General features: G+C 66.8%; 60 protein-coding genes, 1 tRNA gene and 1 pseudogene (2 of these 62 only partly in view). 39 read left to right on the forward strand and 23 right to left on the reverse strand.

The window, feature by feature from the left end; genetic code table 11:
* Nucleotides 1–1,586 carry the 3' portion of a CARDB domain-containing protein gene (locus tag MU521_RS06905; RefSeq protein WP_139171061.1) on the forward strand. 1,003 nt of this gene lie to the left of the window's left edge, so the window shows 1,586 of its 2,589 coding nt (coding positions 1,004–2,589); its start codon lies beyond the left edge, outside the window; it ends in the stop codon at nt 1,584–1,586.
* 94 nt (nt 1,587–1,680) lie between these two features.
* On the opposite strand, the gene idi is transcribed toward MU521_RS06905, so the two are convergent.
* Nucleotides 1,681–2,268, reverse strand: a complete 588-nt coding sequence (idi, locus tag MU521_RS06910) for an isopentenyl-diphosphate Delta-isomerase (RefSeq protein ID WP_092689057.1) — start codon at nt 2,266–2,268, stop codon at nt 1,681–1,683.
* 80 nt (nt 2,269–2,348) lie between these two features.
* Entirely contained in the window at nt 2,349–2,762 is a 414-nt protein-coding gene (locus MU521_RS06915; RefSeq protein WP_092656901.1) for an Lrp/AsnC family transcriptional regulator, read from the reverse strand.
* 102 nt (nt 2,763–2,864) lie between these two features.
* Between MU521_RS06915 and carA the strand changes: the two genes are divergently transcribed.
* Nucleotides 2,865–3,911 carry a glutamine-hydrolyzing carbamoyl-phosphate synthase small subunit gene (gene carA, locus MU521_RS06920; RefSeq protein ID WP_092689060.1) on the forward strand — a complete coding sequence of 349 codons (1,047 nt, stop codon included), beginning with the start codon at nt 2,865–2,867 and terminating at the stop codon, nt 3,909–3,911.
* Here carA and MU521_RS06925 read toward each other — a convergent pair.
* The 12 genes from MU521_RS06925 to MU521_RS06980 all read right to left on the reverse strand — a co-directional run bounded on the left by MU521_RS06925 (nt 3,908) and on the right by MU521_RS06980 (nt 19,326).
* On the reverse strand, nt 3,908–4,570 hold the full coding sequence (locus MU521_RS06925) for a hypothetical protein (protein WP_092689063.1): 663 nt from the start codon (nt 4,568–4,570) through the stop codon (nt 3,908–3,910). The genes carA and MU521_RS06925 overlap by 4 nt on opposite strands.
* Nucleotides 4,571–4,995: 425 nt before the next feature.
* Nucleotides 4,996–6,738, reverse strand: coding sequence for an outer membrane protein assembly factor BamB family protein (locus MU521_RS06930; RefSeq protein ID WP_092689066.1), 1,743 nt, complete (start codon nt 6,736–6,738; stop codon nt 4,996–4,998).
* A 108-nt stretch (nt 6,739–6,846) separates the two neighbouring features.
* On the reverse strand, nt 6,847–7,794 hold the full coding sequence (locus tag MU521_RS06935) for a hypothetical protein (RefSeq protein WP_092689069.1): 948 nt from the start codon (nt 7,792–7,794) through the stop codon (nt 6,847–6,849).
* A 244-nt stretch (nt 7,795–8,038) separates the two neighbouring features.
* The gene (carB, locus tag MU521_RS06940; protein WP_092689072.1) at nt 8,039–11,239 is read right to left on the reverse strand and encodes a carbamoyl-phosphate synthase large subunit; all 3,201 of its coding nucleotides are present in this window, start codon (nt 11,237–11,239) and stop codon (nt 8,039–8,041) included.
* Between the two features lie 121 nt (nt 11,240–11,360).
* Entirely contained in the window at nt 11,361–12,209 is an 849-nt protein-coding gene (locus MU521_RS06945; RefSeq protein WP_092689075.1) for a phosphatase PAP2 family protein, read from the reverse strand.
* A gap of 4 nt (nt 12,210–12,213) precedes the next feature.
* Nucleotides 12,214–13,980, reverse strand: a complete 1,767-nt coding sequence (locus MU521_RS06950; protein ID WP_217630108.1) for an ABC transporter substrate-binding protein — start codon at nt 13,978–13,980, stop codon at nt 12,214–12,216.
* Nucleotides 13,981–14,110: 130 nt separating this feature from the next.
* On the reverse strand, nt 14,111–15,373 hold the full coding sequence (locus MU521_RS06955) for a hypothetical protein (protein WP_092689080.1): 1,263 nt from the start codon (nt 15,371–15,373) through the stop codon (nt 14,111–14,113).
* A 98-nt stretch (nt 15,374–15,471) separates the two neighbouring features.
* Nucleotides 15,472–15,699 carry a hypothetical protein gene (locus MU521_RS06960; RefSeq protein ID WP_092689083.1) on the reverse strand — a complete coding sequence of 76 codons (228 nt, stop codon included), beginning with the start codon at nt 15,697–15,699 and terminating at the stop codon, nt 15,472–15,474.
* A 228-nt stretch (nt 15,700–15,927) separates the two neighbouring features.
* The gene (locus MU521_RS06965; RefSeq protein ID WP_092689086.1) at nt 15,928–16,461 is read right to left on the reverse strand and encodes a DUF5815 family protein; all 534 of its coding nucleotides are present in this window, start codon (nt 16,459–16,461) and stop codon (nt 15,928–15,930) included.
* A 51-nt stretch (nt 16,462–16,512) separates the two neighbouring features.
* Nucleotides 16,513–17,352, reverse strand: coding sequence for a DUF7847 domain-containing protein (locus MU521_RS06970; RefSeq protein ID WP_092689089.1), 840 nt, complete (start codon nt 17,350–17,352; stop codon nt 16,513–16,515).
* 87 nt (nt 17,353–17,439) lie between these two features.
* Complete coding sequence (locus tag MU521_RS06975) at nt 17,440–17,853, reverse strand: DUF7124 domain-containing protein (protein ID WP_092689092.1); 414 nt, start codon at nt 17,851–17,853, stop codon at nt 17,440–17,442.
* 222 nt (nt 17,854–18,075) lie between these two features.
* Nucleotides 18,076–19,326, reverse strand: a complete 1,251-nt coding sequence (locus MU521_RS06980; RefSeq protein WP_092689095.1) for an NAD(P)/FAD-dependent oxidoreductase — start codon at nt 19,324–19,326, stop codon at nt 18,076–18,078.
* Nucleotides 19,327–19,470: 144 nt separating this feature from the next.
* Between MU521_RS06980 and MU521_RS06985 the strand changes: the two genes are divergently transcribed.
* Nucleotides 19,471–20,067 (forward strand): DUF6149 family protein, encoded by a 597-nt coding sequence (locus MU521_RS06985; RefSeq protein ID WP_092689098.1) that lies wholly within the window; start codon nt 19,471–19,473, stop codon nt 20,065–20,067.
* A gap of 94 nt (nt 20,068–20,161) precedes the next feature.
* Complete coding sequence (locus tag MU521_RS06990; RefSeq protein ID WP_092689101.1) at nt 20,162–21,829, forward strand: methyl-accepting chemotaxis protein; 1,668 nt, start codon at nt 20,162–20,164, stop codon at nt 21,827–21,829.
* Here the strand turns inward: MU521_RS06990 and MU521_RS06995 are convergent.
* From MU521_RS06995 to MU521_RS07010, 4 genes are all read right to left on the reverse strand, one after another.
* Entirely contained in the window at nt 21,826–22,491 is a 666-nt protein-coding gene (locus MU521_RS06995; protein WP_092689104.1) for a hypothetical protein, read from the reverse strand. The genes MU521_RS06990 and MU521_RS06995 overlap by 4 nt on opposite strands.
* 42 nt (nt 22,492–22,533) lie before the next feature.
* Complete coding sequence (locus MU521_RS07000; RefSeq protein WP_092689107.1) at nt 22,534–23,859, reverse strand: NAD(P)/FAD-dependent oxidoreductase; 1,326 nt, start codon at nt 23,857–23,859, stop codon at nt 22,534–22,536.
* Nucleotides 23,860–23,947: 88 nt separating this feature from the next.
* Complete coding sequence (locus MU521_RS07005; RefSeq protein WP_092689110.1) at nt 23,948–24,169, reverse strand: SHOCT domain-containing protein; 222 nt, start codon at nt 24,167–24,169, stop codon at nt 23,948–23,950.
* Between the two features lie 6 nt (nt 24,170–24,175).
* Nucleotides 24,176–24,328, reverse strand: coding sequence for a hypothetical protein (locus MU521_RS07010; protein WP_175452786.1), 153 nt, complete (start codon nt 24,326–24,328; stop codon nt 24,176–24,178).
* Nucleotides 24,329–24,599: 271 nt separating this feature from the next.
* On the opposite strand from MU521_RS07010, the gene MU521_RS07015 reads away from it, so the two are divergent.
* Entirely contained in the window at nt 24,600–25,013 is a 414-nt protein-coding gene (locus tag MU521_RS07015; protein ID WP_092689113.1) for a hypothetical protein, read from the forward strand.
* A gap of 565 nt (nt 25,014–25,578) precedes the next feature.
* On the opposite strand, the gene MU521_RS07020 is transcribed toward MU521_RS07015, so the two are convergent.
* Together MU521_RS07020 and MU521_RS07025 are read right to left on the reverse strand one after the other, a co-directional pair.
* Nucleotides 25,579–25,649: transfer RNA gene (locus tag MU521_RS07020), tRNA-Gly, on the reverse strand.
* Between the two features lie 100 nt (nt 25,650–25,749).
* Nucleotides 25,750–26,109: pseudogene (locus MU521_RS07025) on the reverse strand (sensory rhodopsin transducer).
* A 184-nt stretch (nt 26,110–26,293) separates the two neighbouring features.
* Between MU521_RS07025 and MU521_RS07030 the strand changes: the two are divergent.
* From MU521_RS07030 to MU521_RS07160, 27 genes are all read left to right on the forward strand, one after another.
* Nucleotides 26,294–27,169: a putative RNA uridine N3 methyltransferase gene (locus MU521_RS07030; protein WP_092689116.1), complete on the forward strand. Its 876-nt coding sequence runs from the start codon at nt 26,294–26,296 to the stop codon at nt 27,167–27,169.
* A gap of 7 nt (nt 27,170–27,176) precedes the next feature.
* On the forward strand, nt 27,177–28,193 hold the full coding sequence (locus tag MU521_RS07035; RefSeq protein WP_092689119.1) for a 50S ribosomal protein L3: 1,017 nt from the start codon (nt 27,177–27,179) through the stop codon (nt 28,191–28,193).
* Complete coding sequence (gene rpl4p, locus MU521_RS07040) at nt 28,190–28,933, forward strand: 50S ribosomal protein L4 (protein ID WP_092689122.1); 744 nt, start codon at nt 28,190–28,192, stop codon at nt 28,931–28,933. The genes MU521_RS07035 and rpl4p overlap by 4 nt, the downstream gene beginning before the upstream one ends.
* Nucleotides 28,930–29,184, forward strand: a complete 255-nt coding sequence (locus MU521_RS07045) for a 50S ribosomal protein L23 (protein WP_092689125.1) — start codon at nt 28,930–28,932, stop codon at nt 29,182–29,184. Before rpl4p ends, MU521_RS07045 begins: the two co-directional genes overlap by 4 nt.
* Nucleotides 29,185–29,186: 2 nt before the next feature.
* The gene (locus MU521_RS07050) at nt 29,187–29,918 is read left to right on the forward strand and encodes a 50S ribosomal protein L2 (protein WP_092689128.1); all 732 of its coding nucleotides are present in this window, start codon (nt 29,187–29,189) and stop codon (nt 29,916–29,918) included.
* A gap of 58 nt (nt 29,919–29,976) precedes the next feature.
* Nucleotides 29,977–30,399, forward strand: a complete 423-nt coding sequence (locus MU521_RS07055; RefSeq protein WP_092689131.1) for a 30S ribosomal protein S19 — start codon at nt 29,977–29,979, stop codon at nt 30,397–30,399.
* 3 nt (nt 30,400–30,402) lie between these two features.
* On the forward strand, nt 30,403–30,864 hold the full coding sequence (locus MU521_RS07060) for a 50S ribosomal protein L22 (RefSeq protein WP_092689133.1): 462 nt from the start codon (nt 30,403–30,405) through the stop codon (nt 30,862–30,864).
* The gene (locus tag MU521_RS07065; RefSeq protein ID WP_092689136.1) at nt 30,864–31,811 is read left to right on the forward strand and encodes a 30S ribosomal protein S3; all 948 of its coding nucleotides are present in this window, start codon (nt 30,864–30,866) and stop codon (nt 31,809–31,811) included. The genes MU521_RS07060 and MU521_RS07065 overlap by 1 nt, the downstream gene beginning before the upstream one ends.
* The gene (gene rpmC / locus MU521_RS07070) at nt 31,808–32,014 is read left to right on the forward strand and encodes a 50S ribosomal protein L29 (protein WP_092689139.1); all 207 of its coding nucleotides are present in this window, start codon (nt 31,808–31,810) and stop codon (nt 32,012–32,014) included. The genes MU521_RS07065 and rpmC overlap by 4 nt, the downstream gene beginning before the upstream one ends.
* 66 nt (nt 32,015–32,080) lie before the next feature.
* On the forward strand, nt 32,081–32,377 hold the full coding sequence (locus MU521_RS07075) for a ribonuclease P protein component 1 (RefSeq protein ID WP_092689142.1): 297 nt from the start codon (nt 32,081–32,083) through the stop codon (nt 32,375–32,377).
* Nucleotides 32,368–32,709, forward strand: coding sequence for a 30S ribosomal protein S17 (locus tag MU521_RS07080; RefSeq protein ID WP_092689145.1), 342 nt, complete (start codon nt 32,368–32,370; stop codon nt 32,707–32,709). The genes MU521_RS07075 and MU521_RS07080 overlap by 10 nt, the downstream gene beginning before the upstream one ends.
* A complete protein-coding gene (locus MU521_RS07085) occupies nt 32,709–33,107 on the forward strand; it encodes a 50S ribosomal protein L14 (protein WP_092656840.1) in 399 nt (132 codons plus the stop codon). The genes MU521_RS07080 and MU521_RS07085 overlap by 1 nt, the downstream gene beginning before the upstream one ends.
* Nucleotides 33,104–33,466, forward strand: a complete 363-nt coding sequence (gene rplX / locus MU521_RS07090; protein ID WP_092689148.1) for a 50S ribosomal protein L24 — start codon at nt 33,104–33,106, stop codon at nt 33,464–33,466. Before MU521_RS07085 ends, rplX begins: the two co-directional genes overlap by 4 nt.
* Nucleotides 33,463–34,218, forward strand: a complete 756-nt coding sequence (locus MU521_RS07095) for a 30S ribosomal protein S4e (RefSeq protein WP_092689151.1) — start codon at nt 33,463–33,465, stop codon at nt 34,216–34,218. The genes rplX and MU521_RS07095 overlap by 4 nt, the downstream gene beginning before the upstream one ends.
* The gene (locus tag MU521_RS07100; RefSeq protein WP_092689154.1) at nt 34,215–34,748 is read left to right on the forward strand and encodes a 50S ribosomal protein L5; all 534 of its coding nucleotides are present in this window, start codon (nt 34,215–34,217) and stop codon (nt 34,746–34,748) included. The genes MU521_RS07095 and MU521_RS07100 overlap by 4 nt, the downstream gene beginning before the upstream one ends.
* Nucleotides 34,745–34,960, forward strand: a complete 216-nt coding sequence (locus MU521_RS07105) for a 30S ribosomal protein S14 (RefSeq protein WP_092656832.1) — start codon at nt 34,745–34,747, stop codon at nt 34,958–34,960. The genes MU521_RS07100 and MU521_RS07105 overlap by 4 nt, the downstream gene beginning before the upstream one ends.
* Entirely contained in the window at nt 34,957–35,349 is a 393-nt protein-coding gene (locus tag MU521_RS07110) for a 30S ribosomal protein S8 (protein WP_092656830.1), read from the forward strand. The genes MU521_RS07105 and MU521_RS07110 overlap by 4 nt, the downstream gene beginning before the upstream one ends.
* A gap of 2 nt (nt 35,350–35,351) precedes the next feature.
* A complete protein-coding gene (locus MU521_RS07115) occupies nt 35,352–35,888 on the forward strand; it encodes a 50S ribosomal protein L6 (RefSeq protein WP_092689157.1) in 537 nt (178 codons plus the stop codon).
* Nucleotides 35,888–36,970, forward strand: a complete 1,083-nt coding sequence (locus MU521_RS07120; protein ID WP_092689159.1) for a 50S ribosomal protein L32e — start codon at nt 35,888–35,890, stop codon at nt 36,968–36,970. The genes MU521_RS07115 and MU521_RS07120 overlap by 1 nt, the downstream gene beginning before the upstream one ends.
* Nucleotides 36,967–37,416, forward strand: coding sequence for a 50S ribosomal protein L19e (locus MU521_RS07125; protein ID WP_092689162.1), 450 nt, complete (start codon nt 36,967–36,969; stop codon nt 37,414–37,416). Before MU521_RS07120 ends, MU521_RS07125 begins: the two co-directional genes overlap by 4 nt.
* Nucleotides 37,417–37,418: 2 nt before the next feature.
* The gene (locus MU521_RS07130; protein WP_092689165.1) at nt 37,419–37,976 is read left to right on the forward strand and encodes a 50S ribosomal protein L18; all 558 of its coding nucleotides are present in this window, start codon (nt 37,419–37,421) and stop codon (nt 37,974–37,976) included.
* Entirely contained in the window at nt 37,973–38,605 is a 633-nt protein-coding gene (locus MU521_RS07135; RefSeq protein WP_077207063.1) for a 30S ribosomal protein S5, read from the forward strand. The genes MU521_RS07130 and MU521_RS07135 overlap by 4 nt, the downstream gene beginning before the upstream one ends.
* Nucleotides 38,605–39,069: a 50S ribosomal protein L30 gene (rpmD, locus tag MU521_RS07140; protein ID WP_092689168.1), complete on the forward strand. Its 465-nt coding sequence runs from the start codon at nt 38,605–38,607 to the stop codon at nt 39,067–39,069. Before MU521_RS07135 ends, rpmD begins: the two co-directional genes overlap by 1 nt.
* 2 nt (nt 39,070–39,071) lie before the next feature.
* On the forward strand, nt 39,072–39,581 hold the full coding sequence (locus MU521_RS07145; protein WP_092689171.1) for an uL15m family ribosomal protein: 510 nt from the start codon (nt 39,072–39,074) through the stop codon (nt 39,579–39,581).
* Between the two features lies 1 nt (nt 39,582).
* Nucleotides 39,583–41,058, forward strand: coding sequence for a preprotein translocase subunit SecY (secY, locus tag MU521_RS07150; RefSeq protein ID WP_092689174.1), 1,476 nt, complete (start codon nt 39,583–39,585; stop codon nt 41,056–41,058).
* Nucleotides 41,059–41,175: 117 nt separating this feature from the next.
* Nucleotides 41,176–42,324: a sulfatase-like hydrolase/transferase gene (locus tag MU521_RS07155; protein ID WP_092689177.1), complete on the forward strand. Its 1,149-nt coding sequence runs from the start codon at nt 41,176–41,178 to the stop codon at nt 42,322–42,324.
* Between the two features lie 95 nt (nt 42,325–42,419).
* Nucleotides 42,420–43,481, forward strand: a complete 1,062-nt coding sequence (locus MU521_RS07160) for a glycosyltransferase family 2 protein (RefSeq protein WP_092689180.1) — start codon at nt 42,420–42,422, stop codon at nt 43,479–43,481.
* Here the strand turns inward: MU521_RS07160 and MU521_RS07165 are convergent.
* Nucleotides 43,478–45,727, reverse strand: a complete 2,250-nt coding sequence (locus MU521_RS07165) for an amino acid permease (protein WP_092689183.1) — start codon at nt 45,725–45,727, stop codon at nt 43,478–43,480. The two genes, MU521_RS07160 and MU521_RS07165, sit on opposite strands and share 4 nt — an antisense overlap.
* A gap of 1 nt (nt 45,728) precedes the next feature.
* Complete coding sequence (locus tag MU521_RS07170; protein WP_092689185.1) at nt 45,729–46,190, reverse strand: universal stress protein; 462 nt, start codon at nt 46,188–46,190, stop codon at nt 45,729–45,731.
* A 197-nt stretch (nt 46,191–46,387) separates the two neighbouring features.
* On the opposite strand from MU521_RS07170, the gene trkA reads away from it, so the two are divergent.
* The 4 genes from trkA to MU521_RS07190 all read left to right on the forward strand — a co-directional run bounded on the left by trkA (nt 46,388) and on the right by MU521_RS07190 (nt 53,283).
* Complete coding sequence (gene trkA, locus MU521_RS07175) at nt 46,388–47,719, forward strand: Trk system potassium transporter TrkA (RefSeq protein WP_092689188.1); 1,332 nt, start codon at nt 46,388–46,390, stop codon at nt 47,717–47,719.
* Entirely contained in the window at nt 47,716–49,209 is a 1,494-nt protein-coding gene (locus MU521_RS07180; protein WP_092689192.1) for a TrkH family potassium uptake protein, read from the forward strand. Before trkA ends, MU521_RS07180 begins: the two co-directional genes overlap by 4 nt.
* Before the next feature lie 69 nt (nt 49,210–49,278).
* Nucleotides 49,279–50,838, forward strand: a complete 1,560-nt coding sequence (locus tag MU521_RS07185) for a TrkH family potassium uptake protein (RefSeq protein WP_245681145.1) — start codon at nt 49,279–49,281, stop codon at nt 50,836–50,838.
* A 90-nt stretch (nt 50,839–50,928) separates the two neighbouring features.
* On the forward strand, nt 50,929–53,283 hold the full coding sequence (locus MU521_RS07190) for an amino acid permease (protein ID WP_092689196.1): 2,355 nt from the start codon (nt 50,929–50,931) through the stop codon (nt 53,281–53,283).
* On the opposite strand, the gene MU521_RS07195 is transcribed toward MU521_RS07190, so the two are convergent.
* Nucleotides 53,284–53,652, reverse strand: a complete 369-nt coding sequence (locus tag MU521_RS07195) for a DUF7975 family protein (RefSeq protein WP_092689198.1) — start codon at nt 53,650–53,652, stop codon at nt 53,284–53,286.
* A gap of 97 nt (nt 53,653–53,749) precedes the next feature.
* Here MU521_RS07195 and MU521_RS07200 point away from each other — a divergent pair, with 97 nt between their 5' ends.
* The 3 genes from MU521_RS07200 to cmk form a co-directional block, all read left to right on the forward strand.
* Complete coding sequence (locus MU521_RS07200; RefSeq protein WP_092689201.1) at nt 53,750–54,397, forward strand: adenylate kinase; 648 nt, start codon at nt 53,750–53,752, stop codon at nt 54,395–54,397.
* A 73-nt stretch (nt 54,398–54,470) separates the two neighbouring features.
* The gene (locus MU521_RS07205) at nt 54,471–55,355 is read left to right on the forward strand and encodes a DUF106 domain-containing protein (protein ID WP_092689204.1); all 885 of its coding nucleotides are present in this window, start codon (nt 54,471–54,473) and stop codon (nt 55,353–55,355) included.
* A 113-nt stretch (nt 55,356–55,468) separates the two neighbouring features.
* On the forward strand, nt 55,469–55,506 hold the start of the coding sequence (cmk, locus tag MU521_RS07210) for a (d)CMP kinase (RefSeq protein ID WP_092689206.1). 541 nt of this gene lie beyond the right edge of the window; only the first 38 of its 579 coding nucleotides appear in the window; the start codon lies at nt 55,469–55,471; the stop codon falls past the right edge of the window.

The following is a 55,506-nucleotide window of genomic DNA, read 5'->3' on the forward strand; positions in this document are numbered from 1 at the left end:
AGACCCTGGACACGAACTCGCCAGTGACGGAAGGCGAGACGCTGACGGTCGACGCGACCGTCGCGAACACGGGCGACCAGCAGGGGACACAGACGGTAACGCTGTCGGTCCTCGGTGCGTCGGACGACCAGCAGGTGACCCTGGCCGGCGGTGCGAGCCAGACGGTCACGCTGTCGGTCGCCACCGAGACTGGTGACGCCGGCTCGGGTACTGCGACGGTGACGACCGAAAACGACACGGCGTCGACGAGCGTGCAGGTCAACGCGCCCGACGCGCCCGCGAACTTCCAGGTTTCGGGAACCAGTAGCAACTCGCCGGTGACGGAAGGCGAGACGCTGGACGTGACCGCGACGGTGCAGAACACGGGCGAGCAGCAGGGCACCCAGACGGTGACCCTGGACGTTGCCGGCGCACAGCGGGACAGTCAGACTGTCCAGCTGGCCGCCGGCGCGAGCCAGGACGTGACGCTGTCCTGGACGACGGCGAGCGGTGACGCGGGCGACTACACCGCGACGGTCGCCAGCGCCAACGATACCGACACGACCAGCGTGACGGTGAACGAGCCGGCCACGCCGGCGAACTTCGCGGTGTCGAACGTCGGCAGTAACTCGCCGATCAACGAGACCGAGACGCTGGACGTGACTGCAACCGTCGAGAACACGGGCGACCAGCAGGGCACCCAGACGGTGACCCTGGACGTCGCTGGCGCACAGCAGGACAGTCAGGACGTGACGCTGGCGGGCGGTGCGAGCCAGACGGTCACGCTGTCCTGGACGACGGCGAGCGGTGACGCGGGCGATTACACCGCGACGGTCGCGAGCGCCAACGACACCGGCACGGCCAGCGTGTCGGTGAACACGGAGCCGGAGCCGCCGGCGGAGCCGATTCCGTTCACGTCGTACGTGCGCGGTGACGAGAGTTACCTGCACACGGGGACGCCGAACAACGACCGGGCGATCACGTACCCGACCTGTCGGGACGGTCAGCCCCAGCCGGCCGACCAGCAGCCGTTCTACCTGCCGACGCCGGGCTGTATCACGGTCGATGGGACGCTGTTCCCCTCGAACAACACCTGGGACGGTGACATCGACTTCCCGCCCGCACGGGACTCGGTCAACGACACCTCCCTGGGGACCATCTACTTCGAGGCCGACCTGTCGCAGGTCGGCGAAGCCGGTGGGACGCTCAACCGGGACAACGGCGTCGTCACGCTGAACACGACGGTCGACATCGGCGTGACGATCTGGAACGTCGACAACGCCCAGACGGGCTGGGAGAACCGCGGCGATCCGGTCTCCGAGCCGAGTTGTACGATCCCGTCGGTGAGCATCTCGCTGTCGACCGAGAAGAGCTTCCAGACGGGCTCGCCGTTCCCGAGTACCAGTACGGTCTCGGGTGAACGGCTCGACGCCAACAACGTCGGGAAGATCGTCTCGGACGACTTCGACGTCGGCAGTGCCAGCGGCTGTGGGACCGTCCTCGGAATCGTCGATCTGAACGGTCAGATCAACGGTGAACAGGGCATCCCGGCCGGTCCGGGTGACAACGAAGTCGCGTACGACGTCGAGTTCGACTTCGGCAGCTAAGGCATCGAGACGGAACCACGACCCTCTTTTTTCGCGGTCCGAGAAGAGCGCTACTGAGTAGCCGTCACTGGGACGCGTACTGCTGGTCCTGGCGCTACTCGACGTCGCGGCGCATCGCGATCTCGAACCAGGGACAGAGCCGGAGCTGTCGGTACCACCCGGGATTCTCGTGGAGGCGCTCGTAGGGCACCCACATGAGGCCGGCTACCTCGTCGGGGTCGGGGTCGAGCGTCCGGTCGGTCAGCGTCGCCTGCAGGACGGCACAGACTTCCCACTCGACGCCCTCGTTGGGGTAGTAGCGCTTGTACTCGAAGCGATCGGTCACTTCCAGGTCGTCGTACTGGTCGGGCGTGACGCCGAGTTCTTCTTCGAGTCGCTGGCGGGTCGCGTCCGCCTGACTCTGGCCCTGAACGGGGTGGGAGGCGACCGTGCCGTCCCAGAAGGTGTCCCAGAGGCGCTTGTCGGGGCTGCGCTGGGCCAGCAGGATGTTGTCGTCCTCGTCGAACAGCAGCGAGGTGAACGCGCGATGTCGGATCCCGTCGCCAGTGTGGGCGTCGAGGCGGTTGGCCGTCCCGAGTTCGGTGTCGTCCGCGTCGACCGTGACGACCGCCTGGCGTGCGTTCTCGTGTTCCGTGTCGCCCCCGCCGGAGTCTGTCTCTCCGGGGGTCTCCTCTGAACTCATGCCTGTGCAATCGACCAGCGGGTTGAAAAAGGAATCGAGGTTGACTCCGTATCCGCCGTGAACTGACTCGTCTCGCTTCGCTACCCGAGCCGCTCGTCCAGAATCAACCGGGTTTTGGTCGAAACCACTTCGTCCAACTCCCGGGCCTTCGTGATCAACTCGTTGACGCGCTCGGTGTCGGCGGCGTCGACGACCAGCACGATGTCCTCCTCGCCCGAGACCTGCCAGACCGAGTCCACCTCCTGCCACTCGACGATCCGATCCGAGACCGCGGCGGTGTCGACGTTCACGTCGACGCTGATCTCGATCATCGCCTTGACGTTCCCGGTGGACGTGGCGACGGTAAAGCGCTCGATGACGCCGTCCTCGACGAGTCGCTCGACGCGGTTCCGGACCGTCCCCTCCGAGGTCCCCACTCGATCCGCGATCTCGGTGTAGGCCGTCCGAGCGTCCCGTCGCAGAATACTCAGAATCTGCCGGTCCAGCTCGTCCATTGAGACTCGAGGATACTCGTCCGGCGTACTTGAGGATTGCGAAATTCGTAACTGCGCTTCGAAAGCAACACTTATGAACGGCCGACGGATACGCATCTCGTAATGACGGACGCCTACGTGGCTATCGAGGGCGGACGCGTCGTCGAGGCGCGCTCCCGCGCTCCGGGCACGACTCGCGGGGAACTGGTATTCACGACCGCGTACACAGGGTACGAGGAGAGTCTGACGGACCCGTCTTACGAGGAACAGATTCTGACGTTCTCCTACCCCCTGATCGGGAACTACGGCGTCCGAGAGGAACGCTTCGAGTCCGACCGCGTCCACCCGCGTGGCGTCGTCGCCCGCGAACTCACCGAGGACGTGGCCGAGTGGCTCGAATCCGAGGGCGTGCCGGCTGTCGACCACCTGGACACGCGCGAGATCGTCACGGGCATCCGCGACGAGGGGGCGATGAAGTGCGGTATCGCTGCCGGCCCGGACGCGACCGAGGCGGACGCCCTGGCCGAACTGGAGCAGTGCGAGCACATGTCCGACCACACCGAGATCGGCGCACAGGTCAGCGTCGGCGAGCCCGAACTGTTCAACGAAGACGGCGACGGCGAGACCGTCGCGCTGATCGACTGCGGTGCGAAAGGGTCGATCATCGACTCGCTGGTCGAACGCGACGCCGTGGTTCACGTCCTCCCCTACGACGCCACCGAGGACGACGTGGCCGCGGTCGACCCCGACCTCCTGTTCATCTCGAACGGCCCCGGCGACCCCGAGAACTTCGAGCAGACCAAGGATCTCGTGGACAGCTACGTCGGCGAGACGCCCATGGCCGGCATCTGTCTCGGCCAGCAGGTCGTCGCCAGCGCACTCGGCGGGTCGACCGAGAAGATGGAGTTCGGCCACCGCGGCGTCAACCAGCCCGTCCGCGACCTCCGGACCGACCGGGTCGTCATGACCACCCAGAACCACGGCTACACCGTCGCCGAACCCGGCGACAAACTGGAGGTCACCCAGATCAACGTCAACGACGACACGCCCGAGGGGCTCGAAAACGACGACCTGGAGATCATCACCCGCCAGTACCACCCCGAAGCGAACCCCGGCCCCAACGACTCGAAGGGCTTCTTCGACGACGTGCTGGCGATGGCCGAGGATTAGTCCCGGTCGACCGGCTGTCCCCGATAGGTGACGGTAAACTCTTCCTCTGTCTCACCGGCGGGTGACCCCGTCGAGTCACCACTATCGTCGCTGGATCCGTCGGTCGCGTCCCGTGCGACCGGTCGCCCGCGATACATCACGCGGCTCACCGCCTCGTCGTCCGCGACTGGCTCCGGCCGCTCGACCGTGTGTTCGCCCACGAAATCGGTCACCTCGTCGAGGACTGCCGTCTCTGTCTTCCGATGGACCCAGCAGTGGTACGCACTCTCCGGCGTCTGCAGGACGAGCCTGTGTTTCCGGAAGCCGGTGCTGTGCCGGACCGCTGCTACCGACTCGTGAGGGACTGAGATGGCCGAGTCACCGTCAGCCTGTCCGATCAGACAGAGCGTTCGTCGACCCGTCACGAGGACGACCGTCCTGAAATCGCTATCGGGCGCGATGGTGTTACTCTTGACGCCGCGACCGATCCCTCGTTTCCCGTTCGTCAGCACGAAGACCGGTGCTTCCGTCTCCTCCAGATACGTCACCGGCGGGTCATTCAGCGGGGCCTGCTGTGAGAACCGGCCCTCGCGCCCGGCCAGGACCGACATCGTCACCGAATCGTCGGACGCCATCTCCGCGAGTACGAACGCTCGCTCGGCGACATCGGAATCCGTCATTCCGCCTCCACGTCGACGTAGACAACTGCCGTTGGGTGGTTCACACGACAGTCGTCGTGTCGTCCCGTAATCAGAGTTACGAACGTAGTGTTATATGTGGTATAGGGTATTATTATGATACATTTGGGGCACGGAATAGGAGAATGTGGTTGTAAACTCGGATTTAGATTCGGATACGACAGTTTCGACCGTGTGGGGGTGTCCGGGACGGCGCACCGGTGTCCTCGAACGAGTCCGCTGGGCTGTCGTGGAGTCACTCTCCGAACGGCCGCGCCGACGGTCTCGATCTCGCAGCGTTCCGTCTCCACGACCTCGTACTCGACGAGCTGGCTGTGCGCGTCCGCTCGTTCCGTTCTCCTCGGGCGTCTCCGGTTTCCGGTCGACGGGGTCGATCTGGTCGGCTCACCCGGTCCGGAGTGTCGGGGTCATTCGTCCGTGAGCGCGAGGAGTTCACCGAACCCGACGCCGACGTACAGCCGGCCGTCGCCGACTGCCGGTGCGGACGTCGCCGCGTCCCCTTCGGTCCGCCAGCGCTCGCTCCCGTCGGCCGCGTCGAAGGCCACGACGTACCCGCCGTTGACCCGGCCCAGACCGCCGTAGACGGTCCCGTCCACGACCGCCGGGGCACCGGTCGTCCCGGTCCCCGCGTCGGCGGACGGGCCGCGCCATCGCACCGATCCGTCCGCTCGTTCGAATCCCCAGATAGACAGTCCGACGCCGGCGAACAGGCCGTCTTCGCCGACTGCCAGGCTCGATCCGAGTGACTCGTCGACCGTCGTCGTCCACTCGGGCTCGCCACCGTCGGTCGGAATCGCCGCCAGCGTCCCGCCGGTGATCGCCGCGTACCGGTCGTGATAGATTCGACTGGCGACGTAGACCGTCCCGTCCACGGCCGTAGGGGACGACTCGATCCGCCCCTCTACCGGTACCTGCCAGCGCACGGTCCCGTCCTCGACCCCGAGCGCGCGGACGCGACCGTCCCGGCCACCGACGAAGACCTGTCGGTCGGCGACGGCCGGTGCCGACGGTCTCGTTTCGACGTTTTCCGTCCACCTGACGGTCCCATCGGTGGCGTCGATGGCGTAGACCCGGCCGCCGGTCGTCGACACGTAGACGCTCCGTTCGCTCGCCGCGGGCGGACCGGCCACCGGCGCGTCGAGGTCGACCGTCCACGCCGCCCGACCGTCCCGTCTGTCGAAGGCCCGGACGCGACCGCTCGCCGCGTCGTCTCGGAACTGCCCCGTGTTGGCACCACAGACCACGTAGCCGGCGACGACCGAGGGCGGGAAGTCGACGCGTCCCCCGGTCTGTTTCCGCCAGCGTGTCTCGCCGGTCGCCGCTTCGAGGGCGACGATGCTGCCGCTGTCGTCGGCCGCGTAAGGGTTGCCCAGACCCAGGTACACCGTGTCGCCGACGACGACCGGCGACCCCCGCGTCCCGTCGAGGAAGTCGCGACGCCACACCTCGGTGCCGCTCTCCGTGGGTGGAGACGCCGTCCTCGTCCGACCAGTGTTTCCCCCGTCGTGGCCGAACTCCCGCCAGGTGTCGGTGAACTGGCCGGTCCCGGCGGGTACGTCCTCGACCGCCAAGTCGTACCGTCCGGGTTCGGTTACGCTCGGCTCGAACCGGACCTCTCGGGTCGTCTCGCCGTCGACCTCGACGGTCCGCGTCGCCACACTGTCGCCGTCCGCGGTCACCGTGACGGCCCGGCCGACGGCCGCTGGACCGTGATTGCGGATCGTCGCCAGCAGTGGCAGTCTCGTGCCCACGGGTCCACGCGCCCGCTCCAGACTCGCCTCACGGACCCGGATAGCGCGTTCGACGGTAACCGTCCCTGCGGCGACGCCGTCGACCGCGAGAGCGTACTCGCCGGGGGCCTCGAAGGACCGCTCGACGGTCACGGTCGTCCCGTCGCCACCGACGGTCACCGACTCCTCCGTGACCGTCTCGCCGTCGACGGTCAGCGCGACCGTCGTCTCGCTCTCGAGAACGCCGCTGTTTTGCAGCGTCACCTCGACGGTGACCGGCTCCCCGACCACCACCGTCTCGGTGCCCAGTGACGCGTCAGTCACCTGGGTGGTTCCGAGGACGCCACAACCTGCCAGGGCGGCCGTCGCCGGGAGTGCGAAACCGCACAGAACCTGTCGCCGACTCGGTCCTCTCCGCATGGCTCTGCCGTCGGGCCGATCGGTAATAAGTCATTGCGCCGACGGATCGCGTCGACACTGGTCGGGGTTCCGACCGATTGCCGTCGCGAGGTCGAAGCGGTGCGGACGCTACACCGCAGACCGCCCGCCGGCCTTGATCTCGCCGAGTTCGGTCTCCATGATCTCGTACTCGGCGAGGTACTGGCTGCGCACGTCCTGGAGGCGCTCCTCCATGTTCTGGTCGTTCTCCTTGAGGATCTCCAGTTTCCGGTGGACGAGGTCGATCTGGTCTGCGATCTCGTCCTCGCCGCGCAGGTTCATGAACTCGCGGCGGTGGGCGTCGACCAGCAACGTGGCGTAGTCTTCGGTGTCGAGGTAGGCGGCCCCGTTCAGGGACGGCTCGGGGTTCGTGAGGATGAGCCGGGCGAACAGGCGCGGATGGGCGTCGACGAACTCGTTGGGCTCGGCCCACGGATCGACGCCGTCGGCACGGGCGGCACCCTCGTAGTTCTGCGGGACCACCTCGTCGATTGTCTCGGGCGGGTCCGACAGCTCGAAGGCGTGGTCGACGATCCGCGACAGGTCGGTGTGGAGGTCCTGCCAGGCGTCGCGGTACTCGCGGCTCGCCGTGAGGAAGGCACTCACGTCCGAGACGAGGTCGGGGTAATCCCGAGAGATGTCGGCGACCACGTCGTCTGGCACCCCGGTGTCTTCGATCTCCGGATAGACCGGCATCCCGGCGGGCGGGTTCGCCCGGTCCCAGCGGTCGCGGTTGGTCGTGAGCCACTCCAGAATCCGGTCGATCCCCGTCGCGACGATGCGTTTGACGTACGGTCGGCGACGGAGTTTTCGACTCTCGGTCGCGGCGTCCTCCAGCTGTCTGGCGTACCAGCCGACGATCACGAGCAGGACGACCGTCCCCAGCGCGCCCGCCACGGTGGCGAGCGTCTGGGCCGCCGCCAGACTCTCGGTGAACGCCGTGATCAGTACGCTCACGACCACCCCTACCACCACGATGGCGAGTATCTGGACCACCCCCGAGAGTAGCCGCGTCGTGCTGTTGTCCCTATCGAGCATCTCCCGTCCCCTCGAACATGTTGCTCCGGTTTCCTGTGTGGGTACTTAGAGACTAGCATCTTTCACATCTCCTGTCAGGCGTCCCGGAGATCGTCGAGGGCCGCGGTCCGAATCGCCGCTGCTGCCGCCTCGTCGGCCCGCCGGACGATCCGAGTTTGGGGACGGTGTCGCCGCGGTCTCGCGGCTTGCACTTCACTCGAAACGGCGGGTGAAAACAGTCCCGGCGGGCCCGGGTCGCGACGCCTCAGTAGTCGCCCCAGTCGCGGGTGTCCTTTGGGCGGGTGGCCACGTCCTGCACGTTCAGCGGCTGGTCGGCGGACTCGATGGCTTCCAGCGCCGCCTCGGCGCTCTCGATGGTCGAGAAGTAGGTGATGGTCTCCTCGACACAGACTTCGAGAATCTCGCGGTTGCGCGAGACCACGAGGTCGATCTCGCCGTCGCGCAGGCGCTGTTTGACGTTCTCGAGGTCGGCGTCCTCGAGGTCCTCCACGTCGAAGTGGTCCTCGAAGCCGATGACGGGGAGGTCGACGATGGCGGTGCCTTCGAGTGGGATCGGCTTGCCGACGGACATCTGGGCCTTCTGGTAGGCCTTCCCGAAGGAGCCGGCAGTGCCCATGACCTCACCGGTCGATTTCATCTCCGGACCCAGCCGCGGGTCGCTGCCCGGCAGGCGGTCGAACGGGAGGACGACCTCCTTGACCGAGACCTGGTCGGGGATCTGCTCGTCCACGTCGAGGTCCGCCAGGCTCGCGCCGGCCATGACCTTCGCGGCGAGCTTGGCGATGGGGACGCCCGTCGCCTTCGAGACGAACGGCACTGTCCGAGACGAGCGCGGGTTGGCCTCCAGCACGTACACCGTGCCGTCCTTGACGGCGAGCTGGACGTTGAGCAGGCCCACGGTGTCCAGCGCGGTCGCGATGTCTTCCGTGACCTCGCGGACGCGTTCGAGGACGCCCTCCGAGAGCGAGCGCGGCGGGATCATACACGCCGAGTCGCCGGAGTGGACACCAGCCGTTTCGACGTGTTCCATGATACCGCCGATGAGTACGTCGTCGCCGTCGGCCACGGCGTCCACGTCGAGTTCCACGGCGTCGGCGAGGAAGTCGTCGATGAGGATGGGCTTGTCCGGGGACACCCGAACCGCCTCCTCGATGTAGGTTTCGAGGTCCTCGTCGTTGTACACCACGTCCATCGCGCGGCCGCCCAGCACGTAGCTCGGGCGCACGAGGACGGGGTACCCGATATCGCGGGCGATCTCCAGGGCTTCCTGCTCGGAGGTCGCCGTGCCACCTTCGGCCTGGGCGATGCCCAGTTCGTCCATGAGCTGGTTGAAGCGGTCGCGGTCCTCCGCGAGATCCATCGCCTCGACGGCGGTCCCCATGATCTCACAGTCCAGCCCGCGGCGTTCGATCTCGTCTTCGAGGGGTTCGCCGATGTCGACGGAGGTCTGCCCGCCGAACTGGACCATCACGCCGTCGGCGTTGGTCGTCTCGATCACGTCGGCGACCTCCTCGGCGGTGATGGGCTCGAAGAACAGTCCTTCGGAGGTGTCGTAGTCCGTCGAGACCGTCTCGGGGTTGTTGTTGACGACGTGGGCGTCGATGCCCATCGCCTCCAGCGCCTGGACGGCGTGGACCGAACAGTAGTCGAACTCGACGCCCTGCCCGATCCGGATGGGGCCCCCGCCGACCACGACGACGCTCTCGGCGTCGGTGTCGACTTGGACCTCGTTGCGGCCCAGTCCCGAGAGCGGTTCGCGGGCGGAGTAGTAGTACGGCGTCGAGGCGGCGAACTCCCCGGCGCAGGTGTCGACCTGCTTGAACGCGCGGCCGGGGGTCTCGGCGTCGACCTGCTCGACGGTGACGCTCCCGCCGTCAGCCTCGACCTCTTCGCTGTCGACCTGCTGTGCCTCGTCGCGGTCGGGGAGCCAGGCGGCGTGGGTGTCGTTGAACTCGCCGCCGGCGATGGCGGTGATCTCCTGGTCGGTGAATCCTTCCTCGGCGGCGGCCGCGAAGTCGCCCGCCGCGGCCGCGGTGGCGGCGTCGGCGATGCGCTTGTAGCGTTCGAGGTACCACTCGCGGATCTCGGTGAGGGCGTTGACCTCCGCGACGGAGTAGCCCCGCTCGAAGGCCTCGAAGATGGCGTAGGTCCGGTCGGGGGTCGGCCGTTCGAGATACTCGCTTTCGAGTTCGTCGTCGCTCACGTCCGCCCAGTCGACGGCGGGGTCGTACTCGCTCGAACGCAGGGCCTTCAGCATGGACTCCTCGAAGGTCCGGCCGATGGCCATCGCCTCGCCCGTGGACTTCATGGCCGGCCCCAGCGCGAACTCCACGTTGCGGAACTTGTCTTTGGGCCAGCGCGGCACCTTCGTCACGATGTAGTCGATCGCCGGCTCGAAGGCGGCGGTGGTCTGGCCGGTGATCTCGTTTTCGATCTCGTGGAGGCGCTTGCCCATCGCGACCTTGGCCGTGACGCGAGCGATGGGGTAGCCGGTCGCCTTCGAGGCCAGCGCCGAGGAGCGAGAGACGCGGGGGTTGACCTCGACGACGCGATACTCGCCGCCGGGCGTGCCGTCGTCGTGCCAGGCGAACTGGATGTTACAGCCGCCCTGGATGCCGAGTTCACGGATCACCTTCAGCGCGGTGTCGCGCATCTCCTGGTGGCCCTCGTCGGGGATGACCTGACTGGGGGTGACGACGATGGACTCGCCGGTGTGGATGCCCATCGGGTCGATGTTCTCCATGTTGCAGATGATGATACAGGAGTCGTCGGCGTCCCGCATGACCTCGTACTCCAGCTCGATCCACCCGTCGATAGACTCGGTGATCATCACGCGGTTGTCACGCGAGAGGTTCAGCCCCTTCCGGACGGCGTCTTTGAGCTCGTCCATGTCGCCGATGACGCCCGACCCCTGCCCGCCCAGGGTGTAGGTCGTCCGCATGATGACAGGGAGTCCGCCGACGGCCTCGACGGCGTCTTCGACCTCGTCCATCGAGTCGATGGTCACCGACTCCGGCACCGGTTCGCCGATGGATTCCATGCGCTGGCGGAACTGGTCGCGGTCCTCGGTCGCGTAGATGGTGTCCAGCGGCGTACCCATCACGTCCACGTCGTGTTCCTCCAGCACGCCCTCCTCGGCCAGTTCGGCGGTGACGTTCAGCCCGGTCTGGCCGCCGAGGCCGGCGATGACCCCGTCGGGCTGTTCTTTCCGGATGATCTCGGCGATGGCCTCGGTGTTGATCGGCTCGATGTACACCTTGTCGGCCATCTCCGGATCGGTCATGATCGTCGCCGGGTTCGAGTTGACCAGCACGACCCGCGCCCCTTCCTCCTGGAGCGCACGGCAGGCCTGCGCGCCGGAGTAGTCGAACTCCGCGGCCTGTCCGATCTTGATCGGCCCACTCCCGATCAGCAAGATCGTGCGGTCTTCTGATCCGTCTGTCATTGTCCGTCCTCAGTCCGCTCATCGTAATAAGCCCGGCGATAGATTGCGAGCATCGTAACCGAATTTCGAAATTCGTATTGTCGCCGGTTGACACGGGTCGGTCCTCCGCGTGGCGAATTGGTCAGCGGAGTCGGTCGGCGAATTCGTCGACGCGGTCACGGACGATCCCGTCGTGTCGGTCCCCGAACTCCCGGATCCGGATCGCGGCGGCGACCGAGAACACGGCCAGCAGCAGGCCCGCGACCACGTCGGTGCCCCAGTGGATGCCCAGATACATCGTCGAGACGGCGACGCTTCCAGCCATGAACACGGCGACCGGGAGCCAGTAGGGGTACGCGTCGCGGGTCCGGTAGGCCATCAGGGCGACGGTCACCGACAGCGACGTGTGCAACGAGGGGAAGACGTTCGTGTTGCGGTTGATCTCGCTTGTGAGCAGTTGCGCCCGGGGCCAGTGCGTATAGAGGAGGGGTTCGACCACGTCCGGCATGAAGTTCCGCGGGCCGTACGCGATGAAGGCGAGATAGCAGAGCAGGCCGATCCCGTAGTTGAGAATGAACGCGACGGTCAACTCCCGCATCGGCCGCTGGTCGTCGATGGCCAGGTACGCCACCAGCGGGAAGAGCATCAGGAAGGCGTAGCCGTAGACGTACACGTTCGAGAAGTACGTCGTCAGGGCCGGGGAGGCCACGGTCTGGATCTGTCCGACGAACGCCCCCTCGATGGCGTGGATCGTGCTGGTGATCCGGACGCCGATCAGCTGTGAGAGGTCGGTACTCACGTCGCGGATGAAGCCGTTGATCGCCAGCACGCCGCCCAGTACGGCCACCGCTGGTCCTGCCTCGCGGAGCCGACTCCCGATGTTCGTCCGCATCTCCCGGAGCCGTCGCGGGCCGACGAACACGAGCGACGCGACGACGAGCATCACGCCGACCACGCCCAGCACCCGTGCGGAGAGTTCGAGCAGTGTCACGGTATCACCGCTTCAGAAGTCGGCCGCCCTCGTAGCGGAAGCCTGCCTCCTGCCAGGCCTGTTGCAGCCGCTCCTCGGCCACGTCACCGTCGGACCCGAGGAACGGGAGGACCGGGTGGTCGCCGTTCCACTCGAGGGTCGACGGGAGCCAGTCCGTCCCCGCCAGCGGGCTCGCGGCCGGCTCCGCGTACCCGTCGAACACCGCGTCGGCGAGGTGCTCACGGTCGAGCAATCGGCCCAGGACGCGCCGGAACTGATAGTTGTGCAGCGGCGGTCGTCGCGTGTTGTACCCCAGCACGTAGTAGGAGTTCGAGGGTCGGGTCAACAGATCCAGCGCCGGGGCGTCCACGATCCGGTCGACGGTCTCGGCCCCGATTCCGTTGATCGCGGCGTCGAGCGTCCCGTCGGCCGCCGCCTCGACGAGGATCCCGTCGGACACGTCCGCCTGCACGACCAGCTGCTGGAAGGGCAGCCCGCCGTCCATCCACGCCGGGAACGTCCCGCCGTCGGTCCGGTGGAGGAAGTGCTCGTCGAACCGGCTCAACACGAGTTCCACACTCGAAGGCTGTTCCTCGAATTCCACCGGCCCGCTCCCGACCGCCGGGACGTTTTTCGTCACCAGCGCCTCCGTCACCTGCCCGCCAACGTCGACACCGCCGAGGGTGGCCGGCCGCCGCCGCTGTTGCCAGACGTGCTCGGGCAGGATCGGCACGGTTAGCGCGCGCCGCGCGACGGTCTCCGAGCAGTCCGTGAATGCGAACTCGACGGTCCGGAGGTCGGTGGCCCGCACGCTCTCGATCAGGCTGGCCTGCCCGTGATACCGCGGCACGGGGACGAATCCGTCGGCGTCGGCGGCCGACGTGTCCGCGATGAATCCGTACGTGAACGCCACGTCGTCGGCGGTCAGCGGTTCGCCGTCGTGCCAGCGCTGGTTGGGCCGCAACCGGACCGTCGCCCGGAGGTCCTCGCCCCGGCGCTCGAACTCCCAGCTGTCGGCCAGCCAGGGCTCGATCCGGTCACTGCCGACGGTCCGGCCCAGCGGATCGTACAGCAGGTTCGTCAGGATGGTATTGTCGCGGTAGCGCACCGACAGCGGGTTGAGGTTCTGGATCTCCTGCTGGTAGGTCGTCCCGATCCGGAGTGTGCGCGGACTCGCCGCCGCCTCGGCGGTCGCTTCCAGTGCCAGATACCCCAGCGGCGAGTCCAGATTCGCTCGCTCCCAGCCGGTGAACCGGTCGGTCCGGACCGCCCGGATCGTCTCCGGGAACCCGAGGATACTGAACGGCTGGGTCCGCGCGATGGTCCGCTGGAGGGTCGCGACCACGTCCCGCCGGTCCTGTCCGGTCGCGCGCCGCTGGCGCTGGAGCAGATCGTCGACCTGTGCGTTCGAGTACCCGAAGGGGTTACGCCAGCCCGGTGCCAGGACCCCCGTCGAGTGCAGGAGCGAGTACAGGGTGTCCGGCTCCCGGGGCACGTCGGGCGTCCGGCCGACGAACAGGTCGAACTGGTGGTTGACGAGGATCTGTCGGCGGAGTTCGTCCTCGGCTGTCGGGATGACCTGGGCGTCGACCCCCGCCGCCTGCAGCCACTCCCCGACTGCCCGCGCCAGCCGGAGTCCGTAGGGGTCCGCGTCCGCCGGCAGCGTCTTGATCCGCAGTGTCGTCTGGCCGCCGCCACGCCAGCCCAGGAGGGCCTGGAGCCGGTCGAGACAGCCGGCGCTCGCGCCGGCCGCGCCCGTCGCGGCACCGGCGAGGAGCTTCCGCCTGGTCACGCCCGCTCGGCCCGACGACATCGTGTTGCGGTTACGTTTACCCCTGCCCGCTATATCCCTTATGTATTCGGGAGTCGCGGGTCCGGGTCGCTCGTTCCGTCCCACACCGCGCTTCGAGCTCTGGAGCGGTTCACAGCCCGAACAGTGGGACGGCCAGCGCGACGAGCCAGGCCAGGGCGGCGACCGCGACCAGTGCGGTGCCGATCCGCCGCCGGCGACTCCCGGGACTACCCGCGGCCCGCGCGCTCGCGCCCGTCGCCAGCAACCCCGCCGCGAGCGCGACGCCGACCCGGTGCTGGACGAGTTCGGGTCTCGGGAGGCCGACGCCGACCACCGCGAAATCGGCGGCGAACGCGACGAGCAGTGCCGCCACCGTCACGCCGAACGCCCGGAACGGACCGACCGCTCTCCCCTGTCTGTGCGCCATCGCGGGCACGCCCAGCGCCACGACGGGGTACAGCACCGCCGCGAACAGCTTCGGGTGTATCCAGGGGAGAACCGTTTCGAGCGCCATCCCCGCCAGCCTGACACCGAGATAGAGGCCGCCGACGCCCACGGCCAGGGCTCCTTCGTCGCCGAACCTGTCGTCGCCGGTCCGCACCAGATCGCGCGCTCGTTGGCTGATCGAGTCGATTCCGCGCCCGACGCCGAGCGCGACTGCGGGTAGCGCCAGGGCCAGCAGGTCGACGACCGTGATTCCCCCTGCACCGCGACTGCCGTATCCCGAGAAGTTGCGGCCGCGGACGCGGACGCCCCGCTCGTCCGTGAGATCGTCCTCGACGAGTTCCTGTGACCCCCGCGTCGAGGTGACGGTGTGGCGCAGTCGGAACCAGTCCCACCACTCGGCGTGGACCTGGATCGCCGTCCACGCCCCGGACGGTGCGCCGAACGCCCGGACGTGCTGGCGCGTCCCGAGATACGTGCCCGCGTGGAGCTGGAAGTCCTGCGCGGCCCAGCGCGCTCGCCCGCGTGCGGGGTCGACGTACGTGTATCGCACCGCGCCGTGGGACCCCGCCCACGTCAGATGGACCGCGGGGGCGTCGACCTGCAGGTCTCCCTGTGGCCCGGTTTCGACCTCGGCATCTTCCGTCCCGGGGAGCGGGACCGACGCGTCGCCGGACGGTTGGGCCCCGTTGGCTCGCTCCCAGTCGACGGCCGCTTCGCGGGTCAGCACCTGGCGCGCACGGGTGGTGTCTCCGCGAATCAGGACGTTGATCGCGAGCGTCTTCCCGGCGGTCGACCGGCGGTTGCTCGTGTAGGGCCAGAGTCGGGTCTCGCCGTCGACCGGCTCGATGAAGGCACGCGTCGGCGCGTCGGCGGCCCCGACGGCACCGCTGGCGACGGCCAGACAGGCTACTGCCGCGACGAGTACGACAGCCCAGCCCAGTCGCATACGACCATACCTCCGACAGAACGACCAAAACTGTCCCGGTCGTGACCCCTCCGGTCACGGACCCCGGGACACGGCGGTCGAGCGGACGGCGCGACGCGTCAGGAACCGTCCTGGAAGCGATACCGGTAGGGCTGGTCGCGGATGACCTCGACGTCACCCGTCTCGGCGCGCCGGCCCAGCACTGTCGCGATCTGGTGGGCGCTGTCGAACTCCACGCCGTGCTCGTCCAGCAGGTTCAGAATCTCCCGCGCTGTCAGTGGCTCGTCGGCGTCCGCGTCGTCGAGCACGGTGCGGATGCGTTCGAACTTGCCCTGACGTAAGCGCATACGCATACTGATGCCCTACTATCACATTAAACGGCGTCAGACACCCGTCGGACGCCCGTTCGACGAAAATCCCCCGACAGCACCTACCCGTCTGTGTCAGCCACTGTCATACGAACTGTTCATTTCGATAAAAAGAGTATAGATTCAACGTATGGCGGGGCAAAACCACTTGGTCCGAGCCGGACACGGCGCTCGACGCGGTTGCCGGCGGCCTCCGTCGTCGTCGACTCAGACCGCCCGGTCGTCTTCGGACTCGAATTCGCGCTCGCGCCGATACGTCTCCACGAACTCGCTCACGTCGAACTGGAGCATCTGTTCTTCGAATTCGGCCATGGCGTCGTCGTCGCCGGCGTGACTCATCGCGTGTTCCATGAGTTCGACGAGCAACTCGACGGTTACTTCGTGGAGTTCCCGCGAGTCGAAGTCCGTGATCCAGATGGCGCTGTAGCCCACGTCGCCGTCGTCGGAGCAGTCGGCGCTCGCGACCTGGCCCGGGAACTCCTCGATCACCATCCCCATCAGGTGGGCGGTGGTGAACTCGTCGAACTCGTCTGCGGGTTCGACCGTCGCGCGCAACACGTCCGCCATCGACTCCGGAACGAACCGGCCCAGCGGGTGGACGTCCATCACGACCCCGTGGGCGTCGCCACAGTCACAGTCGAACTCCCGGACGCCCAGATCGAGTTCGCGGGGACTGACGGGTTCGCCACAGGCCAACTCCAGGTCGTTGCCCCCGTCGCCCGGTACGCGCGGTTCTGGCATCGCCGACGGGTAGGATTCGCGCTCGGTTAAACGCCGCGGGTCCGGGTCGGCTCAGTACACGTCGTCTCGGCCGCCGGGTTCTTGCCGGTCGTCGTCGACGCCCGTGGCTCCGCCCCGTTCGGTCCGAAGCTGCTGGTAGGCCCGCGTGGTCACCGCGATGCCGAACACGCCGACCACCGCGCCGACTATTACGTTGGCGAGTGCGTTCACCGCTGGACCGAGGAGTCCGCCGATCAGGCCGATGACGCCGCCGACGACGGCACCGATGACGCCGAGGATGACGAGCAGTCCAAAGAGGTACCAGCGGCTCCCCTTGGCGACGCTCCAGCTCTCGCTCAGCGCGCCGATCGCGTTCTCGTCTTCGAGTGCCACCGCCTGCCTGACGAAGACCAGCGACACGACGAGGAACGTGGCCAGGACGAACCCGCCGACGATGAGGCCGATCAGCCCCACGACGAACCCGACGGTGACGATCACGAACACGAAAATCCCGGCGAGAAAACCGTTCACGGTCGCCAGCGGCAGGCCGTCGGCGAGCCCGTCGGGGAGCCGATCCGGGTCGGACGCGGCGAACAGGCGCACCCCGACGATGCCCAGCGCCTCGCCGACGAACGCCAGCGCGACGAACGCCACGGCCAGCAGTGTGGGCGGGAGCGACACGGCGAAGGGCAACACGCCGACTTCGTTTCGGAACTCGTCGAGACTGCCCGTTTCTGCCATCTGGGGACCGAACTCCTCGACGACGAATTCGACCGCCACATCCAGCAACGACTGTACGACGACCGTGTTCGCGAGACCGAGCGCGAGAAACGCACCGACGAGATACGCACCCGGTTGCGTGAGAACCCGGTCGAGTCCATCGCCGAGGGCTTTCTCTATGTCCAGCGACATAGTGACAGCCTCACAACAGGACGTGATAACAGTGTCGCTCCGTATCGGTCGGCGGGACGGCGTTGCCTGTCCGGGCGGGGATGACGGTCAGGGCCAGTCGTCGCGGCTGTCCTCGACGTCTTGGTCGGGCGTGTCGGGTTCACCGAGCTCCCAGTCGGCGGCCGCGGCAGCGTCCTCGACCGGCAGGAACTCCCAGCCGACGGCCTCGGCGAGGGCCTCGTCCTCGTCGTCGGTGCCGACGAAGACGTGGCGGCCGGTCTCGAACTGCCCTTTTACGTTGCCGAGGCTCTCCTCACGGCCCCGCGGCCCCGAGAAGAAGTCCTGGCGGATCCGGTGTTTGCGCGTGAAGTTGGTCACGACGTAGGTCGGCTTCTCGGAGACGACACCGACGTACTCGCTCCACTGGCGCGCGTCGTTGAACACCGAATCTGGGTGTGCCAGCTCCTTGAGTGCGCTCAGGTCGAAGGCAAGGGTCATGTCGCTGCTCCCGCCACCGTTCATATCTCCCGGTGGGCCCGCGCCGGAGAAAACGCCTTCGATACGCGGGTTCGTGGCGGTGGTCAGCCAAGAGCGAGTCGTCGATACAGCGTCACGCCGACGGCGACGGCGGCGACGACCGCGCCGACGAGCTAGAGGGACTTCGATTCGGAGGCGTGTCCCGGCATACACGGCAGGTTACGCTGTGGAGGGAAAAACTGGTCCGGAATCGCCGGGCCGGCGACCCTACTCGCTCTCGGCGGTCGCGGGCGCGTCCAGGTTCTCCAGATCTACGTCCTGTTCGAGCAGGACCTCCTTCTGGTCCGCGACCACACGCTCCTCGCGGATCAGCTGTTTGTACTTCGACTGCGGGGCCAGGTCGCCGATGAGGACGCCGCCAACGATTTTGCCGTCCTTGAACGCCAGTCGCCGCCACTCCGTATCGGAGTACTTCCGTTCGGCGTGGTCGTCGCCGAGCGTCGGGTGACCAAAGGAGAGGAAGGGGAAATCGAAGTGCGTGATCGAGTACGAGGAGACCCAGCGGAATTCCTCTGCCTCGCTGTCGGCGACCATGTTCTCGCCGGCGACCGCGCCCTGTTCCTTGGCCGAGCCCCAGGCCCCGTTCTGGGCGTACTCGCCGAGGATCGTGTCGTAAAAGCGGGTGATGTCACCCGCCGCGTACACGTCTTCGACGTTGGTCCGCATGTACTCGTCGACGACGATGCCGTCGTCGAGTTCGATGTCGGTGTCCCGGAGGAACTCCGTATTGAAGTTCAGGCCGATAGCCACCCCGACGAACTCGCCCTCGTACTCCTCGCCGTTGGGGTCGACCGCGCCGGTGACGACGCCGTCGTCGTCGGTGGTGAAGTGATCCACACCGGAGTCGAAGACGGGGGTGACGCCGTTGTCTTCGAGCGCGTCGTGGATGATTTCGGCACCCTCCAGCGAGAGCGCGTAGCGCCACCAGCGGTTGCCCCGCATCAGATAGTGGGCCTCGATGTCCTGTGCGCCACAGATGGCCGCCAGGTCGATCCCGAGCAGGCCCGCGCCGACGACGATCCCGGTGTCGGACTCGTCGGCGTGTTCGCGGATGGCCCGGGCGTCCTGGAAGGTCCAGAAGTGGTGGATCCCCTCGGCGTCGGAGTTGTCGACGGGGAGTTGGGTCGGCGTCCCACCGGTCGCCAGCAGGAGTTTGTCGTACTCGATCTCGCCGCTCTCGTGGGTGGTGACGACCTTCTCGTCGGTGTCGACACCGGTGACCACCGTGTTGAGTTCGAGGTCGATGTCCCGCTCGGCGTACCAGTCTTCCTCGTGGATCGAGATCGGGGCCTCGGGGAGCTTACCCTTGGCGAACTCCTTGATGAGAATCCGGTTGTACAGCGCCTCACCCTCCTCGGTGACGACCGTGATGTCGGCATCGGGGTCCTGTTCCCGGATTGTCTCCGCCGCGGAACTCCCCGCGATACCGTCTCCGATGATCACGTGCGACGCGCTCATAACTCGTGGTTTGCATACCGGGCCTAATGTGCATTGCTATCCGGGAGAGTATCGCGGTGAGTCGGTCACGTCACCGGGGCGACGCCACGCGCCGACGGAAACCCGGGACGTTTTAGGAGATCCCGTCCTTACGAATGGGTCGAGATGAAGATCCGTCAGAACGTCCGCCACTGGGCCGCGAAGAAGGCACTGACAGCTCCCGTCATCGGCCAGCGCGTCAACGACAAGTTGGTCGACCTCCACACCGGCGTGTTCCTGGACAAGGCCGACGAGGGCCACGCCGAGGCCCGACGTGCACACCTCGACGACTTCTTCGACGCGACGATGGACACGTACGTCGCCGCACTGGATTCGGACTTCACCGAGGCCGAGGCCCGGGAGATCACCCACGTGCAGGCCAACTTCGACTTCTACAATCACGGCTGGACGGAGATGATGGAGTTCCCCAGCGACGAACTCGAGGACCACTACGACCGCTACGCGGACTTTTTCGAGCGCTGGGGCATCACCATCGACGACCCGCTCGGGGAGTTCCGCCCCACCGACGGTATCGCCGACGCGCCCTCGACCCCCGAGAAACTCGACGACCCCGAGCACCCACACGCCGAAGGTGGCTTCGCGGACGACGTGTACGTCGAGACTGACGACGGCGAGGTCGTCGTCGGCGGCCAGAACGAACCCGAGGAGGTGGACCCGGCCGAGGCTCCCGGGCTCGACTCCGACGAGGCCGGCGCGGACTGACGCGGTGGCGCCCGACCAGCGCGCCCCGGGTTCCGTTCTCAGTGGTGAGAACTGACAGGGTACATTCTTGATCGTCCTTTGCAGATGTGTTGCCATGAGCGCCGAATCCGTCGACCGAGACTCACATGGTGACGACACGGTCGAGATTTCGCCGTCGTTCTCACCAGAGGAGTGGTGGTGGTACTTCAGCGGGACCGCCTCACGGCAATTCAAGCGACTCTTCCCGGACGTGATTCAGCGGACGTTGAACAGAGAACTGTGGATCTACTCGACGATTGCCATCGCCGTCCCCGTTTCCGCGGCGATCTACGACGGGAGCTGGCTCACTGTCGGTGCGATCTTCGGGGCGACCTTCCTGTTCGGTGGGATGATCTACGGCGAGTCCTACGTAATCATCAAGACGCTTCAGGAAGCCGTCGAGACGGTGGGCCGGGGCCAGTACCGGTTCCGTATCCCCGAACAGCGGGCCGACGAACTCGGTGACGTGTACCGCGGCTTCGAGCAGACGGCGGCCACCCTCGACGAACGGATCGAGGAAGCAGAGGAAGCCAAAGAACAGGCCCAGCGCGAGCAGGAACGCGCCGAGGAGGCCCGCGCCGAGGCCGAGGCCGCCAAACAGGAGGCCGAAGCCGTCGCCGACCAACTCCGCACCCGCGCCCAGGAGTACAGCCGGGTGATGGACGAAGTAGCCGACGGCGACCTGACCCGCCGGCTCGACACAGACACCGACAACGAGGCGATGGCCGACATCGCCGCGGCGTTCAACGAGATGCTCGACTCCCTGTCCGGGACCGTCGCGGAGGCCAGCGAGTTCGCAGACACCGTCGCGAGCGTCAGCGAGGACGCCGCCGCTAGCGGCCAGGAGATCCGCCGGGCCAGCGACGAGGTGAGCGGCTCGATGGAGGAGATCGCCAGCGGCGCCGAGGACCAGCGCGAGCAGGTGGCGGAGGCATCGGAGCGGATGAACGACCTCTCAGCGACCATCGAAGAGATCGCCTCCTCCGCGACCGAGGTAGCCGACACCGCCGCGGACGCGGCCGACACCGGCGAGGAGGCCCGTGATGCCTCCGAGCGGGCGGGCGAGGAGATCGCCTCCATTCGGGAGAACGCCGCTTCGGCTGCCACGGAGGTCGAGACGCTCGATCAGCGTATCGAGCAGATCGACGAGATCGTCGATCTGATCGACGGGATCGCCGAGCAGACCAACACGCTGGCGCTGAACGCCTCCATCGAGGCCGCACGCGCCGGTGAAGCGGGGGAAGGGTTCGCCGTCGTCGCCGACGAAGTGAAAGACCTCGCCGAGGAGACACAGGAGGCGACCGACGAAGTCGAGTCGGTGATCGCGGAGATGCGCGAGCAGGCCGCCGCCGCGACCGATGAAATGGACGACATGGAAGACAGCGTCGAGAGCGGGGCCGACACCATCGAGGACGCCATGGGGAAACTCGAATCCGTCGTCGCGACTATCGAGGACGTCAACGCCGGCGTCCAGGAGATCGACGACGCGACCGACCGCCAGGCCTCGACGACCCAGGAAGTCGTCGCCATGATCGACTCCGTGGCCGCGATCAGCGACGAGACCGCAGACGAGGCCCAGTCGGTCTCGGCCTCGGCGGAGGAACAGACCGCCGCGACCCGCGAGGTGACCGAGACGATCCAGCAACTCTCGACGGAGGCCGATCAGCTCTCGACCCTGCTCGACGAGATGCAGGTCTCCACGGGCGGTTCGGGTGCCACCATCGCCGCCACCCTGGAGGACTAACGCTCGACCGAAAACAGCGCCACGCACTCCACCCACGTCGATCCATCCGTCTTCCCGCTCCCGCCCAGCGATCCCGTAATCGCGAACGCGTAGACGCCCGATTCGAGGTCTTCGACCAGTGTCAGGTGATCGTCCCGAGCCGGTGACGGATGGGTCTCGACGCTCAGCCGCCAGGTGTACGTCCCGCCGTCCTCGACGGTCCGCCACGGCTCGACGTACTCCTCGGGCGCGACGTGTTCCCAGCCGTCGCCCGTCCGTCGCTTGATCGCCCAGGCGTAGGGGTTCAGCCCGAACGGCTCGTCCGACTCGTTGCACAGCGTGAACGTGATCGTCTCCACCGTGTTGTCGCCGGTCGTGGGCGCGAACACCTCGCTGTCGGGTTCGACCCAGACCTCGGCCGCATCGTCCTGGATCGCGTGGTAACAGACCGTCCGGTCGACGCTGTCGCTGAAGCCGGGGCAGTCCGTCCCGTCGAACCGCCCTGAGAGAACCGTGGGCGTCCGTCTCTCGTCGGTCGCCGTTCCGGGTGGCGTCCCCGTTCGATCGGTGCGCCCTGGCCCGTCCGTGTCGGTCGGCGTCGATCCGTCCCCGGATCGGTCGAGACAGCCCGCGGTCGCCACCGTCGCCGTGCCGAGTGCCGTCAGTACCGTGCGTCGTTTCATACGTGATCGATGACCGCCACCGATGACATGTCTTCTGGAGAGTCAAACGCCGGTTTCACTCTCCCCAATCAGCACGTCGGCAGCGGCGAACCCGGCCTCGATACCGCCGTTGAGACTACGCTCGGGGTACTGGGCGCGGCTGGCCATCCCGGCGTACGTGACGCCCTCGGCGACCGGTTCCGAGAGGTCGGCGGGTACTACCATGTCCAGATACCCCCGTTCGTAGACGGGTGCAGTCCGGGGGTTGCGTGCCGTCTCGACCCAGTTCACGCTGTCGGGGTCGAACTGGGGGAACAGGTCGGCGATGCCGTCCTGCCACAGTCGTTCGACCGCGCCGTCGTCCAGGCCCCAGAGGTCGTCGTCGAGGTCCTGCACGTAGCTGGCCGTGTAGTAGAGGTGTTCGCCGCCGTAGCGCTCGGCCGGGACGAAGTTGGTGTGTTCGATGAACACGCCGAATGGAGCGTCGTCGGCGAGGTTCAGCCAGTACGTGTCGGTCAGTGACTCCTCCATGCTCCAGACAGAACAGACCGTCCCCTGGAAGTCGATCTCACAGGGGTAGCCCGTCAGCGCCTCCAGCACGTCGGGCATCGCGGCGACGACGACGCCGTCCACGTCGTGTGTTCCGGTCCCCTCGTCAGTCGTGACCGACAGCGACTCGACGCGCCCCTCGCCGGTCCCGAGGTCGGTCACCCGTGCGCCGGTGGTGACGTTCTCGCGCCCCACGGCGTCGACCAGTGCGTCGAGGAAGGGCGCGAACCCGCCGTCCGGATAGCCCAGGATCTCGCCCCGGAGGAGGTCGCGCTCGCCGCGGAACTTCACGCGGCCCAGGAGCCAGGCGGCGCTGACGTCTTCCTTGCGCGAGCCGAACTTGGCGTCGAGCAGCGGGTCCCAGAAGTTCTCGTAGACGCTCCGGGTGGTGTGGTCCAGCAGGAACTGCTTGATGGGTACGTCCTCGAAGGCTTCGAGGTCGTCGTAGGTGTCGAAGGTGGGGACGCCGCCGCGCACGTCCACCTCCATCGTGAGCATCGCCAGCCGGAACTTGTCGTACAGCGAGAGGTGCGGGTAGGCCAGGATCTCCCAGGCCGTGTCCAGCGGGTGGACGACGCCGTCGACGTAGTAGGCGTTCTTCCCGACGCGCCACTCGATCCGGTCGCCCAGGCCCAACTCCTCGGCGACCTCGACGATGGTCTCCTCGGATTTCGAGAGGTGGTGGTAGAACTTCTCGATGGAGTCGCCGGCGGTCTCGTAGACGGCTGCGAGTCCGCCCACGTCGTCGCTCGCCTCGAACACCTGTACCTCGTGGCCGGCCTGCTGGAGCCGGTGGGCCGCGGCCAGTCCCGCGACCCCGCCGCCGACGACGCCGATCATGTCACCCGCTTCGCCCGGCGGGCACATGTGCGTTGCCTTCGCCGGTCACTCCCCGCCGGTGAGCTGCGACCGTGGGCCTTCGGCCCACTCACGGGTCGCTTCGCTCCCCGCTCGCACAACCCGAGGTCTCCCGCAGGTCGCCCTCGCGCCGCTCGAACCCCTCCTCGCCGATCCTGCCCGCGGCGTAGCGCTGGCGCAGGGTCGCGAGCCCCCCGTCGCCCTCGTTCCCGCCGCTACCACCGTCCCGCGTCGTCAGCGCGTACAGTACGACGGCGGGCACGGCCACCACGGCGAGCAGGCCGCCGAGCATCCAGAGTCAGCCCAGGCCGGCCCACATCCCGCCGTCGTGGTGGTGCATCCAGTCGTCGCCGCTGTGGCCCGCCGCGAGTCCACCGGCCGCCACGAGCAGCGCCAGCGCGACACCGACCGCCAGTGTGACGCTCGTGAGTCGCGTCGCCGTTCGGCTCATACCCGAACGTACGCGACCGGTCTTTACTGCGATTCCGGTTGCGTTTCAAAAGCAGCCGGTCGCCGAAATTTTCGGAACGAGAGTCGGCTCGTGCCCGTCGGTCGGAGTGAACCCCCGTCGCCGCGGTCGGATTCCGGCCGGACCGACAGCGCCGACCCACCTGGGGCCGCCACCGTCGGAGTGGTTCGGATTCGACCTCGGTGACCTGTCAGAGTCGTTAGACAGATTTCCTGACACAGCGGCTATACGCCCACGCGGTGTAACTGGAAGCATGGACGAACTGGAGCTCGGCCAGGCCACGATCACCTACGACGATCACGACGGAGAGACAGTGACGAAAACCGTCGACAACGAAGAAATCGTCTACGCGCGCGACCACTGGATGGTCAAGACGGGGACCGACGAGGACGGTAACGACCTGATGCACCAGATTCCGCGCGAGCGCGTCCACCACGTCGCCCGGAGCGCCGAGGAGTTCGAAGACCAGATCGACACGGTCCGCCACCGCGTCGAATCCATCGCCAGCGACCTCCGGGAGCGCATCCCGGTCGACATCGGTGATGGCGGGCGGGGCAGTCGCGGAGACGCTCACGGCGAGGGACCTCCCTCCGACAGCACGACCGTCCAGATCGACCCCGAACCCGACGAGCCCGAGCACGAAGCAGGGTCCGAATCCGAGCAGTAGCCCTCTGTCGACGACGAGCGCGAGCCCGCTTCCTCTCGCGGCGATGTGAGCGACACGCAAAGCGGTCGCTCACGGATTTGTTCGCCGCAGGAATGCGCTGGCCGAGATTTGAACACGCCGAGACGTTCCGGGCATGCGGCGCGTCGCGCCGTTCCGAGGCTGCGACTCGTCTGCTCAAATCTCTGAGCGATTTCGTCTCGCACGGAAGTGAGCGACACGCAAATCAGTCGCTCACGAACCTGCGCTCGACAGAAATGCGCTGGCCGAGATTTGAACACGCCGAGACGTTCCGGGCATGCGGCGCGTCGCGCCGTTCCGAGGCTGCGACTCGTCTGCTCAAATCTCTGAGCGATTTCGTCTCGCACGGAAGTGAGCGACACGCAAATCAGTCGCTCACGAACCTGCGCTCGACAGAAATGCGCTGGCCGAGATTTGAACTACGCGAAGACGGTCTCTCCCTGCGGCCGAGCGTGCGTCTTCTCTCGTTCAAATTCGGTGCGACGTTGCGACTCACGGACGACTCGCGACACTACGCGTCGCTCGTCGGTGTTGTTCGTCGCAAAAGTGCGCTGGCCGAGATTTGAACTCGGGTTAGGACCGTGGCAGGGTCCTGTGATACCACTACACCACCAGCGCGCTACTTCGCTACATCACACAGTATCCATGCTGGAAGGTATAAGGCTTCCGAATCGGTCCGAAATCGCCGGGCGGCGTGCCAATTGCTCCCGTGCCCACGCTATGACTCGCCCGGGTACGCCATCGTCGACAGTAGCGCGTTCTCGGCCTGCCGGGAGTCGAGTGTGCTGGCAGACCACGGGCCGGTCGGACTCGACGACGCTGGCGAAGGCCACGCCCCGCGGACCCTCGGGGTCGTCGAACTCGTTGAACTGGACGTGTCTGGTTCGTTCGGCGGGCACGGTCACCTCGTAGGGGCCCACGGGGTCGCGGTCCTGGAAGTGGACCGTCACCGCGACGTGAGCGGCGGCCTCGGTCGCGTTCAGCAGGCAGACGGTCTCGTGGCTCTCCATCTCCGGCGGACCGTGGCTGGTCTCGGGGATGTCCCCTCCGGGATCGACCACTGAGTGCGTCCGATCACGGGATAGCGGTTCCACGTCCGACATCATAAGTGGTCGCGCGTGTGGCGCGTTGCTCGGCCCGAACCTGCTGGAACGCTGACCCGTGTGAACGCGACTCAACGCGCACGCGAAGCGGGGTCTTTTTAACCTGGCAGTAGAGTAGATTCGGCACAGTCTAGTGGCGTGGCGTGGAAGCGTCACGGCATGACAGTCAGCGTACTCGTGCCGTCATCGCTGACCCGGGAAGCCGAGGACAAACGCGAGGCAACTCGCAAACTCGGTTACGTCGCCCGCGCGGCGGCGGTGTTCCGGGTCGATCGCCTGGTCGTGTTCCCCGATTCCGGGGCCGAAGGCCGGTGGGGTGACGGGTTCGTCGAAACCGTGCTGCGGTACGCCGCGACGCCGCCATACCTCCGAAAGGAGGCGTGGGGTAAGCGGGACGAGCTGGAGTACGCGGGCGTCCTGCCGCCGCTCCGCGTCGCCTCACGGACCGGCTCCGGATCGGACGATTCGGGGTCGTTAAGACAGGGAATCGTGACCGAGGTCGGATCTGACGGGCGCGTTCGGGTCAATTGCGGACTGCAACACCCGATCTCCCTCCCTGAACCTGACGAAGGTCTCACGGAGGGGGAGCGCGTTTCCATCAGGGTCTCTTCGCGACGGCCGGTCCGCGCCAAGTTCGTCGACGAGTCCCCGCCGGGATTCGTCGTCGAGGCGTCGGACCTCTCGACGGAGCTCTCGCGTGACGACGCCGGCGTTCGCATTGCCACATCACGGCACGGCGAACAGCTGAGTGTCGACCGTCTCGGCGACATCGTCGCCGACACGGCGCCGCGAGGGACGACGGTCGCGTTCGGAGCGCCCGAGCGCGGCCTGCCGGAGATACTCGGTGTCGCCCCACCGGGCGGCGACGAGGGCGGTGCAGAGACCGAGCGAGAACGGACGGATCTACCCGCGGACGAACCGGATGGGTCCCGGTTCGACCTCTGGTTGAACGCGGTTCCGAACCAAGGCAGCGAGGTCGTGCGAACCGAAGAAGCGATGTTCGCCGTGCTCGCCTGCCTCTCACTCACGGAGTGACCAACGAATGCCACAATCAAGCAGACCACGCAAAGGCTCGCTGGGCTTTGGCCCGCGCAAGCGGTCGGGCAGCGAAGTGCCGCGCTTCAACACCTGGCCCGACGACGAGGGACAGCCGGGCCTCCAGGGCTTCGCCGGATACAAGGCCGGCATGACACACGTCGTGCTGATCAACGACGAGCCCGATTCCCCGCGCGAGGGGATGGAGGAGACGGTGCCCGTTACCGTCGTCGAGACGCCGCCGATGCGCGCCGTCGCCGTGCGAGCCTACGAAGACACGCCCTACGGCAAGCGACCGCTCACGGAGGTCTGGACCGACGAGTTCCACCCGGAACTCGACCGGACGCTGGACCTGCCCGACGAGCACGACGCCGAGGGCGCGCGCGAAGAAGTACAGACCGCGCTGGACAACGGTAATCTCGCGGACGTGCGTGTCATCACGCACTCGGTCCCCGACGCCGTTCCCAGCGTCCCCAAGAAAAAGCCCGACGTGATGGAGACTCGCGTCGGCGGTGGCTCGCTCGACGACCGCCTCGAGTTCGCGCTCGACCTCGTCGACGACGGCGGCGAACACGCCATGAACGACGTGTTCCGCGCCGGTGAGTACATGGACGTCTCCGGCGTCACGAAAGGCAAGGGGACGCAGGGTCCCGTCAAGCGCTGGGGCGTTCAGAAGCGGAAGGGCAAGCACAAGCGCCAGGGCTGGCGACGCCGGATCGGTAACCTCGGCCCGTGGAACCCCTCGCGTGTGCGCTCGACCGTCCCTCAGCAGGGGCAGATGGGCTACCACCAGCGGACCGAACTGAACAAGCGGCTCATCGACGTGGGCGAGGGCGACGAACCCTCCGTCGACGGCGGCTTCGTCAACTACGGCGAGGTCGACGGGCCGTACGCGCTGGTGAAGGGCTCGCTGCCGGGACCGGACAAGCGCCTCCTGCGCTTCCGCCCGGCGGTCCGACCGAACGACCAGCCGCGCCTCGACCCCGAGGTGCGCTACGTGTCTCAGGAGAGTAACCAAGGATGAACGCGACAGTACACACCCTGGACGGCGACGAAGACGGGGAGGTCGACCTCCCCGAGGTCTTCGAGACGCAGCTTCGACCGGACCTGATCCGGTCGGCGGTGCTGGCCGCTCAGGCAAACCGAAAACAGGACTACGGCAGCGACGAGTACGCCGGCCTGCGAACGCCGGCCGAGTCTTTCGGCTCCGGCCGCGGTATGGCCCACGTCCCCCGCGAGGGTGGCAAGGCACGTCGCGTGCCCCAGGCCGTCGGTGGCCGCCGGGCGCACCCGCCGAAGTCCGAGAAGGATCGCACGCAAGACATCAACGACAAAGAGCGCAAGCTCGCCGTCCGGTCGGCTCTCGCGGCCACGACCGACGAGGAGACCGTGCGCGAGCGCGGCCACGAGTTCGACGACGGCGTCGACCTGCCGCTGGTCGTTGCCGACGACTTCGAGGACCTCCAGAAGACTCAGGCGGTCGTCGACGTGCTGGAGGCACTCGGTCTCGAAGCCGACATCGAGCGCGCCGACGAGACGAAGATCAAGGCCGGTCAGGGGAAGACCCGTGGCCGGAAGTACCGTCGGCCGTCCTCGATCCTCTTCGTCACCAGCGAGGAGCCCTCGCGTGCCGCTCGCAACCTCGCGGGCGCGGACGTGGCGACCGGTCGGGAGGTCAACGCGGAAGACCTCGCGCCAGGCGGCCAGCCCGGTCGGCTCACCGTCTGGACCGAGAGCGCGCTGGAGGAGGTGGCCGAGCGATGAGTTCGGTCCTCCAGTACCCCCACGTCACGGAGAAGGCGATGAACAAGATGGACTTCGAGAACAAGCTCCAGTTCATCGTCGACACCGGTGCGGGGAAAGACGAGATCGCCGCGGCCATCGAACAGCAGTTCGACGTGTCGATCGTCGACGTGAACACGATGGTCACGATGAAAGGCGAAAAGAAGGCGACGGTGACGCTCTCCGAGGAGGACGACGCCGAAGAGATCGCCTCCCGGATCGGGGTGTTCTGATCATGGGACGACGAATTCAGGGACAACGACGCGGTCGCGGTGGTCCGACGTTCCAGGCCCCGTCGCACCGCTACAAGGCGGACCTGTCGCACCGGAAGCTCGAAGACAAAGACACCGTCTCGGGTACGGTCGTCGACATCGAACACGACCCGGCCCGCAGCGCACCCGTCGCGGCCGTCGAGTTCGAGGACGGCGACCAGCGGCTCGTGCTCGCGCCGGAGGGGATCGGCCTGGGCGATCAGATTCAGGTCGGTATCTCCGCGGCCATCGAACCGGGCAACACCATGCCCCTGGCCGAGATCCCGGAAGGGGTCCCGGTCTGTAACGTCGAGGCCAACCCCGGCGACGGTGGGAAGTTCGCCCGCGCGTCGGGCGTCTCCGCCAACCTGATGACCCACGACCGCTCGGTCGCGGTCGTGAAGCTCCCCTCGGGGGAGATCAAGCGGCTCGATCCGGACTGCCGGGCGACCATCGGGGTCGTCGCCGGTGGCGGTCGGACCGAGAAGCCCCACGTCAAAGCCGGTAACAAGTACCACAAGATGAAGGCGCGAGGGACGAAGTGGCCGAACGTCCGCGGTGTGGCGATGAACGCCGTCGACCACCCGTTCGGTGGTGGCGGTCGCCAGCACCCCGGCAAGCCCAAGTCCATCTCGCGGAACGCACCGCCGGGCCGGAAGGTCGGGGACATCAGTTCCCGGAAGACCGGACGTGGCGGCAAGGGTGGTAACGAATGAGTTCTGTCGCACGCACGGCGCGCGACAACCTCATCGTTCTCACCGGTGGTGAGAACCAATGAGTTCCGAGTACCAGATCGGCCACGAGGGAGAGTTCTCCTACCGTGGTCACACGCTCGACGAGTTGCAGGACATGGACATCGACGAGGTCGCGGAACTGCTCCCCGCACGCCAGCGGCGAAGTATCGAGCGCGGCCTGTCCTACGAGAAAGAACAGCTGCTCGAGGAGGCCCGCGAGGCCGGCGAGGAGGAGACAGCCAACGACCCCATCCGGACGCATCTGCGCGACATGCCGATCCTGCCGGAGATGATCGGGCTGACCTTCGCCGTCCACAACGGCCAGAGCTTCGAACGCGTCGAGGTCGAGCCCGAGATGCTGGGCCACTACCTCGGCGAGTTCCAGCTCACCCGGAAATCCGTCGAGCACGGACAGGCCGGGATCGGGGCGACCCGGTCTTCCAAGTTCGTGCCACTCAAGTAACACATGGGAATCAGCTACTCAATCGACCCGGACCCGGACACGACGGCGAAAGCGATGCTTCGGGAACGGCAGATGAGCCACAAGCACAGCAAGGCCATCGCCCGAGAGATCAAGGGGATGACCGCTGGCGAGGCGACGGAGTACCTCGAAGCGGTCGTGAACGAAGAGCAGTCGGTGCCCTTCAGGTCCCACAACTCGGGCGTCGGTCACCGCAACGACATCGACGGCTGGGACGCCGGTCGGTTCCCGGAGAAGGCCAGCGAGGCCTTCCTCGACCTGATCGAGAACGCGGTCGGCAACGCCGACCACCAGGGATTCGACGGTGAGAACATGGAGATCATCCACGTCGCCGCCCACAAGGTCGGCGAGACCCGCGGCCGCAAGCCCCGTGCGATGGGGCGGGCCACGGAGTGGAACTCCCCGGAAGTCGACGTCGAACTAATCCTCGAGGAGGGTGATGCCTGATGGCTGACGAACACCAGTTCATCGAGGACGGCCTCCAGCGGACCCAGATCGACGAGTTCTTTGCCGACGAACTGGGCCGTGCGGGCTACGGCGGCATGGACGTCGCCAAGACGCCGATGGGGACCCAGATCGTCCTCAAGGCCGAAAAGCCCGGCATGGTCATCGGCAAAGGCGGGAAGAACATCCGGAAGGTCACGACCGAACTCGAAGATCGGTTCGACCTCGAAGACCCCCAGATCGACGTGCAGGAGGTCGAGGAGCCGGACCTGAACGCCCGGATCGTCGCCGACCGCCTGGCCAACGCCCTCGAACGCGGCTGGTACTTCCGGAAGGCCGGTCACACAACCATCGACCGGATCATGGAAGCCGGCGCACTCGGGGCCGAGATCGTCCTCTCGGGCAAAGTCACGGGCGCACGCTCACGCGTGGAGAAATTCAACCGTGGCTACATCAAGCACAACGGCGAGCCCGCGGAGGAGATCGTCGACCACGGACAGGGGACGGCGGTCATGAAGCTCGGTACTATCGGCGTGGACGTGAAGATCATCCCGCCCAACGCCCAGCTCCCCGACGACTTCCGCATCTACGAGGACGCGGACGTCGAGGAGTACGTCGAAGACGTCGAGGGCGAGAGCGTCGAGGAACTGCTGGAAGGCGAGCCGGAAGGCGAACCCGAAGCCGGCGACGAGGAGCCCGCGACGGGCGCGCCGCCGGAGGGTGACGAGGCCGAACCGGCAGACGAGGAAGTCGTCGAGGAGACCATCGACGAGGAAGTCGTCGACGAAGCCGACGACGAGGTCGAGGTTCCCGACGAGGAACCCGAAGACGTCGATATCGACGAACTCGACGACGCTATCGAGTCCGAGGTCGACGACGAGACCGAGGCCGAAGCGGAAGAGCTGATGGACGAGATGGAAGACGAAGATGCCGAGGAGGATGAACAATGACGATTCTCCACCCGGACGAGATCCGCGACATGACGCCTGCCGAACGGGAGGCCGAACTCGAGGATCTGGAGACGGAGCTGCTGAACACCCAGGCCGTCCAGGCCGCGGGTGGTCGCCCGGAGAACCCGGGCGAGATCAAAGAGATCCGGAGAGCGATTGCCCGACTCAAGACGATCCGTCGTGAGGAGGGTGATCTCGAATGAGATCACCGTACAGCCCGAGCGGCGTCAGCCGCGAGGCAGAAGGCGATCTGGACGAGGAATAGACTGATGCCACTGACACCCGCGACACTCACGCGACACGAACTCATCGGCCGCCCGGTTCGGGTGGTCGCCGCGTCCAACCCCCACCTGGTCGGCATCGCCGGCGAGGTCGTGATGGAGACGACGCGGACGCTCTCCGTGGAGGGGAGCAATGGTGAGCAGCGGGTGTGGCAGGTGCCCAAGGCCGACGCGACGTTCGAGTTCGATCTTCCTGGCGGTGAAACGGTCACCGTCGAGGGCGAACAGCTGGTCGCGCGGCCTGCGCGGCGCACGGAACGAACAGGTGATTCGAAATGGCGCTAGGACTTAACGTAGAACGGCCGGAGGAGGCCTGCTCCGACGAGAACTGCCCGTTCCACGGCACACTCAGTGTGCGTGGGCAGACGCTCGAAGGGGAGGTCGCCTCCACGGACATGGACAAGACCGTGATCGTCGAACGCGAGTACGACGTGAAGGTGCCCAAGTACGACCGATTCATGAAGCGTCGGTCGCGCGTCCCGGCTCACGCACCCCCGTGCGTGGACCTGGAGGTGGGCGACACGGTCCGTATCGCAGAGACACGACCGCTCTCGAAGACGAAAAGCCACGTCGTCGTGGAACGCGTGGCGACCGCCGCCGCTGGAGGTGACGTCTGATGGAGGCACTCGGTGCCGACGTCACCCAGGGCCTCGAGAAGGGCTCGCTGATCACGTGTGCCGACAACACGGGCGCACGCCAGCTGAAGGTGGTGAGCATCTCGGGCTACTCCGGGACGATCAACCGCCACCCGAAGGCGGGCCTCGGTGACAAGATCACCGTCTCGGTCACCAAGGGGACGCCGGAGATGCGTCGCCAGGTGCTCGAAGCGGTGATCGTCCGCCAGCGCAAGCCGATCCGGCGGCCGGACGGCACGCGCGTGAAGTTCGAGGACAACGCGGCGGTCATCATCGACGAGAACGAGGAACCCCGCGGGACCGAGATCAAGGGTCCCATCGCTCGCGAGGTCGCCGAACGGTTCGGCTCCATCGCGAGCACAGCGACGATGATAGTATGACACAACAACCACACAAACAGCGAACCCAGACCGAGCGCGCGCCGCTGCACGAGCGCCACTCGCAGGTGCGGTCGACGCTGGCCGACGACCTCCGCGAGGAGTACGGCCAGCGTAACGTCCGCGTCAACGAGGGCGACACGGTCGAGGTCCTGCGTGGCGACTACGCCGGCGAGGAAGCCGAAGTCGTCGCCGTGGACCTGACCGATCAGGTCGTTCACGTCGAGGACGTGACGCTGGAGAAGGCAGACGGGGAGGAAGTCCCCCGTCCGCTGGACGCGTCGAATCTCCGCGTGACGGCGCTGAACCTCGACGACGACCGGCGGCAGGCGCGACTCGAATCGGAGGCGGATAGCGCATGACGAAACATCAGAAACGACTCTCCGTTCCCAAGAGTTGGCCGGTCGAGCGCAAGACCGAGACGTTCACCGTGAAGGCCGACGCCGGTCCGCACGGCGAGGCAGGGGTCCCCCTGCTGATCGTCCTGCGGGACGTGCTCGAGTACGCCGATTCCCGGAAGGAAGCCCGCTACGCCCTCAACCAGGACAACGTCCTGATCAACGGCAAGGCGGTCTCCGACGAGGAACGGCCCGTCGGGATGTTCGACATCCTGGCGTTCACCGAGCGCGAGGAGTACTATCGGGTCTTCCCCGGCGAGGGCGGACGGCTCGCCCTGACGCCCATCGACGAGGAGTCGGCGGGCTCGAAGCTGGGCAAGATCGTCAACAAGCAGCACGTTCCCGGTGGGGACGTACAGCTGACCCTCCACGACGGCCAGACGCTGACCGTCGACGAGGACAGCGAGTACGGTGGCAACGACTCCATCGTCGTCGCGAACGACGACGACGAGATCGTCGCCCACTTCCCCTACCAGGAAGGCGAACTCGTCACGGCGGTCGCCGGTGCACACGCCGGTGACATCGGTCGAATCGAGGAGATCCAGATCACGCCGGGCAGTTCCGAGAACAACGTCATCGTCGAACAGGACGACGATGACGGGTTCGAGACCGTCGAGGAGTACGTCGTCGTGATCGACGAGAACTTCACGGGAGGGGATTCATCCCCGGAACCCGCGAGCGGCGACAGCCGCGAGCAGGAGGGTGATGACGAATGAGCTCCGAAAGCGAGTCCGGCGGCGACTTCCACGAGATGCGCGAACCGCGCATCGAAAAGGTCGTCGTCCACATGGGCGTCGGGCAGGGCGGTCGCGAACTCGCCAACGCCGAGGACATCCTCGCCGAGATTACGGACCAGCAGCCGGTCCGGACCACGGCCACGGAGACCGTCGGCGAGTTCAACATCCGCCAGGGCGACCCCATCGGCGCGAAGGTCACCCTTCGCGGCGAGGAGGCCGACGAGTTCCTCCAGACGGCGATCCCCCTGGTCGACGTCTCGAAGTCCCAGTTCGACGACACGGGCAACTTCAGCTTCGGCGTCGAGGAACACACGGACTTCCCGAGCCAGGAGTACGACCCGAACATCGGGATCTACGGGCTGGACGTCACGGTCAACATGGTGCGCCCCGGGTACCGGGTCGCCAAGCGTGACAAGGCCTCGCGGTCGATCCCGTCGAACCATCGACTCAATCCCGACGACGCAGTCGCGTACGTCGAGGCGGCCTACGACGTGGAGGTCAACGAATGAGCGAAAGTGAAACGGAAGCCGACGCCGAGGGCGAGGAGACCGAGGAGGTCCGTGACCCCACCGGCGAACAGACGGCGAAACGAACGGAGCAACTCCGCTCTTGCCAGCGGTGTGGTCGCGAGCAGGGACTGGTCGGCAAGTACGACATCTACCTCTGTCGCCAGTGCTTCCGCGAGATCGCACGCGGCATGGGCTTCAAGAAATACTCATGACAGGCAACGATCCGCTGTCCAGCGCCCTCTCGGGGCTGAACAACGCCGAGAGCGTCGGACATCTGGAGCAGACGGTATCGCCCGCCTCGAACGAGATCGGCAGCGTGCTCGAGGTCTTCTACGACCGCGGGTACATCGACGGGTTCAGCTTCGTCGACGACGGCAAAGCCGGCGAGTTCGAGGTCGAACTGAAGGGTGCGATCAACGAGTGCGGCCCAGTCAAGCCCCGCTACAGCGCGGGCGCCGACGAGTTCGAGAAGTGGGAGAAGCGGTTCCTCCCCGCTCGGGACTACGGGACACTCGTCGTGACCACCAGTCACGGGATCATGAGCCACTACGAGGCCCGCGAGCAGGGCATCGGTGGCCAGGTGATCGCGTACGTCTACTAACAATGCCACGCACAGAACTCGAAATTCCGGACGAAGTAAGCGCCGAGATGGACCATCTCGACATCACGGTTGAGGGTCCCAACGGCAGTGTGACGCGCCGGCTCTGGTATCCCGACGTGGACGTCTCCGTCGACGAGGGGACCGTCGTGATCCAGAGCGACGAGGACGACGCCAAGACGAACTCGACGGTCGGTACCTTCGAGAGTCACGTCAAGAACATGTTCCACGGCGTGACGAACGGCTGGGAGTACGAGATGGAAGTCTTCTACTCTCACTTCCCGATGAAGGTGCGCGTCGAGGACGGTGAAGTCGTCATCGAGAACTTCCTCGGCGAGAAAGCGCCCCGGCGGACGACGATCCACGGGGACACCGAGGTCAGCGTCGACGGCGAGGAACTGACCCTGTCGGGCTCGGACATCGAGGCCGTGGGCCAGACCGCCGCCGACATCGAACAGCTCACCCGTGTCAAGGACAAGGACATCCGGGTGTTCCAGGACGGCGTCTACATCACCGCGAAGCCGAACCGAGGTGAGGCCTGATGACAGAAGACGAAGACAAGAGCAGAGAAGGACGTGGTGAAGACGCCCACAACGACGAACTCGACGAAGAGGTCGCCGCCGAAGACGACGCCGAGCAGGTCGACGAGCAGGACCTCGCCGGCGACGCCGCCGAGCGCGAGCAGGCCGGCGACGACGAACTGACCGACATCGCGGGTGTCGACCCCCAGACCGCCGCGACCCTACGCGGGGCTGGCTACGAGACGACCGACGATCTCGCCGAGGCGGCGCAGGACGACCTCTCGGACGTCGAGGGGATCGGCAACGCACTGGCGGCCCGGATCAAGGCCGAAGTCGGCGACGTGGAAGTCGACGACAGCGAGGCCGAGGTCGAGGAGACGGCCGACGAGGCCGACGAAGACGAGGCCGCGGAGACCTACGACGACCTGACCGACATCAGCGGCGTCGGCGACTCGAAGGCGGCCGCGCTGGAAGGCGCGGGCTACCGGACGGTCGAGGACGTCGCCGGCGCGAGTCAGGACGAACTCGCCGAGGTCGACGGCATCGGGAACGCGCTGGCGGCCCGCATCAAGGCCGACGTTGGCGGGCTCGAAGTCAGCGAGGAGACCGAGGCGGACGTCGAAGACGAGTCGCCCGAACCCGAGGAGACCGAGGAGACCGAGACGGAACTGCAGGCCCGTGGCCTGACCGAGAAGACGCCGGACCTCAGCGAGAACGAGGAACGGCTGCTGAACCAGCGGGACCGCGAAGGCAAACCGCAGTTCAACCGGCAGGACTACCACAAGAAAAAGCGGGTGCCAACCTCGTGGCGTCGCCCGCGCGGCCAGCTCTCGAAGCAGCGCCGCGGCATCAAGGGCAAAGGCGACACCGTCAAGGCCGGGTTCCGCACCCCGAAAGCGGTTCGGGGCAAGCACCCGAGCGGCTTCGAGGAGGTTCGTGTCCACAACGTGGACGACCTCGAAGGCGTCGACGGCGACCGCGAGGCGGTCCGGATCGCCTCCAAGGTCGGCGCGCGCAAGCGCGAACGCATCGAAGAGGAAGCCGAGGACCGCGGCGTGCGCGTCCTCAATCCCACCTACGTCGAAGTGGAGGTCGACAAATGACGGATCTGAGCGCACAGAAGCGGCTCGCGTCGGACATCCTGGACGTCGGAAAGAACAAAGTCTGGTTCGACCCCGACGAGCAGGGCGAGATTGCCGACGCGATCACCCGCGAGGACGTTCGAGAACTGATCGAGCAGGGCGTGATCCAGTCCGAGGACGCCAAGGGGAACTCGCGCGGCCGGGCCCGCGAACGCGCGACGAAGCGCGCCTACGGGCACCAGAAGAACGCCGGCTCCCGGAAGGGCAAATCCGGCGGCCGCCAGGATCCCAAGGAGGACTGGGAGAGCCGCATCCGCGCACAGCGGAATCGGCTCCGCGAGATGCGAGACGACGGTGACCTGTCGAGTTCGGAGTACCGCGACCTCTACGACAAGGCCGGCGGTGGCGAGTTCGACAGTGTCGCCGACATGGAACGATTCATCGACAATCAGTACGGAGGCGAATGACAATGGCAACAGGACCACGATACAAAGTGCCGATGCGGCGTCGCCGCGAGGCACGAACGGATTACCACCAGAGGTTGCGCCTGCTGAAATCCGGGAAACCCCGGCTGGTCGCTCGCAAGAGCAACCAGCACACTACGGCGCAGCTGATCGTCACTGCCCCGCAGGGCGACGAGACGGTCGCGAGCGCACACTCCAGCGACCTCGCGGAGTTCGGCTGGGAGGCTCCCACCGGGAACCTGCCCGCCGCCTATCTCACGGGGCTTTTGGCTGGCAGGCGCGCGCTGGCGAACGGATTCGAGGAGGCCGTGCTCGACATCGGCCTCAACACCGCCACGCCGGGCAGTAAGGTGTTCGCAGTACAGGAAGGTGCAATCGACGCCGGGCTCGAGATCCCCCACAACGACAGCGTGCTCGCCGACTGGGAGCGCACCAGCGGCGAACACATCGCCGAGTACGCCGAACAGCTCGACGAACCGCTGTATTCGGGCGAGTTCGACGCCACGGAGCTGCCGTCGCACTTCAGCGACGTGCGAGAGACACTGATGGAGGCTGAACTATGAGCAACGGATGGGAACCGCGCACGCGGCTCGGTCGGAAGGTACAGGAGGGCGAGATCGACTCGATGAAGGAGGCCCTCAACTCCGGCCTGCCGCTGAAGGAACCGGAGGTCGTCGACCAGCTGGTCCCCGACCTCGAAGACGAAGTGCTGGACATCAACATGGTCCAGCGGATGACCGACTCCGGCCGCCGGGTGAAGTTCCGGTGTGTCGTCGTCGTGGGCAACCGCGACGGCCTCGTCGGCTACGCCGAGGGGCGTGACGACCAGGTCGGCGGTGCGATCCAGAAGGCCATCGACATCGGGAAGCTGAACCTGATCGACGTGTCCCGTGGCTGTGGGTCCTGGGAGTGTGGCTGTGGGCGACCCCACACCGTCGCGCTCCGGACGACCGGAAAAGCGGGCAGCGTCGAGGTCGAACTCCAGCCCGCGCCGCGCGGACTGGGACTGGCGGGCGGAGAGACCGTTCGGCACGTCCTCGAACTCGCCGGCATCGAAGACATCTGGACCCGCTCGTCGGGGAACACGCGGACCACGGTCAACTTCGCGAAGGCGACGTTCAACGCCCTGCAGAACACGGCCGAGGCCCGGGTCCCCCAGCGGACCATGGAGAAACGAGAGGTGATCGAGTGATGCAGGCACTCGTCCAGCTCCGCGGTGACGTGAACATGGCCGAGGACGTGAGCGATACGCTGGAGATGCTGAACGTCCACGACGTGAACCACTGCACGCTGGTTCCCGAGACCGACGCCTACCGTGGGATGATCCACAAGGTCAACGATTACGTCGCCTACGGCGAACCCAGCCAGCAGACCGTCGAGACGCTCCTGCAGACTCGCGGCGAGCCCCTGGAGGGCGACGCCGACATCGACGACGAGTGGGTCGACGACAACACCGACTACGACTCAGTCGAGGGCCTGGCCTTCGCACTGGTCGCCGAGGAGACGACCCTGCGCGAGCAGGGGCTGGCACCAGTGCTCCGTCTGCACCCGCCGCGGGGCGGTCACGACGGGCTGAAGGGGCCGGCCGCGACGGGCGGACAACTCGGCAAACACAGTACCGAGGAGATCGACGATCTCCTCACAGCGATGCGATAACCATGACGAGCAAAAAGAAACGACAGCGCGGCTCACGCACACACGGTGGCGGCAGTCACAAGAACCGCCGTGGCGCGGGCCACCGCGGTGGCCGTGGCCGCGCCGGTCGCGACAAACACGAGTTCCACAACTACGAACCGCTCGGCAAAGAAGGGTTCACGCGCCCCCAGAAGCTTCAGGAAGATATCGCGGAGATCGACGTCCGCGAACTCGACGAGGACGCCGCTTTGCTGGCGGCCGACGGCGTCGCCGAGCAAGAGGGTGACGGCTACCGGATCGACGTCCGAGACGTCGTCGAGGACGGCCACGAGGTCGACGCGGTGAAGGTCCTCGGTGGCGGCCAGGTTCGCAACGAGCTGACCCTCGTCGCGGACGACTTCTCGGATTCGGCCCGGGAACTGCTCGAATCGGCCGGTGGCAGCGCCGAACTCACCGAACGCGGCGAGCAACGACAGGCCGAGCGCGAAGACGAATCCGATACTGATACAAGCGAGGAAGAAGGGTCCGCGTAGTATGGGCTGGAAAGAAACCGCCGAACCGGTACTCACCCGCATGCCCTCGGTCTCGCGACCGGAGGGCCACGTTCCGTTCAAGCGGAAGCTGGCCTGGACAGCCGGCGTGCTGGTGTTGTACTTCTTCCTGACGAACGTCTACCTGTACGGACTGGGCACAGCAGGCGGCGACATCTTCGGGCGCTTCCGCTCGATCCTCGCCGGCGGGCAGGGGACGATCCTCCAGTTGGGGATCGGCCCCATCGTCACCGCGTCCATCGTCCTGCAGTTGCTCGGCGGTGCCGATCTGCTGGGGCTCGACACCCAGAACAACCCCCGTGACCAGGTGCTGTACCAGGGCCTCCAGAAGCTGCTGGTGGTCGTGATGTGCATCCTGACGGGGCTACCGATGGTCTTTGCCGGTGGGTTCCTGCCGCCGAGTCCGGCGGTCGCACAGGGCCTCGGCATCGGCCTGATGGGCGTCAAAATGCTGCTGTTCGCCCAGATCTTCGCCGGCGGGATCCTCATCCTCTACATGGACGAGGTCATCTCGAAGTGGGGCGTCGGCTCCGGTGTCGGACTCTTTATCGTCGCCGGGGTCAGCCAGCGTCTCATCGGCGGTTTCTTCGCGCTCCCTGGAATCGGCTCGGAACAGGTCGGCTTCTTCCCGTCCTGGATCCTGATCGCGATCGGCGAGCAACCGATCGGGTCACTGTTCGGCGCGGGCCTCCAGCAGGTGCTGATGAGTCCGCAGTTCGGCCTGATCCGACTGGTGACGACCATCTTCATCTTCGTGGTGGTCGTCTACGCGGAGTCGGTGCGGGTCGAGATCCCGCTGTCGAACGCGCGGGTCAAAGGCGCGCGTGGTCGCTTCCCGGTGAAGTTGATCTACGCGAGCGTCCTGCCGATGATTCTCGTGCGTGCGCTGCAGGCGAACCTCCAGTTCCTGGGGCGGATCCTGAACGCACAGCTTGGGTCGGGGATGCCAGCCTGGCTCGGTGTCTACTCCGACGGCCAAGCGACCAGCGGGTTCTTCTACTACATCTCACCGATCCAGTCGCCCGCGGACTGGATTCCCCAGCTCGCCGGGAGTGCGGCCTCGGCCGAACTCTGGCAGATCGCGCTTCGGGTCTCCGTCGACCTGACGTTCATGGTCGTCGGTGGCGCGATCTTCGCGGTGTTCTGGGTCGAGACGACCGACATGGGTCCCGAAGCGACGGCCCAGCAGATCCACGGCTCCGGGATGCAGATTCCCGGCTTCCGACAGAACCCCGGCGTCATCGAGAAGGTCCTGGAGCGGTACATCCCTCAGGTTACCGTCATCGGTGGGGCCCTGGTCGGTCTGCTGGCCGTGATGGCCAACATGCTCGGCACCATCGGGGGTGTCGGCGGAACCGGGCTGCTGCTGACGGTCTCCATCACGTACAAGCTGTACGAGGAGATCGCCGAGGAGCAGCTCATGGAGATGCACCCGATGATGCGCCAGATGTTCGGCTAACGCCGGGCTGGCGACACGCGGTCGACATTCTTTCCGGCTCCGTTCGGACAGCGACGGCCACGTCGGGGCCGCGAGGCGGAAGACATAATATTCGCGTCCCGCGTTCTCCGGCAACGAATGCGTGACGTCGTACTGCTGACCGCCGACTCGGTTCGCCGGGATTTCGTGGACGCCATGCCTTTCGTCGCGGACCACGAGGTGCTGACTGGCGTGACCGCGGGCCACTACACGCGGCCGAGTCTGGCGGCGTTGCAGTCCTCGCGGTTGCGGGCGTCGGTTCAGTCCCGCGTCGTCGGCCCCACCATCGCCGAGGCGTTCAGCGAGGCGGGCTACACCACCATCGGGCTGGTGCCGACGGCACAGGCCGATCCGGCCTTCGGGTTCGACAACGGCTTCGACCACTACGACAACTACATGTCCGGGTCGGGCAACGCCGCGTCGAACCGGCGGAGCAGTCTCCGGGAGTATCTCGGGTCGTTCGACATCGTCCGGCAGGTGTACCGCCGGGTCTACCCGATGGAGGCTAACATGGACGATCTGCCAGAGGACGAGGCCGTGATCGACGAGGCCATCGAACGCTTCGACGACGCCGACGGGCCCCGTTTCCTGTGGGTTCACCAGATGGAGAGTCACCGGCCGTACGGCACCGGTGACGACGCGATTCCCCCGAAGATCGACCGGAAGGCCGAAGCCTCGGGCGGTCGCCACTGGTTCGGGTCTTCGGAGGTGACCGACGCGGAACGCGAGGTCATCACCTCGGCCTACCGCGACGCGCTGGGCCGGGTCGACGACCGGATCGAGCGCGTCCTCACCGAAATCGACAGTGCGGACCCCATTTTCGCGTTCGCGGCCGACCACGGCGACGAGTTTGGTGAGGAGGGGTACTACTATCATCAGGGGTACCGCCGCCGGGTGCCCGAGACGGTGATCCGGGTGCCGGTCGTCCTCGACGGGATCGAGACGCGGGGTGACCGCCTGAGCCTGCTCGACGTGGGGCCGACGCTGGCGGCGGGTGCGGGGATCGACGCACCCGACGCCTGGCAGGGGACGGATCTGACCGAGACGACGACCGAGGAGGCCGTGACGGTCGCGCCCTGGCACGAGAAAGCGACCGTCGCCTGGCAGGACTTCCAACGGAAACTGGTCGCCCGAGACGCCGACGTGTCGATGACCGAGGGCGACGAGGAGGTGGCGGTCGACCGGACGGAGGTGTCCGACGAGGTGGAACGCCAACTGCAGGATCTGGGGTACGCCGACGCCGGGTAGGCCGAGCGGTGGTGCCGGACACGGCCCCGTGAACCTGTGTGGGGGCCGAGACACAACGCATTTAACGATTCTCGCGAAAGCGGAGTCCAACACGCATGTTGGCGACCCGGCCGCCCTTCCAGGCCACCGGCCTCGACAGCCCGACGCTGACGGCGGTGCTGGTGGTCGTTGCCCTCCTGATCTTCTACTGGGGATTTAGACGCTACCGGACGAGTTTCTCGAAGACGGAGTTCGGCGTGGCGACGGCCATCGCGGTCGGGACGCTGGTGATCGCGCTCGTCCCGGATCTGTTCAACGCACTCGGGAACGTCCTCCAGATCGAGCGCCGGCCGCTCGTCATCGCGCTGGTGGCCACCGTGCTGCTGACGGCACTCGTGCTGTACGTCATCGGCCGGCTCCGCGAACAGCAACTCACGATCGCTGAACTCACCCGGAGTCTCACAGTTGATCAGGCCGACCTCGGCGAGGACGACGAGCGGACGGTCTACATCGTCATCCCGGCGTACAACGAGGCCGACAGCGTCCAGCCGGTCGTCGCGTCCTTGCCCGAGACGGTCCGGAGGTACGAGGTCGTGCCGCTGGTGGTCTCGGACGGGTCCTCGGACGCGACGGCGCGCCGGGCCGCCGAGACCGACGCCGTGGTCGTCGAACACCCGATCAATCAGGGGCAGGGCGGCGCGCTGAAGACGGGCTTCGAGATCGCCACGGAGAACGGCGCGGACGTGGTGGTGACCATCGACGCCGACGGGCAACACCCCATCGACCAGCTCGACAACCTGATCGGCCCCATCGTCGACGACGAGGCCGACTACGTTGTCGGGTCGCGGTACATCGGGACCGACCGGTCGGGCAACGGTCCCGTCCGGCAGGCCGGTATCCGGTCGTTCACGTGGCTCATCAACCTGCTGACGGACATGGGAATCAGCGACTGTACGAACGGGTTCCGTGCGATCCGGGGGTCACGGCTGGCGGAGTTGACGCTGACCGAGGAGCAGTTCAGTGCGCCCGAACTCCTGATCGAGGCGCGCAAGAACGGGCTCCGGATCCAGGAGATTCCGGTCACCATCGCCGAGCGGGAACACGGCGAGAGCAAGAAGCCCAAAGTCAAGTACGCCCTCGGGCTGATGCGGACGATCCTGGTGACCTGGATCCGCTAGCCGAACAGGCGTTCCAGCAGCGAACGGTCGCGGGACTTCTCGGCCAACAGTACCGAGCACTCCACGTCGTCGACGATGTCGAGGACGAGCGAGCCCCTGACGAGTCGTTCGAGCAGGCCTTCTTCGGTCGCGCCGATGATGACGAGCGAGGCGTCCGCAGCGGCGGTCTCGATGGCTGCCTCCGCGTCGCCGGTCTCGATCCGCAAGGCGGCGTCGCCGAGACCGTGTTCGTTCGCCCACTCGTCGAGGAACGCACGACCCTCACTCTCGTCGTCGGCGACGTGGAGCAGGGTCACGTCGGCGTCGAACTCGGCCTGGAGCATCTTCGCGACGGCGGCACTCAACTCGGAGTCGGGGCCGCCGGCGGTGGGGACGAGGAGTCCCGATGGGTCCAGCCCCCGGTCTTTGAGGACGAGGAAGTCACAGGGCAGGTCGTGGGCCAGTTCGTCGATGGCGGACTCGGCCCGGCCCGGCGAGCCGTGGGCGTCGGGCCCCCAGCCCATCACCACGAGATCGGCGTCGTGTGACTCGGCGGCGGTGAAGATCTCTTCGAACGAGCGGTGTGAGATGATAGTCTGTGTCTCGACGGGTACGCCGAAGGTCTCGGCGTCGGCCTCGGCGGCCGCGAGCAGGTCGGCCGACTGACTGTCGAGTTCGTCGACGTGTTCGGCCCCGTAGGCCAGCGAGGTCTGGTCGGGGACGGTGACGATGTGGGTCGCGAGGACGCTCCCGCCGCGCTGTTTGGCGATGGCGCTGGCGAGCGTGATGAGTTCGGTCTCGTGTTCGGGGTTGGCCAGCGGGACCATCACCGTGTACCGGCCCCCGTCGGGCTGGACGCTCTCGGCGGCCGTGACTGCGGAGTCGGGCATCGCCTCGGCGCGCTCCTGGATGTACTGGCCGAGGATGCCCTGTTTGTCGGCCCGCGAGCGGGCGTAGACGAAGTACCACACGATGGCAGCGGCGACGAGGCCGAAGCCGAGCGTGCGGATGGTCGGTTCGATGAAGTAGATCAGCGCGAAGGAGGTGATCGCGCCGAGGATCGGCGTGAACGGGTACAGTGGGACCGTGTAGTCGGGCTCGTAGTCGGCCGGATCGGCGGTCCGCATCACGAGCAGGGCGATATTGAGCAGGCCGTAGATCACGAGGTGGAGGAAACTGGCCGTACTCGACAGCGAGACGATGGCGTCGTCGCCGACGACGCTCGACCCGACGATGAAGACGACGATCAGCGCGCCCGTGACCGCGATGGAGCGGTACGGCGTCGCAAAACGGTCGTGGATGTCGTTCAGCGCGGGCGTGATGAGTCGATCACGGCCCATCGCGAAGTTGATGCGCGATGACGCGAGGATGCTCGCGTTCGCGGAGGAGGCCGTCGCGAGCAGGCCGCCAAAGAGCATGGCGACGGCACCGAGCGGGCCGAGCAATTCTCTGGCCGCCGAGACGACGACGATGTTCCCGAGGGCCTGCTCTTCGGCGATGAAGCCCTGCGGTACTGCGGCGCTCATCGCGATCAACACGAGGGCGTAGATCGCCGTCACGAGGACGACGCTCCCGATCACCGCCCGCGGGAGGTTCCGCCCGGGGTCTTTGATCTCCTCGGCGACGCTCGTGATCTGGACGAAGCCGAGATAGGAGACGAAGATGATCCCGGTCGTCACCATCATGGGTCCGTAGCCCTTCGCTTCCGGAAGTTTCGCCGGGTCGGCCCGGAGCGCGCCCGCGATGGTGAAGACGGTGAGGATGGCGATCAAGATCACGACGATGACGTTCTGGAGCCGGCCGGTCTCTTTCGCGCCGACGTAGTTGACCGTGACGAAGAACACGCCGCCGACGACGGCGAGCAGGGTCACAGGGTCGAGCGCCACGGGGCCGAGGGTCACGGTCGTCTCGAGGCCGGCGATGGCTGCGATGTACTCGCCGAACCCGACCATGTAGAACGCGGACGCGAAGGCCAGCCCCAGCCAGTTGGCCCAGCCGGCGATGGAGCCGAAGAGGGGGCCCAGCGCGTGGTTGACGTAGTAGTACGCGCCGCCGGACTTGGGCATGGCCGTCCCGAGTTCGCTGGCCGATAAGGCTGTGAGCAGGGCGATCCCCCCGCCGACGAGGAAGGCGACGACGGCCAGCGAGCCGGACGTCTGGATCGCGTCGCCCGGCAGGACGAAGATGCCGGCACCGATCATCGTCCCGACCCCGATGGTCAGGGCGGCAAGTGGCCCGAGGTCCTTCGCGAGTTCCTGATCCGACATCTCAGCTCGTCTCGCCTCCGCCTGTCGGGTCTTCGGCTGTGGCATCGCCCTGTTGGTCGGGGAGGACCACGACCGGGCGGTCGGTGCCGGTGATCAGGTCCAGCGCCACGTCGCCGGTCAGCAACCGGACCCAACGGCTCCCGCCCCGGGGCGTGAAGACGATGCTCGTGGCGGCCACGTCGTCGGCCACCTCGAAGATCGTCTCGGCCACGTCGGTGCCGTAGGTGATCTCGGTCTCGACGGTCGTGTGATCGTCGAGTTCCGCGTGGATCGCCTCGAAGATGTGTGCGGCCTCCTCCTCGCGCTGTTCGACCGACGTCTTGTCGACCGCGCCGCCGGCCTTCTCGACCACGTGGACGGCGACGACGCTGTCGCCGACACGGGGCTGGAGCGCGCGTGCGCTGGCCGTCGCGTCGTCCGGGCTCGCGACCGGGAGGAGGACGCGCTCGAAGAGGTCACCCATCGTCTTCGGAGTCTCCGCTTTCTACTGGTCGGTCCGATCCTCCGATCCCAGAGCCGACTCGTCGTTCCATGGGCGTGGTTGGGGGTGGACCGGTCTTAAGTTCTCGTACCTTCGGCCGGGGACGGGCCCACGGAAGGGAAATTCACTTGGGTAGCCCGTCGGTAGGGCCGTGCAATGATTGGTGCTGGTGATCGGCCGTGCGTGTGATAATCGTCGGCGCGGGGCAGGTCGGATCGAGCATCGCGGCCAGTCTCGCGGCCGAACACGACGTGGTGGTCATCGACACCGATTCCGCACGCGTGGACGAACTCACCTACTCCCACGACGTCCTCCCGATAGAGGGCGACGGGACCGACCTGGAGACGCTCGAAGAGGCCGGCATCGCCGACGCGGACATGCTCATCGCCAGCACCGACAGCGACGAGACGAACATCGTCGTCTGTGGCGTCTCGGCCATCGTGGGCGATCCCTTCACCATCGCCCGCGTGAAACGGCCACAGTACCTCCGGGCCTGGGAACAGCGCCGCGGGGCCTTCGACGTGGACTTCATGGTCTGTACCGACCTGCTGGCGGCGAAATCCATCGTCGGCGTGATCGGGCTCCCGACCGCGCAGGACGTGGACATGTTCGCCGACGGGCTGGTCCAGATGACCGAGTTCGAGGTCCCGGCCGACAGCCCGGTGGCCGGCCAGACGGTCGCGGAGGCCGACCGGTTCGACTCGCTGACCTTCGCCGCCATCATCCGCGGTGAGGACGTCCTCGTCCCGACGGGTGAGACGGTCATCGAGGCCGAAGACGACGTGATCGCAATCGGGAGTCCCGAGAGTATGCGGGCGTTCAGCACCGCAGTCGCACCGCAGGAAGACGAGGCGAGCGACGTGGTGATCGTCGGCGGCGGCGAGATCGGCTTCCAGGTCGCGCGACTGCTCGAAGAGGGCGGGTACAAGCCACGCCTGTTCGAGCGCGACGAGGACCGCGCCCGCTGGCTGGCAGAGAACCTCCCGAACACGACGGTCCTCAACGGCGACGCGACCGATCAGGAACTGCTCGAACGCGAGAGCGTCGGCGACGCGGACGTGCTGGTCTCGGCGCTGGACAACGACCAGAAGAACCTCCTCTCGACGCTCATCGCGAAACGGATGGGGACGGGTCGGACGGTCGCGATCGTCAACACCGGCGACTTCACGGAACTGTTCGAGGCCGTCGGCGTCGACGTGGCGGTCAGTCCCCGCGAGGCGACTGCCGAGGAGATCACCCGCTTCACCCGCGCCCGGCGCGCCGAGAACGTCGCCATCATCGAGGGTGATTGCGCCGAGGTCATCGAACTGGAGGTCGACGGCGACAGCGCGCTCCTGGACCGCCCGATCCGGGAGTCGATGGCCGATCTCCCCGATGGCGTCGTCGTCGGGGCGATCACGCGTGGCAATTCGCTCATCAAGCCACGCGGTGACACGGCGATCGAACGCGGCGACCACGTCGTCGTGTTCACCGACACCGACGTGCTCTCGGAAGTCACCGAGAAACTGTGAGCCCCGTTGCGGTCGACTGGCGGACGAGCGCGACTCTCGTCGGCACAGTATTGAAAGCGCTGACGGTGCCGCTGGCCGGAACTGCCGCCGTCGCCGCGTGGTACGGGGAGGCGACGATGCCATTTCTCGTCCCGCTCGGTCTGACACTGGTCGCCGGCCTCGCGCTCGAACGCTTCGACCGGCGGGACCTCGGACTCAGGGAGTCGTACCTGATGGTCGCGCTGACGTGGCTCGCCATCGCGTTCGTCGGCGCGATCCCGTTCGTCCTCGCCGGACAGGGCGTACTGGCCGATCCGATCAACGCGATGTTCGAGTCGATGAGCGGCGTCACGACCACCGGCGCGACGGTCATCGATTCCTTCGACGCACACGGGAAGTCGATCCACCTCTGGCGGGCCCTGCTCCAGTGGATGGGTGGGCTGGGGATCCTCGTGCTGGCCGTGGCTGTCCTCTCACAGATCTCGGTCGGTGGCGCACAACTCATGGAGACCGAGACCCAGACCCAGGATCTCACCAAGCTCACCCCACGGATCGAGGAGACCGCGCGACTCCTGGGGATGCTCTACGTCGGTCTGACGGCGCTGATGGTCCTGTCGTGGCTCGCTCTACGCGTGGCGGGGCTGGCCCCGAACGTGACGCTGTATCAGGCGGTGGCCCACGCCTTCACCGCGGTCTCGACGGCGGGATTCTCCCCGGAACCTGCGAGTCTCGGCTACTTCTCGCCGGCGGTCCAGTGGGTGACGATCCTGTTCATGTTCGCCGGCGCGACGAACTTCGTTCTCATGTACTTCCTGCTCGAGGGCGATCCGAGTCGGCTCAGAGGGAGCGACGAGTTCCGATTCTACCTGGGCATCGTCCTCGGCGCGGCCGGGCTGACCGCCGCGTTTCTGGCCGTCGACGGGCAGTTCCAGCGGGTCGAGCCGCTGGTTCGACACGCCCTGTTTCAGGTCGTCTCCATCGTCACGACGACGGGGTACGCCACGGTCGATTTCGACCTGTGGTCGGCGGGCGCGAAACACGTCCTGTTCCTGGCGATGTTCACCGGCGGGATGGCCGGGAGCACGACCTGCTCGATCAAGACGCTCCGGTGGCTGGTCGTCGTCAAGTCCCTCCGGCGGGACCTGTTCACGGAGATCCATCCCGAAGCGATCAGGCCCGTCAGACTCAGCGGGCAGGCCGTCGACGAGGAGACGATCAAGGACATCTACGGCTACGTCCTGCTGAGTCTGGTCATCTTCGCCCTGCTGACGGTCCTGGTCGTCATCGACGCGACCCGCGTGGCAGGTGGCGTCGGCGAGTTCGAGGCGATGGCCGCGGCGGCCTCGACGTTCCTCAACATCGGGCCGGCGTTCGGGGCGGCCGGCCCCTACGGGAGTTATCTCCACTTCCCGGACACGACGAAACTGGCGATGATCGCCCTGATGTGGGTCGGTCGCATCGAGATCATCCCCGTACTCGTGATCCTGACGCCGGCGTACTGGCGGTCCTGACCGAGGCCGGCTACCGGACGGCCGCGCCGAGCCGATGGATTCATGTCGAACTGCCGAGTGACGGCAGACGTGTCTCGCGTCACGTCACGCGTCCCGGGGACGCCCTTCGAGTGGCGTGCGAGTTGCAGCCTTCTCGGGACCGTGGTCAAGTACTTCTCGCTGACGATGCTGTTGCCCCTGCTCGTCGCGGTCGTCTACGGCGAGGACGTGTGGGTGTTCGCGGTCTCGCTGGTGATCGGCGTCACCGCGGGACTGGCGCTGGAACGCCTGGAGACCGATCCGGACCTGGGGCCGCGGGAAGCACTCCTGCTCGTCTCGCTGTCGTGGCTGGCGGCGGCCGTCGTCGCGGCGGTCCCCTTCTTCCTCGCCGGCCAGGGAACCGCGTCGACGCTCGCGAATCCGGTCAACGCGCTGTTCGAGGCGACCAGCGGGGTGACGACGACCGGGGCCACCGTGCTGGGCCAGATCGGGCTCGAACGCCACTCCCACGCCGTCATGCTGTGGCGACAGCTCATCCAGTGGCTCGGCGGGATGGGAATCATCGTGTTGATGATCGCGATCCTCCCCGAGGTCGCGGTCAACGGCGCGCAACTCATGCAGAACGAAGCGCCCGGTCCCGAACTGCAGAAGCTCACGCCCCGGATCGCCGAGACTGCCCGGGCGCTGTGGCTCATCTACGTCGGCTTTACGCTCCTGTTGATGGCTCTGCTCTACGGGCTCCATCTGGTGGGATACGCGCCGGAGATGGACCTGTACAACGCCATCGCCCATGGGTTCTCGACGCTGCCGACCGGCGGGTTCTCGCCACAGGCCGACAGTATCGCCTACTTCAGCGCGGCTGTCCAGTGGGTGATCATCCCGTTCATGATCGTCGCGGGGGTCAACTTCGCGCTGTTCTGGCACGTCCTCAAGGGTGAGTTCGACGCGATGCTGGACAATCCCGAGTTCCGGACCTACGCGGGTGCCATCGCGGTGATCACCGCCTTTCTCGCGTTCGTCCTCTATCGCGGGGCGGCTCCGGCACTGGGTGACCTCGGCGGGACGACCGAGGGCGTCGCCGAGAGCGCACTCCGCCAGGCGGCGTTCCAGATCGCCTCACTCCTGAACTCCACGGGGTACGCGTCCTCGAACTTCGCTCAGTGGGACGCTCACGCCAAGATGATCCTGCTGTTCGCGATGTTCATCGGCGGGTCGGCGGGGTCGACCGGCGGCGGGATCAAGGTCGTCCGCTGGCTGGTGACGATCAAGGCCGTCAAGCGGGAGCTGTACACGACGGCCCGGCCCGATGTGGTCCAGCCGGTCAAGCTCGGGGGGTCCATCGTCGACGAGGACGCTGTCCGAGGCATCCTCGTCTTTACCATGCTGTACTTCGTATTGCTGGGCGCCTCGGCCGTGTTCCTCAGTCTCGATTCGGCGCGGATCGGCTTCGACATCTCGACGCTGGAGGCGTTCAGCGCCGCGCTGGCGACCATCGGGAACATCGGTCCCGGTTTCGGTGCGGTCGGGCCGTTCGGGAGCTACCTGGAGTTCTCGCCGGTCTCGAAGCTCTGGATGACGCTGCTGATGTGGTTCGGTCGGCTGGAGATCGTCCCCGTCCTCGCGCTGTTCGTCATCACCGTGGAAGACTGATTTCGCGCTCCCGGTCTGGGTAACACGGCCGGTTTCGTCCTCGTCCATCGAACGACATTTTTACAATCCAGTCGGGCAGACCGGTGGGCAATGGTAGAGCACACCCGGACGCTCGGGTTCAAAATCGCCTTCGCGATCGGCCTCGGGACGATGATCGCGGCGGGCATCTTCTCGCTGTCGGGGACCGCCGTGGCCGCGATCGGCAGTAGTGCGGTCATCGCGTTCGTCATCGCCGCTATCGTCGCCGGTATCACCGCCGCCTCCTACTCGGAGTTCGCCTCGATCTACGCCGAGAACGGCGGCGGCTACCTCTTCTCCTCGCGCACGTTCGAACACGACAAGCTGGTGTACGCCATCGGTGCCATGCTGTTTCTGGGCTACACCGGCACGACTGCGTTCTACCTCGCGACGATGGACGAGTGGTTCTTCGAGTTCATCATCCCCGAGGCGTGGCACTTCCTGCCCCACGGGACGACGGGCGTGCTGGCGGCGCTCCTGCTCGGCACGCTCAACGCCCGCGGGACCGAGGAGAGCGGGACCTTCCAGTTGCTGGTGACCGGCGCGAAGGTGGCCGTCCTGCTGGCGTTCATCGGGGGCGCGTTCAGCTACGCCGGGCCGACCGCGGCCGTCGGAGAGTTCACCGCCGAGTTCGGCGGCGGTCCGGTCGACATCGTCACCATCGCCGCGCTCGCGTTCATCACCTTCTTCGGGTTCTCGGCTATCGCCGCCAGCGCCGGAGAGATCATCGAACCCCGGAAGACGGTGCCCCGGGCCATCGCGGCCAGCATGATCACGGTCACGGTGCTGTACGCGCTGGTGATCATCGCGATGGTCAACTCGCCGATTCCAGCGAGCGTCATCGCTCGACAGGGCGAGACGGCGATGGGCAGCGTCGCGGCGGCCTTCCTCGGTCCCATCGGTCAGAGCCTGATCGTCGCGGGGGCGATCTTCAGCATGGTCAGCGCCTCGAACGCGTCGATCCTCGCGGCCAGCGGGATCGGGTCGCTGATGGGTCGGCAGGGGCAGGCTCCGCGCCCGTTCTCGCGCATCCACCCCAAATTCAGCACGCCGTTCTGGAGCGTGATGGCGGCGACGGGCACCATCGTCGCCTTGATCGTCGTCTTCATCGGACTCTTTCCCCACGACGGGGGACCGATCCCGCTCTCCCTGGATCTGCCGGCGGCCGTGCCGCTCCTCGGTGGGACGGACCTGCTCAATCTCGGCTTGGAGCCGCTGACCGGGTTCGCGACGCTGAACCTGCTCGTCCCCCTCTCCATCGTCAACGTCGCGCTGATCTACTCGCGGCGGCGGTTCCCGGACGTGGAACGGGGCTTCCGCGTGCCCGGCGTCCCCGTGGTGCCGATCCTGGGCATCCTCGCCAACCTCGCTTTGATCACGAACCTCCCGCCGAAAGGCGTCGTCTGGGGCGTCCTGCTGATCGTCGCGACGCTGGTCGCGTACCTCCTCTGGGGTGGCGCGCCCGACGTGGAGGAACTGTTCCAGGAGGTCGTCGAGCCGGAACCGCCCTCGGAGACCGCGGCGGTCGAGAACGGAGACCGCTACCGGGTGCTGGTGTCGGTCGCCCGGCCTGAACGCGCGCCGACCTACGCGAAACTGGCGGCGCTGGTCGGGAACACGCGGGGCGAGGACCCCATCGTCCACGTCCTCAACGTCACCGAGATCCCCGAGCAGACGCCGTACGAGGCGGTTTCCGACGCCGCGGAGGGGCGTGCCCGCCGCATCGAGGAGCTGTTGGACGACGCCGAGATCGACGCCGAGTACACCGTCGAGGGCCACATCTGTCAGGACGTGGGCTTCGACATCGTCCAGACCGCACGGGACGAACAGGCCGACCAGATCCTGATGGGGTATCCGGAGGAACACACGCAGATCGCCGAACACGTCGAGTACAAGGCTCCCTGTGGCGTCCTGTTCGTGAGCGGATTCACCGACCCGACGGACGTGGAGATCGTCAACATCGGGGCGGGTGGCGGCCCACACCACACGGCCGTCCTCCCGCTGATCGAGCGACTGGGCGAGAACGGAGCCGACATCAACGTGATCAACGTCGACCCCGAGGGTGCCGGTCGGGCCGAGACGCCCGAGACGACGCTGGCCGCGCTCTCGGGCGCGCCGGAAGTGCGAGTGCAGAACATCTCGGCGGCGACCGTCGCCGAGGGACTCGTCGCCACCGCCAAGGACAACGGCGGCATCCTCGTCATCGGGGCGACCCGAACCCGTCGGCTCCGCCGGTGGGTGTTCGGCAGTACGCCGGACCGCGTCATCAGCCTCGCCGACGGGGCGGGCGTCCCGGTGATCGTCTACGCGGGTCCCCGCGGCGTGCAGGGTCCGCTCGAAGACTACGTCTACCCCATCTATCGGTATTTCACGGGCAGTCGACGCGGCCGGAGCAACGCCGGATCGTCAGCCGAAGCCGAACAGTAGTCAGTCCTCGATCCGGAGGTCGTACTCGTCGGCCCGTTCGAACACGTCGAGGAAGAGCCGATCCAGGAAGTCCGCGGCGTGTTTCGGGTCCGCGATGGCCGAGACGTGGACCTCGCCGTCGGGCGCTTTTCTGGTCGTCGGCTGGGCGATCTTGAACACCGGGAAGTCGTCGAGGAGCGTGTCGAGTCGGTCGCGTTCGGCGTCGTCGACCTGGACGACGATCTCGCGGTCGCAGTACTCGACGTAGGGTGGGTCGTCGGCGGTGACGGCGACGAGGACTGGCGACTGGCTTCCGGCCCGACGGTGGGCCGTGATCGCCTCGGCGATCCGGGTCCGGCGCTCGATGGCGCGCTCGCCGTCGGCTGTCATGCCCGGACCGAGGGGCGCCAGCGGTAAAAACGACCGTGCTCGTCGCCGGCCGACGGAGAACGTCAGGTACAAATCCCGGGCTGGAGAAGCCGGTCACATGGCAGACGCACACGTGCTGATTCTCGGCCCGCCGGGCGCAGGCAAGGGGACACAGAGCAGTCGTATCGCCGACCGGTTCGACGTAGAACACGTCACGACCGGCGACGCACTCCGGGGCAACAAGGACATGGACATCTCGGACATGGACACCGAGTACGACACGCCCCGCGAGTACATGGAGGCGGGCGATCTCGTGCCCGACGCCGTGGTCAACGCCATCGTGGAGGAAGCCCTCTCCAGCGCCGACGGGTTCGTGCTGGACGGCTACCCACGCAACATGGAGCAGGCCGACGAACTCGAAGACATGACCGACCTCGACGTGATCCTCTCGCTCGACGTGAGCCGCGGGGAACTCGTCGACCGGCTCACCGGCCGCCGGGTCTGTGACGACTGTGGCACCAACTTCCACGTCGAGTTCGACCAGCCCGAGGAAGACGGTGTCTGTGACGAGTGTGGTGGCGAGTTGATCCAGCGCGACGACGACAACGAGGAGTCCGTGAACAACCGGCTGGACGTGTTCGAGGACAATACCGCGCCCGTCATCGACCACTACCGCGACCACGCCGGATTCGTCGAGATCGACGGCGAACAGACCCCCGACGAGGTCTGGGCGGACATCGAAGCGGCCATCGACGAGCGAATCTGAGCTGTCCCGAGGTTCCGTTTTCGCCGCATCGAGAGTAAAAGCTTGATTAGCGGTGGTGCCTAGAGTTCCGACAATGCCACGTACCGCCGAGAAAGTAGAGTCGCTCGCCCGGGAGGACGGCGAGTTGCTCGACGCGCTCGAAGCGGTCCTCGACGTCGCCGAGGACGATGGGGCCGTCGAGTGGAGCGACGTCAGCGACGAGATGACCAGCGGTCAGTGGGGCCGTCTCATCGAGAAGGGACTGCTCGTCGACGCCGACGGGTCCGGGTTCGTCGTCGACGACCCCGAGGGCGTCCGCGACGCGCTCACCGACGACGAAGTGAGCGACGCGGCCGCCGACGGCGACGAGGGATCCTCGTGGTCGTCCTACGACAAACTGGCCGGCGTCGGCGCGCTGGGGATGATGGCGGGGTACTCGCTGCCGTCGATCCGCAACGCCATCGGCGGGACCCTCGACGCACTCTTTGGCCCGCTGGAGGCGATGCTCCCCTTCTACGTCGTCGTCATGGTCCTGGCCATGCTCACGGGCCTGTACTCGACGCTGTTGCAGGCCAACCTGATGGACATGGACAAGATGAGCGAGTACCAGGAGCAGATGAAAGAGATCCAGGAGCGCCGCAAGGAGGCCAAGGAGCGCGGCGACGAGGAGGCACTGGACCGCATCCAGCAGGAGCAGATGGACGCCATGGGTGACCAGATGGGCATGTTCAAAGAGCAGATTCGCCCGATGGTCTGGATCATGCTGCTGACCATTCCTGTCTTCCTGTGGATGTACTGGCTGCTGGGAACCGGGCAGATCCAGGGCCAGACCATCGTCCTCCCGCTGGTCGGCGACATCAGCTGGCGGGCCGGCATCCTCGGCCCGCTCCAGGCCTGGATCGTCTGGTACTTCCTCTGCTCGATGGGCTTCACCCAGATCATCCGGAAGGCGCTGAACATCCAGACGACGCCGACCTGATTGGCGCGTCCCTCAGTGCTCTTCGACGCGCACCGATTCGTCACCGACCAGCGCCAGCACGAACGCCCGGTCGAAGACACAACCTCTTTTACCGCGACCACCGCAGGTCTGATATGCTGATTACCGTCTCCGGTCCCGCGGGCAGCGGCAA

It is taken from the genome of Halorientalis regularis (assembly GCF_023698535.1).
GTDB classification, from domain to species: Archaea; Halobacteriota; Halobacteria; order Halobacteriales; family Haloarculaceae; genus Halorientalis; species Halorientalis regularis.

Bases quoted from the DNA above. Each gene is read 5' to 3' on its own strand.
- idi (WP_092689057.1), bottom strand. From the start codon at position 2,268: ATGAGTTCAGAGGAGACCCCCGGAGAGACAGACTCCGGCGGGGGCGAC.
- MU521_RS07145 (WP_092689171.1), top strand. From the start codon at position 39,072: ATGACGAGCAAAAAGAAACGACAGCGCGGCTCACGCACACACGGTGGC.
- MU521_RS06990 (WP_092689101.1), top strand. From the start codon at position 20,162: ATGAGCGCCGAATCCGTCGACCGAGACTCACATGGTGACGACACGGTC.
- MU521_RS07010 (WP_175452786.1), bottom strand. From the start codon at position 24,328: ATGAGCCGAACGGCGACGCGACTCACGAGCGTCACACTGGCGGTCGGT.
- MU521_RS06930 (WP_092689066.1), bottom strand. From the start codon at position 6,738: ATGCGGAGAGGACCGAGTCGGCGACAGGTTCTGTGCGGTTTCGCACTC.
- MU521_RS07085 (WP_092656840.1), top strand. From the start codon at position 32,709: ATGGAGGCACTCGGTGCCGACGTCACCCAGGGCCTCGAGAAGGGCTCG.
- MU521_RS07050 (WP_092689128.1), top strand. From the start codon at position 29,187: ATGGGACGACGAATTCAGGGACAACGACGCGGTCGCGGTGGTCCGACG.
- MU521_RS06925 (WP_092689063.1), bottom strand. From the start codon at position 4,570: ATGACGGATTCCGATGTCGCCGAGCGAGCGTTCGTACTCGCGGAGATG.
- MU521_RS07100 (WP_092689154.1), top strand. From the start codon at position 34,215: ATGAGCTCCGAAAGCGAGTCCGGCGGCGACTTCCACGAGATGCGCGAA.
- MU521_RS07015 (WP_092689113.1), top strand. From the start codon at position 24,600: ATGGACGAACTGGAGCTCGGCCAGGCCACGATCACCTACGACGATCAC.
- MU521_RS07060 (WP_092689133.1), top strand. From the start codon at position 30,403: ATGGGAATCAGCTACTCAATCGACCCGGACCCGGACACGACGGCGAAA.
- MU521_RS07045 (WP_092689125.1), top strand. From the start codon at position 28,930: ATGAGTTCGGTCCTCCAGTACCCCCACGTCACGGAGAAGGCGATGAAC.
- MU521_RS07035 (WP_092689119.1), top strand. From the start codon at position 27,177: ATGCCACAATCAAGCAGACCACGCAAAGGCTCGCTGGGCTTTGGCCCG.
- MU521_RS06975 (WP_092689092.1), bottom strand. From the start codon at position 17,853: ATGAACGGTGGCGGGAGCAGCGACATGACCCTTGCCTTCGACCTGAGC.
- MU521_RS07155 (WP_092689177.1), top strand. From the start codon at position 41,176: ATGCGTGACGTCGTACTGCTGACCGCCGACTCGGTTCGCCGGGATTTC.
- MU521_RS07205 (WP_092689204.1), top strand. From the start codon at position 54,471: ATGCCACGTACCGCCGAGAAAGTAGAGTCGCTCGCCCGGGAGGACGGC.
- MU521_RS06980 (WP_092689095.1), bottom strand. From the start codon at position 19,326: ATGAGCGCGTCGCACGTGATCATCGGAGACGGTATCGCGGGGAGTTCC.
- MU521_RS07130 (WP_092689165.1), top strand. From the start codon at position 37,419: ATGGCAACAGGACCACGATACAAAGTGCCGATGCGGCGTCGCCGCGAG.
- MU521_RS07005 (WP_092689110.1), bottom strand. From the start codon at position 24,169: ATGCTCGGCGGCCTGCTCGCCGTGGTGGCCGTGCCCGCCGTCGTACTG.
- MU521_RS06915 (WP_092656901.1), bottom strand. From the start codon at position 2,762: ATGGACGAGCTGGACCGGCAGATTCTGAGTATTCTGCGACGGGACGCT.
- MU521_RS06935 (WP_092689069.1), bottom strand. From the start codon at position 7,794: ATGCTCGATAGGGACAACAGCACGACGCGGCTACTCTCGGGGGTGGTC.
- MU521_RS07120 (WP_092689159.1), top strand. From the start codon at position 35,888: ATGACAGAAGACGAAGACAAGAGCAGAGAAGGACGTGGTGAAGACGCC.
- MU521_RS06995 (WP_092689104.1), bottom strand. From the start codon at position 22,491: ATGAAACGACGCACGGTACTGACGGCACTCGGCACGGCGACGGTGGCG.
- MU521_RS06960 (WP_092689083.1), bottom strand. From the start codon at position 15,699: ATGCGCTTACGTCAGGGCAAGTTCGAACGCATCCGCACCGTGCTCGAC.
- MU521_RS07125 (WP_092689162.1), top strand. From the start codon at position 36,967: ATGACGGATCTGAGCGCACAGAAGCGGCTCGCGTCGGACATCCTGGAC.
- MU521_RS06985 (WP_092689098.1), top strand. From the start codon at position 19,471: ATGAAGATCCGTCAGAACGTCCGCCACTGGGCCGCGAAGAAGGCACTG.
- MU521_RS07200 (WP_092689201.1), top strand. From the start codon at position 53,750: ATGGCAGACGCACACGTGCTGATTCTCGGCCCGCCGGGCGCAGGCAAG.
- MU521_RS07190 (WP_092689196.1), top strand. From the start codon at position 50,929: ATGGTAGAGCACACCCGGACGCTCGGGTTCAAAATCGCCTTCGCGATC.
- MU521_RS06955 (WP_092689080.1), bottom strand. From the start codon at position 15,373: ATGCGACTGGGCTGGGCTGTCGTACTCGTCGCGGCAGTAGCCTGTCTG.
- MU521_RS07195 (WP_092689198.1), bottom strand. From the start codon at position 53,652: ATGACAGCCGACGGCGAGCGCGCCATCGAGCGCCGGACCCGGATCGCC.
- secY (WP_092689174.1), top strand. From the start codon at position 39,583: ATGGGCTGGAAAGAAACCGCCGAACCGGTACTCACCCGCATGCCCTCG.
- MU521_RS07075 (WP_092689142.1), top strand. From the start codon at position 32,081: ATGCCACTGACACCCGCGACACTCACGCGACACGAACTCATCGGCCGC.
- MU521_RS07055 (WP_092689131.1), top strand. From the start codon at position 29,977: ATGAGTTCCGAGTACCAGATCGGCCACGAGGGAGAGTTCTCCTACCGT.
- rpl4p (WP_092689122.1), top strand. From the start codon at position 28,190: ATGAACGCGACAGTACACACCCTGGACGGCGACGAAGACGGGGAGGTC.
- carA (WP_092689060.1), top strand. From the start codon at position 2,865: ATGACGGACGCCTACGTGGCTATCGAGGGCGGACGCGTCGTCGAGGCG.
- MU521_RS07105 (WP_092656832.1), top strand. From the start codon at position 34,745: ATGAGCGAAAGTGAAACGGAAGCCGACGCCGAGGGCGAGGAGACCGAG.
- MU521_RS07115 (WP_092689157.1), top strand. From the start codon at position 35,352: ATGCCACGCACAGAACTCGAAATTCCGGACGAAGTAAGCGCCGAGATG.
- MU521_RS06965 (WP_092689086.1), bottom strand. From the start codon at position 16,461: ATGCCAGAACCGCGCGTACCGGGCGACGGGGGCAACGACCTGGAGTTG.
- MU521_RS07160 (WP_092689180.1), top strand. From the start codon at position 42,420: ATGTTGGCGACCCGGCCGCCCTTCCAGGCCACCGGCCTCGACAGCCCG.
- MU521_RS07135 (WP_077207063.1), top strand. From the start codon at position 37,973: ATGAGCAACGGATGGGAACCGCGCACGCGGCTCGGTCGGAAGGTACAG.
- MU521_RS07065 (WP_092689136.1), top strand. From the start codon at position 30,864: ATGGCTGACGAACACCAGTTCATCGAGGACGGCCTCCAGCGGACCCAG.
- MU521_RS07165 (WP_092689183.1), bottom strand. From the start codon at position 45,727: ATGTCGGATCAGGAACTCGCGAAGGACCTCGGGCCACTTGCCGCCCTG.
- MU521_RS07170 (WP_092689185.1), bottom strand. From the start codon at position 46,190: ATGGGTGACCTCTTCGAGCGCGTCCTCCTCCCGGTCGCGAGCCCGGAC.
- MU521_RS07000 (WP_092689107.1), bottom strand. From the start codon at position 23,859: ATGATCGGCGTCGTCGGCGGCGGGGTCGCGGGACTGGCCGCGGCCCAC.
- rpmC (WP_092689139.1), top strand. From the start codon at position 31,808: ATGACGATTCTCCACCCGGACGAGATCCGCGACATGACGCCTGCCGAA.
- MU521_RS07080 (WP_092689145.1), top strand. From the start codon at position 32,368: ATGGCGCTAGGACTTAACGTAGAACGGCCGGAGGAGGCCTGCTCCGAC.
- MU521_RS07030 (WP_092689116.1), top strand. From the start codon at position 26,294: ATGACAGTCAGCGTACTCGTGCCGTCATCGCTGACCCGGGAAGCCGAG.
- carB (WP_092689072.1), bottom strand. From the start codon at position 11,239: ATGACAGACGGATCAGAAGACCGCACGATCTTGCTGATCGGGAGTGGG.
- MU521_RS07110 (WP_092656830.1), top strand. From the start codon at position 34,957: ATGACAGGCAACGATCCGCTGTCCAGCGCCCTCTCGGGGCTGAACAAC.
- rplX (WP_092689148.1), top strand. From the start codon at position 33,104: ATGACACAACAACCACACAAACAGCGAACCCAGACCGAGCGCGCGCCG.
- MU521_RS06970 (WP_092689089.1), bottom strand. From the start codon at position 17,352: ATGTCGCTGGACATAGAGAAAGCCCTCGGCGATGGACTCGACCGGGTT.
- rpmD (WP_092689168.1), top strand. From the start codon at position 38,605: ATGCAGGCACTCGTCCAGCTCCGCGGTGACGTGAACATGGCCGAGGAC.
- MU521_RS07095 (WP_092689151.1), top strand. From the start codon at position 33,463: ATGACGAAACATCAGAAACGACTCTCCGTTCCCAAGAGTTGGCCGGTC.